Annotated in this window: 56 protein-coding genes and 1 riboswitch (2 of these 57 only partly in view); of the genes, 33 read left to right on the top strand and 23 right to left on the bottom strand. The window is 55.5% G+C overall.

What is annotated here, in order from left to right; genetic code table 11:
- On the bottom strand, positions 1–492 hold the 5' portion of the coding sequence (ompX, locus tag JKP81_RS10445; RefSeq protein WP_017456026.1) for an outer membrane protein OmpX. Its footprint begins 21 nt before the window's first position; only the first 492 of its 513 coding nucleotides appear in the window; it begins with the start codon at positions 490–492; its stop codon lies beyond the left edge, outside the window.
- 363 nt (positions 493–855) lie between these two features.
- Here ompX and rhtA point away from each other — a divergent pair, with 363 nt between their 5' ends.
- The 6 genes from rhtA (at position 856) to ybiO (ending at position 7,468) form a co-directional block, all read left to right on the top strand.
- Entirely contained in the window at positions 856–1,743 is an 888-nt protein-coding gene (gene rhtA / locus JKP81_RS10440; protein WP_017456025.1) for a threonine/homoserine exporter RhtA, read from the top strand.
- Between the two features lie 298 nt (positions 1,744–2,041).
- Positions 2,042–2,545: a DNA starvation/stationary phase protection protein Dps gene (gene dps, locus JKP81_RS10435; RefSeq protein WP_200551665.1), complete on the top strand. Its 504-nt coding sequence runs from the start codon at positions 2,042–2,044 to the stop codon at positions 2,543–2,545.
- Between the two features lie 361 nt (positions 2,546–2,906).
- Positions 2,907–3,653, top strand: a complete 747-nt coding sequence (gene glnH / locus JKP81_RS10430; protein WP_017456023.1) for a glutamine ABC transporter substrate-binding protein GlnH — start codon at positions 2,907–2,909, stop codon at positions 3,651–3,653.
- A gap of 85 nt (positions 3,654–3,738) precedes the next feature.
- Positions 3,739–4,398 (top strand): glutamine ABC transporter permease GlnP, encoded by a 660-nt coding sequence (glnP, locus tag JKP81_RS10425; RefSeq protein WP_200551664.1) that lies wholly within the window; start codon positions 3,739–3,741, stop codon positions 4,396–4,398.
- Positions 4,395–5,117, top strand: coding sequence for a glutamine ABC transporter ATP-binding protein GlnQ (gene glnQ, locus JKP81_RS10420; RefSeq protein WP_200551663.1), 723 nt, complete (start codon positions 4,395–4,397; stop codon positions 5,115–5,117). Before glnP ends, glnQ begins: the two co-directional genes overlap by 4 nt.
- 113 nt (positions 5,118–5,230) lie before the next feature.
- Positions 5,231–7,468 carry a mechanosensitive channel protein gene (ybiO, locus tag JKP81_RS10415; protein WP_200551662.1) on the top strand — a complete coding sequence of 746 codons (2,238 nt, stop codon included), beginning with the start codon at positions 5,231–5,233 and terminating at the stop codon, positions 7,466–7,468.
- Here the strand turns inward: ybiO and rlmF are convergent.
- Positions 7,458–8,393: a 23S rRNA (adenine(1618)-N(6))-methyltransferase RlmF gene (gene rlmF, locus JKP81_RS10410; protein WP_200551661.1), complete on the bottom strand. Its 936-nt coding sequence runs from the start codon at positions 8,391–8,393 to the stop codon at positions 7,458–7,460. The two genes, ybiO and rlmF, sit on opposite strands and share 11 nt — an antisense overlap.
- A 97-nt stretch (positions 8,394–8,490) precedes the next feature.
- On the opposite strand from rlmF, the gene JKP81_RS10405 reads away from it, so the two are divergent.
- From JKP81_RS10405 to ybiJ, 3 genes are all read left to right on the top strand, one after another.
- Complete coding sequence (locus JKP81_RS10405; RefSeq protein WP_200551660.1) at positions 8,491–9,105, top strand: flavin reductase family protein; 615 nt, start codon at positions 8,491–8,493, stop codon at positions 9,103–9,105.
- Positions 9,106–9,204: 99 nt separating this feature from the next.
- Positions 9,205–9,471: a DksA/TraR family C4-type zinc finger protein gene (locus JKP81_RS10400; RefSeq protein ID WP_086871712.1), complete on the top strand. Its 267-nt coding sequence runs from the start codon at positions 9,205–9,207 to the stop codon at positions 9,469–9,471.
- A 285-nt stretch (positions 9,472–9,756) separates the two neighbouring features.
- Positions 9,757–10,017 carry a DUF1471 family protein YbiJ gene (gene ybiJ / locus JKP81_RS10395; protein WP_200551659.1) on the top strand — a complete coding sequence of 87 codons (261 nt, stop codon included), beginning with the start codon at positions 9,757–9,759 and terminating at the stop codon, positions 10,015–10,017.
- Positions 10,018–10,131: 114 nt separating this feature from the next.
- On the opposite strand, the gene ybiB is transcribed toward ybiJ, so the two are convergent.
- On the bottom strand, positions 10,132–11,094 hold the full coding sequence (gene ybiB / locus JKP81_RS10390) for a DNA-binding protein YbiB (RefSeq protein WP_200551658.1): 963 nt from the start codon (positions 11,092–11,094) through the stop codon (positions 10,132–10,134).
- 25 nt (positions 11,095–11,119) lie between these two features.
- Positions 11,120–13,273 (bottom strand): ATP-dependent DNA helicase DinG, encoded by a 2,154-nt coding sequence (dinG, locus tag JKP81_RS10385; RefSeq protein ID WP_200551657.1) that lies wholly within the window; start codon positions 13,271–13,273, stop codon positions 11,120–11,122.
- Between the two features lie 331 nt (positions 13,274–13,604).
- Here dinG and licT point away from each other — a divergent pair, with 331 nt between their 5' ends.
- The 5 genes from licT to JKP81_RS10360 all read left to right on the top strand — a co-directional run bounded on the left by licT (position 13,605) and on the right by JKP81_RS10360 (position 20,338).
- Complete coding sequence (gene licT, locus JKP81_RS10380; RefSeq protein ID WP_200551656.1) at positions 13,605–14,444, top strand: BglG family transcription antiterminator LicT; 840 nt, start codon at positions 13,605–13,607, stop codon at positions 14,442–14,444.
- Between the two features lie 151 nt (positions 14,445–14,595).
- Positions 14,596–16,434, top strand: coding sequence for a beta-glucoside-specific PTS transporter subunit IIABC (locus tag JKP81_RS10375; protein WP_200551655.1), 1,839 nt, complete (start codon positions 14,596–14,598; stop codon positions 16,432–16,434).
- An 11-nt stretch (positions 16,435–16,445) separates the two neighbouring features.
- On the top strand, positions 16,446–17,918 hold the full coding sequence (locus JKP81_RS10370; protein WP_200551654.1) for a glycoside hydrolase family 1 protein: 1,473 nt from the start codon (positions 16,446–16,448) through the stop codon (positions 17,916–17,918).
- Positions 17,919–17,927: 9 nt separating this feature from the next.
- Positions 17,928–19,319: a glycoside hydrolase family 1 protein gene (locus tag JKP81_RS10365; protein ID WP_200551653.1), complete on the top strand. Its 1,392-nt coding sequence runs from the start codon at positions 17,928–17,930 to the stop codon at positions 19,317–19,319.
- Between the two features lie 65 nt (positions 19,320–19,384).
- A complete protein-coding gene (locus JKP81_RS10360; RefSeq protein WP_200551652.1) occupies positions 19,385–20,338 on the top strand; it encodes an alpha/beta hydrolase in 954 nt (317 codons plus the stop codon).
- On the opposite strand, the gene rhlE is transcribed toward JKP81_RS10360, so the two are convergent.
- Positions 20,339–21,820 (bottom strand): ATP-dependent RNA helicase RhlE, encoded by a 1,482-nt coding sequence (gene rhlE, locus JKP81_RS10355; protein WP_200551651.1) that lies wholly within the window; start codon positions 21,818–21,820, stop codon positions 20,339–20,341.
- A gap of 235 nt (positions 21,821–22,055) precedes the next feature.
- Here rhlE and cecR point away from each other — a divergent pair, with 235 nt between their 5' ends.
- From cecR to JKP81_RS10330, 5 genes are read left to right on the top strand one after another with little or no spacing between them, the layout of a single operon-like run.
- Entirely contained in the window at positions 22,056–22,730 is a 675-nt protein-coding gene (gene cecR / locus JKP81_RS10350; protein WP_200551650.1) for a transcriptional regulator CecR, read from the top strand.
- Positions 22,730–23,725: a secretion protein HlyD gene (hlyD, locus tag JKP81_RS10345; protein WP_200551723.1), complete on the top strand. Its 996-nt coding sequence runs from the start codon at positions 22,730–22,732 to the stop codon at positions 23,723–23,725. The genes cecR and hlyD overlap by 1 nt, the downstream gene beginning before the upstream one ends.
- Positions 23,718–25,457 (top strand): ATP-binding cassette domain-containing protein, encoded by a 1,740-nt coding sequence (locus JKP81_RS10340; protein ID WP_200551649.1) that lies wholly within the window; start codon positions 23,718–23,720, stop codon positions 25,455–25,457. The genes hlyD and JKP81_RS10340 overlap by 8 nt, the downstream gene beginning before the upstream one ends.
- Complete coding sequence (locus tag JKP81_RS10335; protein WP_200551648.1) at positions 25,447–26,580, top strand: ABC transporter permease; 1,134 nt, start codon at positions 25,447–25,449, stop codon at positions 26,578–26,580. Before JKP81_RS10340 ends, JKP81_RS10335 begins: the two co-directional genes overlap by 11 nt.
- A 9-nt stretch (positions 26,581–26,589) precedes the next feature.
- Positions 26,590–27,696, top strand: a complete 1,107-nt coding sequence (locus tag JKP81_RS10330; protein WP_200551647.1) for an ABC transporter permease — start codon at positions 26,590–26,592, stop codon at positions 27,694–27,696.
- A 54-nt stretch (positions 27,697–27,750) separates the two neighbouring features.
- On the opposite strand, the gene JKP81_RS10325 is transcribed toward JKP81_RS10330, so the two are convergent.
- A complete protein-coding gene (locus JKP81_RS10325; protein ID WP_200551646.1) occupies positions 27,751–28,188 on the bottom strand; it encodes a YbhQ family protein in 438 nt (145 codons plus the stop codon).
- Between the two features lie 132 nt (positions 28,189–28,320).
- On the opposite strand from JKP81_RS10325, the gene JKP81_RS10320 reads away from it, so the two are divergent.
- From JKP81_RS10320 to JKP81_RS10310, 3 genes are read left to right on the top strand one after another with little or no spacing between them, the layout of a single operon-like run.
- A complete protein-coding gene (locus JKP81_RS10320; protein WP_017456000.1) occupies positions 28,321–29,082 on the top strand; it encodes an endonuclease/exonuclease/phosphatase family protein in 762 nt (253 codons plus the stop codon).
- Positions 29,079–30,323: a cardiolipin synthase ClsB gene (gene clsB, locus JKP81_RS10315; protein ID WP_200551645.1), complete on the top strand. Its 1,245-nt coding sequence runs from the start codon at positions 29,079–29,081 to the stop codon at positions 30,321–30,323. Before JKP81_RS10320 ends, clsB begins: the two co-directional genes overlap by 4 nt.
- Entirely contained in the window at positions 30,320–31,288 is a 969-nt protein-coding gene (locus JKP81_RS10310; RefSeq protein ID WP_200551644.1) for a lysylphosphatidylglycerol synthase domain-containing protein, read from the top strand. Before clsB ends, JKP81_RS10310 begins: the two co-directional genes overlap by 4 nt.
- Positions 31,289–31,292: 4 nt before the next feature.
- On the opposite strand, the gene JKP81_RS10305 is transcribed toward JKP81_RS10310, so the two are convergent.
- The 7 genes from JKP81_RS10305 to moaA all read right to left on the bottom strand — a co-directional run bounded on the left by JKP81_RS10305 (position 31,293) and on the right by moaA (position 35,535).
- Positions 31,293–31,994, bottom strand: coding sequence for a Bax inhibitor-1 family protein (locus tag JKP81_RS10305; protein ID WP_200551643.1), 702 nt, complete (start codon positions 31,992–31,994; stop codon positions 31,293–31,295).
- Between the two features lie 75 nt (positions 31,995–32,069).
- Positions 32,070–32,777 carry a Bax inhibitor-1/YccA family protein gene (locus tag JKP81_RS10300; protein ID WP_017455996.1) on the bottom strand — a complete coding sequence of 236 codons (708 nt, stop codon included), beginning with the start codon at positions 32,775–32,777 and terminating at the stop codon, positions 32,070–32,072.
- A 57-nt stretch (positions 32,778–32,834) separates the two neighbouring features.
- Complete coding sequence (gene moaE, locus JKP81_RS10295; RefSeq protein WP_200551642.1) at positions 32,835–33,287, bottom strand: molybdopterin synthase catalytic subunit MoaE; 453 nt, start codon at positions 33,285–33,287, stop codon at positions 32,835–32,837.
- Between the two features lies 1 nt (position 33,288).
- Positions 33,289–33,534 carry a molybdopterin synthase sulfur carrier subunit gene (gene moaD, locus JKP81_RS10290; protein ID WP_200551641.1) on the bottom strand — a complete coding sequence of 82 codons (246 nt, stop codon included), beginning with the start codon at positions 33,532–33,534 and terminating at the stop codon, positions 33,289–33,291.
- Positions 33,527–34,012, bottom strand: a complete 486-nt coding sequence (gene moaC / locus JKP81_RS10285; protein WP_045514037.1) for a cyclic pyranopterin monophosphate synthase MoaC — start codon at positions 34,010–34,012, stop codon at positions 33,527–33,529. The genes moaD and moaC overlap by 8 nt, the downstream gene beginning before the upstream one ends.
- A gap of 3 nt (positions 34,013–34,015) precedes the next feature.
- Complete coding sequence (gene moaB, locus JKP81_RS10280; RefSeq protein WP_065368959.1) at positions 34,016–34,528, bottom strand: molybdenum cofactor biosynthesis protein B; 513 nt, start codon at positions 34,526–34,528, stop codon at positions 34,016–34,018.
- Between the two features lie 17 nt (positions 34,529–34,545).
- Positions 34,546–35,535, bottom strand: a complete 990-nt coding sequence (gene moaA / locus JKP81_RS10275; RefSeq protein ID WP_200551640.1) for a GTP 3',8-cyclase MoaA — start codon at positions 35,533–35,535, stop codon at positions 34,546–34,548.
- Positions 35,523–35,667: riboswitch (molybdenum cofactor riboswitch) on the bottom strand. Its footprint overlaps the gene before it by 13 nt.
- 226 nt (positions 35,668–35,893) lie before the next feature.
- Between moaA and yvcK the strand changes: the two genes are divergently transcribed.
- The 4 genes from yvcK to pmrB all read left to right on the top strand — a co-directional run bounded on the left by yvcK (position 35,894) and on the right by pmrB (position 40,311).
- Positions 35,894–36,802: a uridine diphosphate-N-acetylglucosamine-binding protein YvcK gene (yvcK, locus tag JKP81_RS10270; protein WP_020457099.1), complete on the top strand. Its 909-nt coding sequence runs from the start codon at positions 35,894–35,896 to the stop codon at positions 36,800–36,802.
- Positions 36,803–36,910: 108 nt separating this feature from the next.
- Positions 36,911–38,554 (top strand): phosphoethanolamine transferase EptA, encoded by a 1,644-nt coding sequence (eptA, locus tag JKP81_RS10265; protein WP_200551639.1) that lies wholly within the window; start codon positions 36,911–36,913, stop codon positions 38,552–38,554.
- Positions 38,551–39,222 carry a two-component system response regulator PmrA gene (gene pmrA / locus JKP81_RS10260; protein WP_017455988.1) on the top strand — a complete coding sequence of 224 codons (672 nt, stop codon included), beginning with the start codon at positions 38,551–38,553 and terminating at the stop codon, positions 39,220–39,222. Before eptA ends, pmrA begins: the two co-directional genes overlap by 4 nt.
- Positions 39,223–39,225: 3 nt before the next feature.
- Positions 39,226–40,311 (top strand): two-component system sensor histidine kinase PmrB, encoded by a 1,086-nt coding sequence (pmrB, locus tag JKP81_RS10255; protein ID WP_200551638.1) that lies wholly within the window; start codon positions 39,226–39,228, stop codon positions 40,309–40,311.
- A 213-nt stretch (positions 40,312–40,524) separates the two neighbouring features.
- On the opposite strand, the gene uvrB is transcribed toward pmrB, so the two are convergent.
- On the bottom strand, positions 40,525–42,546 hold the full coding sequence (uvrB, locus tag JKP81_RS10250) for an excinuclease ABC subunit UvrB (protein ID WP_200551637.1): 2,022 nt from the start codon (positions 42,544–42,546) through the stop codon (positions 40,525–40,527).
- Positions 42,547–42,958: 412 nt separating this feature from the next.
- Between uvrB and JKP81_RS10245 the strand changes: the two genes are divergently transcribed.
- Complete coding sequence (locus JKP81_RS10245; RefSeq protein WP_200551636.1) at positions 42,959–43,336, top strand: hypothetical protein; 378 nt, start codon at positions 42,959–42,961, stop codon at positions 43,334–43,336.
- Positions 43,299–44,021: an ABC transporter ATP-binding protein gene (locus tag JKP81_RS10240; protein WP_200551635.1), complete on the top strand. Its 723-nt coding sequence runs from the start codon at positions 43,299–43,301 to the stop codon at positions 44,019–44,021. Before JKP81_RS10245 ends, JKP81_RS10240 begins: the two co-directional genes overlap by 38 nt.
- On the opposite strand, the gene bioD is transcribed toward JKP81_RS10240, so the two are convergent.
- The 4 genes from bioD to bioB are packed head-to-tail and all read right to left on the bottom strand — an operon-like array spanning position 43,963 to position 47,605.
- The gene (gene bioD, locus JKP81_RS10235) at positions 43,963–44,685 is read right to left on the bottom strand and encodes a dethiobiotin synthase (protein WP_200551634.1); all 723 of its coding nucleotides are present in this window, start codon (positions 44,683–44,685) and stop codon (positions 43,963–43,965) included. The two genes, JKP81_RS10240 and bioD, sit on opposite strands and share 59 nt — an antisense overlap.
- Entirely contained in the window at positions 44,678–45,427 is a 750-nt protein-coding gene (bioC, locus tag JKP81_RS10230; protein ID WP_200551633.1) for a malonyl-ACP O-methyltransferase BioC, read from the bottom strand. Before bioC ends, bioD begins: the two co-directional genes overlap by 8 nt.
- Complete coding sequence (gene bioF, locus JKP81_RS10225; RefSeq protein WP_200551632.1) at positions 45,414–46,568, bottom strand: 8-amino-7-oxononanoate synthase; 1,155 nt, start codon at positions 46,566–46,568, stop codon at positions 45,414–45,416. Before bioF ends, bioC begins: the two co-directional genes overlap by 14 nt.
- A complete protein-coding gene (bioB, locus tag JKP81_RS10220; protein WP_200551631.1) occupies positions 46,565–47,605 on the bottom strand; it encodes a biotin synthase BioB in 1,041 nt (346 codons plus the stop codon). The genes bioF and bioB overlap by 4 nt, the downstream gene beginning before the upstream one ends.
- A gap of 86 nt (positions 47,606–47,691) precedes the next feature.
- Here bioB and bioA point away from each other — a divergent pair, with 86 nt between their 5' ends.
- From bioA to JKP81_RS10205, 3 genes are all read left to right on the top strand, one after another.
- Complete coding sequence (gene bioA / locus JKP81_RS10215; RefSeq protein WP_200551630.1) at positions 47,692–48,978, top strand: adenosylmethionine--8-amino-7-oxononanoate transaminase; 1,287 nt, start codon at positions 47,692–47,694, stop codon at positions 48,976–48,978.
- Between the two features lie 58 nt (positions 48,979–49,036).
- Complete coding sequence (locus JKP81_RS10210) at positions 49,037–49,513, top strand: kinase inhibitor (RefSeq protein WP_200551629.1); 477 nt, start codon at positions 49,037–49,039, stop codon at positions 49,511–49,513.
- 113 nt (positions 49,514–49,626) lie between these two features.
- Complete coding sequence (locus JKP81_RS10205; protein WP_200551628.1) at positions 49,627–50,910, top strand: putative acyl-CoA thioester hydrolase; 1,284 nt, start codon at positions 49,627–49,629, stop codon at positions 50,908–50,910.
- A gap of 60 nt (positions 50,911–50,970) precedes the next feature.
- On the opposite strand, the gene pgl is transcribed toward JKP81_RS10205, so the two are convergent.
- Positions 50,971–51,966 (bottom strand): 6-phosphogluconolactonase, encoded by a 996-nt coding sequence (gene pgl / locus JKP81_RS10200; protein WP_200551627.1) that lies wholly within the window; start codon positions 51,964–51,966, stop codon positions 50,971–50,973.
- Between the two features lie 156 nt (positions 51,967–52,122).
- On the opposite strand from pgl, the gene JKP81_RS10195 reads away from it, so the two are divergent.
- The gene (locus tag JKP81_RS10195) at positions 52,123–52,941 is read left to right on the top strand and encodes a pyridoxal phosphatase (protein WP_200551626.1); all 819 of its coding nucleotides are present in this window, start codon (positions 52,123–52,125) and stop codon (positions 52,939–52,941) included.
- A gap of 109 nt (positions 52,942–53,050) precedes the next feature.
- Here the strand turns inward: JKP81_RS10195 and modC are convergent, their stop codons facing one another.
- The 4 genes from modC to JKP81_RS10175 form a co-directional block, all read right to left on the bottom strand.
- On the bottom strand, positions 53,051–54,109 hold the full coding sequence (gene modC, locus JKP81_RS10190; RefSeq protein WP_200551625.1) for a molybdenum ABC transporter ATP-binding protein ModC: 1,059 nt from the start codon (positions 54,107–54,109) through the stop codon (positions 53,051–53,053).
- 3 nt (positions 54,110–54,112) lie between these two features.
- Positions 54,113–54,802 (bottom strand): molybdate ABC transporter permease subunit, encoded by a 690-nt coding sequence (gene modB / locus JKP81_RS10185; protein ID WP_017455973.1) that lies wholly within the window; start codon positions 54,800–54,802, stop codon positions 54,113–54,115.
- Positions 54,799–55,575 carry a molybdate ABC transporter substrate-binding protein gene (gene modA / locus JKP81_RS10180; protein ID WP_200551624.1) on the bottom strand — a complete coding sequence of 259 codons (777 nt, stop codon included), beginning with the start codon at positions 55,573–55,575 and terminating at the stop codon, positions 54,799–54,801. Before modA ends, modB begins: the two co-directional genes overlap by 4 nt.
- Before the next feature lie 181 nt (positions 55,576–55,756).
- Positions 55,757–55,906: an AcrZ family multidrug efflux pump-associated protein gene (locus JKP81_RS10175; protein ID WP_017455971.1), complete on the bottom strand. Its 150-nt coding sequence runs from the start codon at positions 55,904–55,906 to the stop codon at positions 55,757–55,759.
- 164 nt (positions 55,907–56,070) lie between these two features.
- Here JKP81_RS10175 and modE point away from each other — a divergent pair, with 164 nt between their 5' ends.
- Positions 56,071–56,599, top strand: the 5' portion of a protein-coding gene (modE, locus tag JKP81_RS10170; protein ID WP_200551623.1) for a molybdenum-dependent transcriptional regulator. 260 nt of this gene lie beyond the right edge of the window; only the first 529 of its 789 coding nucleotides appear in the window; it begins with the start codon at positions 56,071–56,073; its stop codon lies beyond the right edge, outside the window.

The following is a 56,599-nucleotide window of genomic DNA, read 5'->3' as shown; positions in this document are numbered from 1 at the left end:
GGCAATCCAGGTGCCAACGTCTACGCTACGGATACGGCTCTGCTCGTAGGAGAAGTCCAGAGCAACGTTTTCCATCGGGTTGAACTGCAGACCAGCACCGTAAGAGAAACCGTAGTCGCTGGTGTCAGACACTTTAGCGGTGTCTACGGTCTGCTGGAATTTACCATAACCTACACCCACAACACCGTAGATGCTCGCCCAATCGTTGATGCGGTAAGCCGGGCCTGCGGTGATGCCGTAGTACTGCGCTTTGTTATAAACGCTGCTTTCGGTGCGATCTTTTTCAGTGTAAGTAAAGGAACCGATAACACCCAGCGGGTTGTTGTCCTGCTCGTAGCGATATTTCAGGTTGAAACCGTTAGTTTTGTTAGCAATACCCTGAGCGTCGCTCTGAGCGTAACCGCCAGTTACGGTTGAAGTAGCTGCTACTGCGGAACCTGCAGAAACCGCCAGAAGTGCGGCCAGTGCTGAAAGACATGCAATTTTTTTCATAATCCACCTCAAATGTGCTTCAAGTAAATCCTACGTCCTACGCATTTAAATATATCAAAATTAGTTAAGAAACTCTTTGCGGGAATTGGGGTCTAAAGGGCCATTTGATGTAACAGAAAGTTTCCGCCACTGACCAACCCTTTCAAAAAGAAGCAGTTTTCCCACACAACGCACCATTATGCTGCGCATTTAATGGCACATTCATCCAGATAATTCTTAATTGCCTAGGTTAATTAACCATCAGAGCGGCGCTATTCTACGGATTTTTCAGTTACTTTTTTTCAACAAACGCTCAACCAGCCGGGGGTAATTCAAGTAAACTGCCTCTTTTACTTTATTTGACAGAAATTGACGGGAGAAAGGATGCCTGCGCAGTCTCGTAAATTGCCGGTGTGGTTGCCGGTATTAATATTGCTTGTCGCGATGATGTCCATTCAGGGAGGCGCGTCGCTGGCGAAATCGCTTTTTCCGATTGTTGGCGCACCCGGCGTCACCGCGCTGCGTCTCGCACTTGGCACCCTTATTTTGGTCGTAGTGTTCAAGCCCTGGCGTTTACGTTTTACCCGTGAACAGCGTCTTCCACTGCTGTTTTACGGCCTGTCGCTCGGCGCCATGAACTATATGTTCTATTTATCGATCCAGACGATACCGCTCGGCGTCGCGGTAGCGCTGGAATTTACCGGCCCGCTGGCGGTGGCGCTTTTCGCCTCACGCCGCCCGGTGGATTTCATCTGGGTGATCCTGGCTGTACTTGGCCTCTGGTATCTGCTGCCGCTGGGCGAAAATGTTTCACATGTTGATCTCACTGGCGCGGCGTTTGCCCTTGGTGCCGGCGCGTGCTGGGCAATCTATATCCTTTCCGGGCAGCGCGCCGGGGAAGAGCATGGCCCGGCAACAGTAGCGTTGGGTTCATTAATTGCGGCGGTAGTTTTTGTGCCGCTTGGCGCGTTCCAGGCGGGCGAAGTGCTGTGGCACTGGTCTGTTCTGCCGCTGGGGATCGCGGTGGCGATTTTATCCACCGCCCTGCCTTACTCGCTGGAGATGATCGCCCTGACGCGCTTACCGACTCGCACATTCGGCACATTGATGAGTATGGAACCCGCGATGGCGGCTATTTCCGGCATGATTTTCCTCGGTGAAACGCTAACTTTCCAGCAAGCGCTGGCGCTGGCGGCGATTATTATCGCGTCGATGGGCTCGACACTCACGCTGCGTCGGGAAGCGACAGTCAAAGAAATTGATATCGGTTAAATAACTATTATTTGGCATGAGATGCTTCTTATGCCAAATATTCTCCCCTCATAGCAGACATTATTTCTTACTTTTCCCAGCATCCTGCATTAAATAGAATCATTCGCATTTTAGAAATAATAAGTCATTAGAATTATCTTACATTTCATTTGATTAGTTGCGTCATCCTGAAATTCTTTCCTATATTTTATATTCGCTATCGAACTGATAGGTACAGCCAAGACTGGCAGCAAAAATCTGGTGCTATACTTAGTTTCGGTAATTTCCTGGGACACAAACATCAAGAGGATATGAGATTATGAGTACCGCTAAACTGGTTAAAACGAAAGCGTCTAATCTGCTTTATACCCGTAACGATGTATCGGATAGCGATAAAAAAGCGACCATCGAGCTGCTGAATCGCCAGGTGATCCAGTTTATTGACCTGTCTCTGATCACTAAACAGGCCCACTGGAATATGCGCGGTGCTAACTTCATTGCCGTACATGAAATGCTGGATGGCTTCCGTACAGCGCTAGTAACCCACCTTGATACCATGGCAGAACGCGCCGTACAGCTGGGCGGTGTCGCACTCGGCACCACGCAGGTGATTAACAGCAAAACCGCGCTGAAAAGCTACCCGCTGGATATTCATAGCGTGCAGGATCACCTCAAAGAACTGGCCGATCGTTACGCCGTGGTCGCCAATGATATACGTAAAGCGATTGGCGAAGCGAAAGACGAAGATACCGCTGATATCTTTACCGCCGCTTCCCGCGACCTGGATCAATTCTTGTGGTTCATTGAGTCCAACATTGAGTAATCCATAAGTTTTGCCTATACGCCCTGCGCATCCCGCGCAGGGTTTTGCACTATTACAGTGCGCCTTTTCTTCCCTTCCCACGCACAAAGTTACCACTTCGTAATTATCCCATCACAAAATTGTTAATAAGTGATTGTTTTTACCCCACGAACTGCGCTAAAAAAAAGCAAAACAGGCCACGCCGCCAGAATGCACCAAAATAGTGACTCAAAATGGTGCATGCGGCTATTGTTGCTACACTTATTGTGCAACCGGTTAAAGGTTCGCCTTTACAAAACAATAGGTTGTAAACCTGGCATGATTTTTTCATACTGCGTTCATTCTCGCAGGGGTTCGTTCCCCGGATACAAAAGGAAAAACTATGAAGTCTGTATTGAAATTTTCCCTGGCTGCACTCGCTCTCGCTTTTGCCGTTTCTTCTCAGGCTGCTGACAAAAAACTGGTTGTCGCCACCGACACTGCGTTCGTTCCTTTCGAATTCAAACAAGGTAACCAATATGTTGGTTTCGACGTGGACCTGTGGGCAGCAATCGCCAAAGAACTGAAACTGGATTACGAACTGAAGCCGATGGATTTCAGCGGCATCATCCCTGCGCTGCAAACCAAAAATATCGATCTGGCGCTGGCGGGTATCACCATTACGGAAGAGCGTAAAAAAGCCATCGATTTCTCTGACGGCTACTACAAAAGCGGTCTGCTGGTGATGGTGAAAGCCAACAACAACGACGTGAAAAGCGTGAAAGACCTTGATGGTAAAGTGCTGGCAGTGAAGAGCGGCACCGGTTCTGTTGATTACGCAAAAGCGAACATCAAAACTAAAGATCTGCGTCAATTCCCGAACATCGATAACGCGTATATGGAGCTGGGCACTGGTCGCGCTGACGCAGTACTGCACGACACGCCGAACATCCTTTACTTCATCAAAACCGCTGGCAACGGCAAGTTCAAAGCTGTCGGCGACTCTCTGGAAGCGCAGCAGTACGGTATCGCCTTCCCGAAAGGCAGCGATGAACTGCGCGAAAAAGTAAACGGTGCGCTGAAAACGCTGCACGACAACGGTACTTACAACGAAATCTACAAAAAATGGTTCGGCACCGAACCTAAATAATTATTAAAAAATAAAGCGTTACATCTCGGAGGCGGCTTTCGCCTCCGATGCTTTTTGTTAAAACCACGGTATACAGGAACACATCATGCAGTTTGACTGGAGCGCCATCTGGCCCGCCATTCCGCTTTTGCTTGACGGGGCCAAAATGACCTTATGGATCTCGATCCTTGGTCTGGCTGGCGGCATCGTTATCGGCCTGCTGGCCGGTTTAGCCCGTACCTATGGCGGCTGGATTTCTAACCACATCGCACTGATTTTCATCGAAGTTATTCGCGGTACGCCAATCGTCGTTCAGGTGATGTACATTTATTTCGCCTTGCCGATGGCCTTCCCCGATATCCGTATCGACACCTTCAGCGCCGCAGTGATCACCATCATGATCAACTCCGGGGCTTATATCGCCGAAATCACCCGCGGCTCCGTGCTGTCCATCCATAAAGGGTTCAGCGAAGCGGGCCAGGCGCTGGGGCTTTCCCGCGTTGAAACTATCCGCCATGTGATCATGCCGCTGGCGCTGCGCCGCATGCTGCCGCCGCTGGGTAACCAGCTGATCATCAGCATCAAAGATACCTCGCTGTTTATTGTTATCGGCGCAGCCGAATTAACCCGTCAGGGCCAGGAAATCATTGCCGGTAACTTCCGTGCGCTGGAAATCTGGACCGCCGTCGGGGTGATTTATCTGATCATTACCCAGGCGCTGAACATCGTGCTCCGCCGTCTTGAAAAAAGGATGAAAATCCTGTGATTGAATTTAAAAACGTTTCCAAGCACTTCGGTCAAACCCAGGTGCTGCATAACATCGACTTGAACATTACTCAGGGTGAAGTGGTGGTGATTATCGGGCCGTCGGGTTCCGGGAAATCGACGCTGCTGCGCTGCATTAACAAGCTGGAAGAGATCACCAGCGGCGATCTGATTGTCGACGGTCTGAAAGTTAACGATCCGAAAGTGGACGAGCGCCTGATCCGCCAGGAAGCGGGTATGGTGTTCCAGCAGTTTTATCTGTTCCCGCACCTGACCGCGCTGGAAAACGTCATGTTTGGCCCGCTTCGTGTGCGTGGTGCAAAGAAAGAGGACGCGGAAAAGCTGGCGAAAGATCTGCTGGCGAAAGTTGGTCTCGCCGAGCGAGGTCATCACTATCCGTCTGAGCTTTCCGGTGGTCAGCAGCAGCGTGTGGCGATTGCCCGCGCGCTGGCAGTTAAACCGAAAATGATGCTGTTTGATGAGCCAACCTCTGCACTTGACCCGGAACTCCGTCATGAAGTGCTGAAAGTAATGCAGGACCTGGCCGAAGAAGGCATGACCATGGTGATCGTGACCCACGAAATCGGCTTCGCCGAGAAAGTGGCCTCACGCCTGATTTTCATCGACAAAGGCCGCATTGCCGAAGATGGCAACCCTCAGCAGCTGATCGAAAATCCGCCGAGTCAGCGCCTGCAGGAATTCCTGCAACACGTCTCCTGATTTACCCCGCCCCTCCTTGCGGAGGGGCCCCCCCAGATTCTTCTCAATTCATCGCGGCTGCGCTACCGCATCTATACTTATCATTTTGCTGGACTTTCTCACCGGAGGAGCACATGCCGTGGATCCTGCTATTGATTGGGTTGTGGTGCGCGCCGTTACAGGCAGCAACAATACCCGGCATTACCTCTGCGACAACCACGCCTGCGCCTGCGACGCAAACGAGTGAGCCCAGTGTCGAGCAGAAAAAGGCCGCTTATGCCGCACTTGCGGACGTGCTGGAAAACGATGATTCGCGCAAGGAACTGATTGAGCAGTTGCGTAAAGTTGCCGCCGCGCCAGCACAGGAGCCCGTGCCGGAACTCACCCCGCCGGAGGTGAAAGAGCAAAAAACGGTACTGGAAAACGTGACCGAGGTTAGCGAACATTATGGCAATGCACTGGCATCTCGTTTTGCTCAGCTGTATCGCAATATCACCGGTTCGCCTCACAAAGCTTTTAACCCGCAGACCTTCAGCAACGCCGCCAGCCATTTTCTGCTATTGGCCGCGCTGGTTTTTGCTTTCTGGTTTCTTGTTCGCTTAGCGGTATTGCCGCTGTATCGCAAAATGGGCGCCTGGGGACGGCGTAAAAACCGCGACCGCAGTAACTGGTTGCAACTACCCTCAATGATCATCAGCGCGTTTATTATTGACCTGATGCTGCTGGCGTTGACGATATTTGTCGGTCAGTTACTTAGCGCCAACCTTAACGCAGGTAACAGCACCATCGCCTTTCAACAAAGCCTGTTTCTGAACGCTTTTGCGCTGATTGAGTTTTTTAAAGCAATTTTGCGGCTGGTTTTCTGCCCGCGTATTGCCGATCTGCGCCCATTTCGTATTACCGACGAAACCGCCCGCTACTGGCATCTGCGCCTGAGTGCGCTGAGCAGCCTGATTGGCTACGGTTTGCTGGTTGCAGTGCCAATTATTTCCAATCAGGTCAACGTGCAGTTTGGCGCACTGGCGAATGTGGTGATCATGCTCTGCATTACCGTATGGGCGCTGTACCTTATTTTTCATAATAAGCGACAAATTCAGCACAACTTGATTGCCCTGGCGGATCACTCGCTGGCCTTTTTTAGCTTGTTTATCCGCGCGTTTGCGTTGATCTGGCACTGGCTCGCCAGCGCTTACTTTATTGTGTTGTTTTTCTTTTCGCTGTTCGATCCCGGCAACAGCCTGAAATTTATGATGGGCGCCACGGTCAATAGCCTGGCGATCCTGAGCATTGCCGCGTTTCTTTCTGGTGTATTGTCACGCTGGTTGAATAAAACCATCACTCTGTCGCCACCGGTACAGCGCAACTATCCCGAACTGCAAAAGCGGCTCAATGGCTGGCTCTCAGCGTCGTTAAAAGCCGCACGGATTCTGGTGGTCTGCGCAACGATCATGCTGCTGCTGAACGCCTGGGGACTGTTTGATGTCTGGCACTGGCTGAATTACGGCGCCGGTGAGAAAACCGTCGATATTCTGATCCGTATTGCCTTAATCCTCTTCTTCTCCGCCGTGGGCTGGACGCTGCTCGCCAGTATTATTGAAAACCGGCTGGCGTCGGATATTCACGGTCGCCCGTTGCCAAGCGCGCGCACCCGCACACTACTGACGCTGTTTCGCAATGCGCTGGCGGTGGTGATAAGCACCATAACGGTGATGATTGTGCTGTCGGAAATTGGCGTCAACATCGCACCATTGCTGGCCGGGGCCGGGGCGCTCGGGCTGGCTATCTCATTTGGTTCGCAAACGCTGGTGAAAGATATTATCACCGGCATTTTCATCCAGTTTGAAAATGGCATGAATACCGGGGATTTGGTCACTATCGGCCCGCTAACCGGCACCGTAGAACGGATGTCGATTCGCTCCGTTGGCGTACGTCAGGATACCGGCGCGTACCACATCATTCCGTGGTCCTCGATAACCACATTCGCCAACTTTGTGCGCGGCATTGGCTCGGTGGTGGCGAATTATGACGTGAATCGCCAGGAGGACACCGATAAAGCGAATCAGGCGTTAAAAGATGCTGTGGCGGAACTGATGGAGCAGGAGGAGATCCGCGGCTTGATTATTGGCGAACCATCGTTCGCCGGGCTGGTTGGGCTTACCAACACGGCCTTCACGCTTCGCGTCACCTGCACTACCCTGCCGCTGAAACAGTGGACGGTGCGTTTCGCCCTCGACACGATGGTGAAAAAGCACTTCGACCGCGCGGGCGTGCGCCCGCCGGTGCAGACATACCAGATGTTACCGGCAGCGGAAAGCGCAACACAGCCAGCGCCGCCCGCCAGCCCGCCACCGCCGACAGAACCTACCCTTTAAAACGCGACTGCGCCCAGCGTTTACGCTGGGCCTCATCGAAAAACGTCCAGGCGATAAAACGGCTCTGCTTCTGGCCCTGCGCCATCTCTTTTTTCATCACTTTCACGGCGCCGGCCTGGGTCAACGCGCGATAAAGGTCGGGCAAGTTATCACCGCGAGACACCAGCGAGGTAAACCACAACACCTGGCGCGCAAACTGTTGGCTTTCAGCAATCATCTTGCTGATAAAAGCCACTTCGCCGCCTTCGCACCACAACTCCTGTTGCTGACCACCAAAGTTAGCGGCGTCGCTGGCTGATTGCCCGAGGTTGCGGCGCTTACGCTCGCTTCCAGCCTGCGCGCTTTGCGCAGAGTCGTGAAACGGCGGGTTGCAGAGCACCGCATCGTACTGCTCATTTTTATGAATAATGCCGGTGAGAATCGACGCCGGATCTTTCTGTCGACGCAACCGCACCGCACGGCTCAACCCGGGGTTGGCGTTGATGATCGCCTGTGCGCTGGCAAAGGCCTGATCGTTAACTTCGCTGCCGGTAAAGCGCCAGCCATACTCATGCGCACCAATTAGCGGATAAATACAGTTTGCGCCAGTGCCGATATCCAGCACACTGGCCTGCGTCGGCACCTTGCCGTCGTTGCTTTCCGCCAGCACATCCGCCAGATGGTGAACGTAATCCGCACGCCCTGGAACAGGCGGGCAGAGAAAGCCATCCGGGATATCCCACTCACGCACACCATAGAATTGCGCCAGCAGCGCTTTGTTCAGGGCTTTAACTGCCTGCGGCTCGGCAAAATTGATGGTCGTCTCACCATTCGGGTTCGTGGTAAGAAACGCGCGCAGTGACGGGTTCACGGCGCACAGCGCGTCGAGATCGTAGCGACTGTGATGGCGGTTACGCGGGTGCAGACCCGGCTTCTGGGCATTCATGGCATTCTCCTGTTAGCAGCGGCGTAAGATACCCGTTGACGATGGTCGGGTAAATAAGTGAGGCTGAAGAATCTGTTTTTAACGACCGGAAAGCGCTATGTATTTTTATGAACCTGCAAAAGGTCATGGTCTACCCCATGATCCACTAAATGCCATTATTGGCCCGCGCCCCATCGGCTGGATCGCCTCGCTGGATGGCCAGGGTCGACAGAATCTCGCCCCGTATAGTTTTTTTAACTGCTTCAATTATCGCCCGCCGATTATCGGCTTTGCCAGCAGCGGCTGGAAAGACAGTGTGCGCAATATTAGCGAAACCAAAGAGTTTGTCTGGAATCTGACAACGCGTGCGCTGGCGGTACCGATGAATGAAACGTCCGCCTCTTTACCGCACGGCGAAGATGAGTTTGCCCGTGCGAGTCTGACGCCCACGGCCAGTCGAATCATCAGGACGCCACGCGTGGCGGAAAGCCCGGTCAACTTCGAATGCCGTCTTTCTCAGTGTATTCAACTGACCGCCGCAGACGGGACGCCGGTCGATAGCTGGCTGGTGCTCGGTGAAGTGGTTGCCGTGCATATCGATGAAACGCTACTGGAAAACGGTATCTACCAGACAGCAAAGGCGCAGCCGGTGTTACGCGCAGGCGGCCCTTCAGCCTATTACGGCATTAGCGAAGCGCAGCGTTTCGATTTGACGCGCCCGGACAACCGTTAGCCCTCTTCGCCGGGCAATAATTTTACCGTTCGCCCGGCCCGACATCAGCGCCGCCGGGCGGTTTGCTATAATTATGCTTTTGGCTCAGGAGAACACATTATGGCTTCAGGTTGGGCAAATGATGGCGCAGTGCAGCAGCAAATCGACAGCACCATTGATGATGCCGTAGCGCGAGCGCGCAGCGGTTTACCTTCCGGCGAAAGTTTAAAGGCTTGCGAAGAGTGCGGAGAACCGATCCCGGAAGCCCGGCGTAAAGCGATTCCCGGCGTACGCTTATGCATTACCTGCCAGCAGGAGAAAGATTCACATAACTCTACATTTGCAGGATATAATCGCAGAGGTTCGAAAGACAGCCAGCTACGTTGACCTTTCCTGACGCCTGTAACCAGCGCAAGCGGTTGCCTTTACATCCACAAAACCCCGCCCTGAACGTAGCAAAATGTGCCGCAAAAATGGGTGCCAGCCCGAGCGGCGGCAAATTGCGTTATTTTCATCCTTAAATATATTTAAATTCAATAAATTAGCCTTTATTCAATTTTTTAGAACAAGGCCGTCAATTCTCTTCGATTTTATCTCCCGCCAAAAACCGTGATACTCATCACATCGACGGAACATTGTCCCCCATACAGAATAACCTGCGAGAAATTAACTATGAAAACCATCAAATATGCTGTTGCTGCTATCGCGCTGTCTACCCTCTCTTTCGGTGCTTTCGCGGCACAATCAGTTACCGCTGCCCAGGCAGATAATCTGAATAAAATTGGTGTTGTATCCGCTGAAGGCGCGACCACGCTGGACGGACTGGAAGCCAAACTGGCAGAGAAAGCACAAGCCGCTGGAGCAACGGGCTACAGCATCACGTCCGCGACAGGCAATAACAAACTGAGCGGCACCGCGGTTATCTACAAATAACCGAAACACGCGTTTTACCCCCGGCAAATTAACCCCCTGCCTGAGTGCTCCACCCTCATTAACCCTGTTGTTACCCTGTTTTGCCCGTCCAGAAATGTGACGGGCTTTTTTTCGTCAGAAACTTTGCGCAACCCGCGCCAGCCCCTCTTCCAGTGTCGCCACTTCACCCGTCGCCACCAGACAGCAGGCGAGCTGAATTTTGAGCGACGCCGGCACCGCTTCACTTCCCGCGAGGCAGCGTTCTGTCCAGCGCGCAGTACTTTCCGCGTCTTTCGCTGCTCCGTCACTTACCGCTGGTGCAGCATCGTCACGCGCATAGAGCACGCGCTCACCCTGCGCATCAATCAGGTTAATTTGCGGGCACCGTTGCGGGTTGGCATAAACTTCACCCTCAGTGCCATGCATCAGCAAGCCGCGTCCGCCAATATCGGCAAAGAATTTCCCCACCCGCGTGATGTACTCCGGGTGCGAAACGCTGGACAAACGCAGCGCGGCGTCTTTTTCAAACGGCGTTGCCAGCTTCGCCAGCGTATGCGCGCTGTTGCGCACGCCCATCCGCCAGCGCATCGCCAGCTGTTTTTCCAGTGGTGGGCAGAGTGCGCTCACAGGAATATAGACCGGGTGATGTCCCTCCAGCTTCGCCTGCGCCTGGCCGGCGTGTAGCGTGGCGTCAATCCCCAGCAGTTTGAAAATGCTCTCCGTCACCACGCGCGTCGGATCTTCCGTGACGCCGTGCACCACAACCGGAAAACCGAGTTTGTTGAGCAATATGGCCAACAGTGGCGTCAGGTTCGCCTGCTTGCGCGCGCCGTTATAGCTGGGGATCACAATCGGCATCGGCTTCGCGACCGGCGGCGTCAGTTTCAGGGTGTGCTGCTGCATCGCTTCGTAAAAACCGAGCATTTCCGCTTCCCCTTCCCCTTTGATACGCAGGGCAATCAAAATGCCGCCCATCTCCAGATCCGGCACTTCCCCCTTCAGCATCTGCGAGTACAGGCCACGAGCGGTATCGAAATCCAGATCGCGGGCGTGGTTTTTCCCACGACCAATTTCTTTAATAATTTTGCGGTAATCCATAGCGACTCCTTGCGGGCTCACATCGTTAACGGCGTTTGCGACGCTTCTGTTCTGCTTTTTTCACAGGTTTCTTCACTATAACGTCCGGCATTGCCGGTTGTGAAATAGGAAACACAGGTAGCGCGTCGAGCAGCCGTTTACCGTAGTTTTTGGTCAGCAGCCGTTTATCGTAAATAACCACTTCGCCACGGCAACTGTGGCTACGAATAAGCCGCCCCACTTGCTGAATAAGGTTAAACGACGCGCTGGGCAGGCTCTGCACTTCAAAAGGATAGCGATTCAGGCTTTTCAGCCACTCACCTTCGGTGATCACCACCGGGCTGTCGATAGGCGGAAAGGCAATTTTATGGATGTGAACCTGCGTCAGGTAATCACCTTTGAGATCCAACCCTTCGGCGAATGACTGCAACCCCACCAGCACGCTGCGCTCGCCGTTATCAATACGTTTGCGGTGCAGCTCCACCAGCCGATAGCGCGGCTGATCGCCCTGCACCAGCAGCAATAAACGCAAGTCCGCGACATAGGTTAAAAACAGCTGCATCGCGCGCTGGCTGGCGAACAGCACCAGCATCCCGGGATGCGCTTTACTCTCAACCTGTTCGCGAAACCAGGTAGCCATTTCCGCAATGTGCTGCTCTTCGTTTTCCATCAGCGGCTCGTAGCGCATCTGCGGAATAACAATTTTTCCCTGCTCAACATGGTTGAACGGCGAATCAAGCGTGACAAAGCGATCCCCGGCTTTCTCTTTTAAACCGCTCATCTCTTGCAGACGATTAAAACTATTCAGCGAACGTAGCGTCGCCGAGGTCACCACGATGTGCGGAACGCTGCGCCAGAGCAGCTTTTCCAGCTGATCGCTCACGCGGATCCCCACACAGTGGAACAGCAGATGCAGCTGCCCGTCACGCGCCTCACGAGTGGCCCATTTGGTTACCGGCGCACCGGACGCCTGCGCCATTGAGGCCAGCCGCCAGAGTTTGCTCTGGCTTTCGAACATGCCCAGCGCGCGGTTCATCTGCAAAATAACCCGGTGCAAACGCACAATGTCGTGGCTGCCCGTCTTCTCGCTTAAATCATTGAGGAACAGTTCTGCCAGCCCGCGCAACATCTCCGTCAATTTTGCCAGCCGCTGGCAAATCTCCATCACTTCATTGGGCAGCTCACCCATCGCGAAGCGATATTCCGCTTCCTGACCCGCCGGAAGATAAAGGTTGAGAATGTTGTTAAGCGACGCGATAAGCGCGTAAAGCTCCTCGCAATGCGCGTTGAGCCGCTCCGGTGTCCCCAGCGGCGGCAGCGTTTTCGGGCGAAACTGCTCAAGGCAGGTCGCCACCAGTTTGGTGAACAGATCGAGCTGAAGCTGATACCAGGGTGCGGTGATTTCCGCCGTCATCTCCAGCGCATCGCGCGCCACGTCCGGCAAATGGTGGCCTTCATCGAGCACCAGCAGCAGGTTTTTTGGCTCCGGCAGCACCGCCTCGCTCTCCATTGCCGCCATCACCAGCGCATGGTTGGCGACCACCACTTCCGCTTCCTGGATTTCGCGGCGCGCGACAAAAAAGGGACATTCGCGGTAGTAGTGGCAATTACGGTTCAGACAACTGGCTTTATCGGTGCTGAGCCGTCGCCACAAATCATCGTTAATCGCCTTGTCAGTGTGATCGCGCAGGCCGTCCCACTTATAGCTGTCGAGATCCGCTTTCAGCGCCGCGCAACGTTTCTGTTCTTCCTGGTTACCCGGCGTCAGTTCATCGTCCAGGAACGCCAGCAGATCCTGCTGGTTCGGCTCGCTGCTTGCCAGCGCCGCCAGGTTGCGCGGACAGACATAGCGCCCACGGCCAAACGCGGCGGTAAAGCGTAAGTCCGGGATGATTTTGCGCAGCAGCGGCAGATCTTTACTGAAAATCTGATCCTGCAACGCCACGTTCGCGGTGCTGACCACCAGTGTTTTTTGCTCTTCACGCGCGATGGCGATACCCGGAATCAAATAAGAGAGCGTTTTCCCCACGCCGGTTGGCGCTTCGATCGCCAGATGACGCCCTTCATCCCCCGCCAGCGTTTTCGCCACGTCAGCAATCATCTGCCGCTGCGGCGCGCGGGGAATAAAGTCCGGGATCTGTTGTTGCAACGCCTTATACCAGGCGGCAATCTGCGCTTTTAGCGCGGCGGTAAGGGCCATGAGAAAACCTGAAATACTGTATAAACAGCCACTATTGTTGCATTTTTAGCGCCCGTAGGGTAACCCTTTTTGCCATGCCGGAAGCGCGCCCGCATATCCTGTGCGTCATCATTCTGATACAGGATATTTTTCACAACGCCGATCACAAATTGGCAGATCCATTCACTATTGCCGTTCAGGCCGCGTTGATCATTTATTCAGGCAATGCTAGTTTTTACCTGCATTACGCTTGTTACCGAATATCGGGCAAAACCTAAATGCAGAGAATGAGGGCGACATCCGCTCGCTGCTGTATTTACGTTTTGCCCGTTTTTGTTTGCAGGAGTTGGCGATGCTGGTCAAACAAATATTAAATAATAACGTTGTCAGCGCCATTGATGAGCATGGCCTTGAGGTTATTCTGACCGGGCGCGGCTTAGGGTTTAATACCCAAAGCGGTGCGCGCGTCGATGCGCAAGCCATCGAAAAAATATTCCATTTGCAGGACTCACAAGTCTCCGCACGTTTTAAAGATCTGGTCAGCGAAGTGCCGGTGGAAATAGTGCAACTCACCGCCGATATTGTCGCGCTGGCGCGATCTACGCTTGCACATAAATTAAGTGAAGGCCTGTATGTGACGCTGGCCGATCACTTGTACTTTGCGCTACAACGCACGGAAAAAAATGAAGTTTTACCCAATCCGTTAGAGTGGGAAGTGCGCCATTTCTATACCGAAGAGTACGCCATTGGCCGCCAGGCTCTCGGTATGATTGTCGCGCGTACCGGCACACTATTACCCGACAGTGAAGCCTGTAGTATTGCGCTGCATATTGTGAATGCCGGGCTGAATGATACGATGGGTAAAACCACAAAAATTACACGGCTTATTTATCAGCTACAGAATATCGTTAAATACTTTTTCACCCTGCCGCTCGACGAGCACAGCCTGAATTACCAGCGTTTCATTACTCATTTAAAGTTTTTCGCCCAACGGGTGATTGATGGTGTGGTGTTAAATAATGACGACGAAGAATTATTCGCTATGGTGCAGCGTCGTTATCAAACCACCCTGAAATGCGTTGACGCGATTAACGAATTTGTTGGCAAAAATTATCACCACACGATGAGCAATTCGGAAAAACTCTACCTGACCGTGCACATCGAAAATGTGGTGCAGCGGACAGAGTCGTAAGGTAACAAGGTCGCGCCTGCGACCCGAAGTATAAATTCTTTCCAGGCTTGTTACTGTTAAATCAGGCAAACCCCAGAAGAACAAAGCGCCGGTGGGTAACCGGTAATTGTTATGGCACCTGCCACGCAGGTGTCAGTCTGGAGGAATGACCATGAACTATCAGGATACCGCGCAGCAGATAATCAACAAGATCGGCGGCAAGGGCAATATTCTGTCACTGTTTCACTGCATCACCCGTTTGCGTTTCTTGCTGAAAGATAACGATAAAGCCGATCGTGCCGCGCTGGAGGCGCTGGATGGCGTGATTGGCGTAAACATTTCTGGCGATCAGTATCAACTCATCATCGGTAATGACGTGGCACCGCTGTGCGATGCCTTGCTGGCGAAATTACCGGGGGTTTCCGCCACCAGCGCAGCGCAATCCGGAAAACGCCGCAACCCGGTGTCGCTGGTGCTCGAAGGGTTATCCAGTATCTTTTCGCCGATCATTCCGGCGATTGCCGGAGCCGGGATCCTGAAAGGCGTGCTGGCACTGATGGTGGCGATGCACTGGCTGGAAACCAGTAATCAGACGTACCAAATCCTGCTCGCCATCAGCGATGGCGTGTTCTACTTCATGCCGCTGGCGCTGGCCTTCAGCGCGGCGAGTAAATTTGGCGCGAATCCTTACGTGGCCGTTGCGCTGGCTGCCGCCCTCTTCCACCCGGCGATTCAGACACTGTTTAAATCTGGCGCGCCGGTCCATTTTATGAGCCTGCCGGTGCCAACGGTGAACTACGCCTCCACGGTGATCCCGATCCTGCTCGCCGTCTGGCTGCTTAGCCGGGTGGAAAAGCTAATAGATCGCATCATGCCCGGCGTGCTGAAAACCATGTTCGTGCCGTTGTTAAGCCTGGTTATCGTCACGCCCATCACCTTGATCGCCATCGGCCCGCTGGGGATTTTCGCCGGGAACGCGCTCTCCAGCGGCATTATCTGGCTGGTGGAAAACGCCGGGATCGTGGCAGGTGTGGTGGTTGGCGGCACGCTGTCGATGATCATCATCACCGGCATGCACTACGTGCTGGTGCCCATCATGATCAACAACATCAGCACCATGGGCTTTGACCCGTTCAAAATTCTTTTCTATGTCGCCAACCTCGGCCAGGCGGGCGCGGCATTTGGTGTGTTCCTGCGCGCCCGCGATAAGAAGCTGAAATCACTGGCGTTGAGCACCAGTTTCAGCGCCGTGATGGGCATTACCGAACCGGCGATGTACGGCATCAACATTCGCTACAAACGCCCGTTTGCCGCCGCGCTTATTGGTGGTGCCTGCGGCGGCGGATTCGCGATGGCGATGGGCGTCAAAACTTATGCCTTCGCGCTAAGCGGTTTGCCCGGCCTGCCGGCGCTGGTTGGCCCGACGTTTGTGTGGGCGCTGGTCAGCATCGCTATCTCTTTTGTCTGTGCGGCTATTGTCACCGTGGTGCTTGGTTTTGAAGAGAACGTGGTGGCAGGTGTCAGCCCGATGCCGGTTGCGCGCAGCGAAGAGAAACTCTTCGCGCCGGTCAGCGGCGAACTGAAACCGCTTAATACCCTGAGCGATCCAGTATTTGCCGATGAAATTTTCGGCAAAGGGATCGCCATTTATCCCACCAGCGGCGAGCTGCGTTCGCCGGTCAACGGCACGGTGGAATCCCTGTTTGAAACGCATCACGCGCTGGCGCTGCAAAGCGATACCGGGGCGGAGATCCTGATTCATATCGGCATCGACACGGTGAAACTCGGCGGCAAACACTTCACCAGCCATATAACTGCCGGGCAAAACGTGGAGGTCGGTGATTTGCTGGTGAGCTTCGATCTGGCCGCATTGCAGGCCGCAGGCATCGATCCCAGCGTGATTGTGGTGGTCACTAACAGCGAACAATACGGCGATATCAGCCCGGTGAAAGTGAATGGCGATGTCGCCAGCCGGGACGCATTTCTCACACTGACCGCAAGCGCGGCATAAGGAGCAGAGGCATGGCATTTTCAAAAGCATTTCCGGAAGGGTTTTTATGGGGTGGCGCAACCGCCGCCAACCAACTGGAAGGCGCGTGGAATGTAGGCGGCAAAGGGCTTTCCGTCTCGGATGTTTACACCTTCGATAGCAGCACGCCGCGTGAGCGCTGGCTCGATCAGTGGCTGGGCATGACCCACGCGCAGATACGGGAAGCGCAGGATCCGCACAGCCAAAAATATTATCCGAAGCGCAAAGGCAACGACTTTTACCACCGTTTTAAAGAAGATATCGCGCTGTTTGCCGGCATGGGTTTCAAATGCTTCCGCATGTCGATCGCCTGGACGCGCATCTTCCCGCGCGGCGATGAAACCACGCCCAACGAAGCGGGGCTGAAATTTTACGATGAGGTGTTCGACACGCTGCTGGCGCACGGTATCGAGCCGATTGTGTCGCTCTCACACTATGAAATGCCGCTGGCGCTGGTAACTGATTACGGCGGCTGGCCGAACCGCCAGCTGGTGGATTTCTATGTGCGTTTCGCCACCACGGTATTCACCCGCTATCGCAAGAAAGTGAAATACTGGATGACCTTTAACGAGATCAACTGCGTGAAGCATCACCCGTATGTCAGCGTGGGCGTGATCGAAGAGGACAACCCGCATCTGGAGCAGGATAAATACCAGGGCGCGCATCATCAGTTTGTCGCCAGTGCCCTTGCGACCAAAGTCTGCCATAACATTATTCCCGGCTCGCAGGTCGGCTGCATGATCAGCTACCAGATGCTCTACCCGCACACCTGTCACCCGGATGATTTGCAGGCGTGCGAAGAGATGCAGCGCGTGTCGCTGTTCTTTAGCGATGTGCAGGCGCACGGTTATTACCCCGCCTACACCGACCGCATGCTGGCTGAAAAAGGCGTAACGCTGCAAAAAGTGGTCGGCGATGATGAGATCCTGCGCCAGCACCCGGTCGATTTCGTCTCCTTTAGTTACTACATGTCGAGCACCGTCAGCGCACACCCGGAAAAACTGGAAGGCGCGGAAGGCAACATGATAACTGGCGGTATCCGCAACCCGCATCTGCCCACCAGCCAGTGGGGCTGGCAAATCGATCCGAAAGGGCTGCGCCTGGCGCTCAATCAGCTCTATGACCGTTACCAGAAGCCGCTGTTTATTGCCGAAAACGGCCTGGGCGCGGTGGACACCGTCAACCCGGATGGTTCTATTGATGACGATTACCGCATCGATTACCTGTGCCAGCACGTTGAGCAGATGAAAGAGGCCATCGCCGATGGCGTGGATCTGTTCGGCTACACCTGGTGGGGGCCAATCGATGTGGTCAGCGCGGGCACGGCGCAAATCTCCAAACGCTACGGCTTTATCTATGTCGATCAGGACGATATGGGCAACGGCACGCAGGCGCGTTCGCTGAAGAAAAGCTACCACTGGTATAAAAAACTGATCGCCTCGAACGGCGAAGACTTAGCCGATTAAGGAGTAGATATGTCTGTTTTTTCCAAAGATTTCTTATGGGGCGGCGCAATTGCCGCCAACCAGGCAGAGGGTGCGTGGAATGAAGATGGCAAAGGACCGTCCATCGCCGATGTGGTACGCGGCGGTATCGCCTCCGGCAAACACGATGCGGTGATTGACCCCAACCTTTACTATGCCAGCCACGACGCGGTGGACTTTTATCACCGCTACAAAGAGGACGTGGCGCTGTTCGCCGAAATGGGTTTTAAATGTTTTCGTACCTCGATTGCCTGGTCGCGCATTTTCCCGCGCGGCGATGAAACCACGCCCAACGAAGCCGGTTTAGCGTTTTATGATTCGCTGTTCGATGAGCTGCGAAAATATGGCATTGAGCCGGTTATAACCCTCTCACACTACGAAACGCCGCTGGCGCTGTATCAGGAGTATGGCGGCTGGAAAAACCGCCAGTTGATTGACTTTTTTAGCCGCTACTGCGAAACGGTATTTCGCCGCTACAAAGGCAAGGTCAAATACTGGATGACCTTCAACGAGCTGAACAACATGAACCGTATGCCGTTCGCCACCGGCGCAGTGGATGCCGATGCCGGTGCGCAGGCGATCTGGCAGGCCAATCATCACCAGTTTGTCGCTAACGCGCTGGTCAACAAGTTATGCCACGAGATTATCCCTGAGGCGAAAATCGGCTGCATGTTGTCGCTGAGCACCGTCTACCCGGCAACCAGCAACCCGCAAGACATCTTCTCGACCATGCAGTTGCGCCGCCGTTCGCTGTTCTTCTCGGATGTGATGATGTTCGGGCAATACCCGGCGTATGCGCCGCGTCTGTTCCGAGAACTGGGCGTAAAACTGGAGATAGCCGATGGCGACCTGCAACTGCTGGCAGATTACCCTTCTGATTATCTTGGCTTTAGCTACTATCGCAGCGTGTTACACCAGGCAGGCGGCCAGTTCCGCATTGATACCGGCGGCACGGCCGGGCTGGACAACCCGTATCTGGAGAAAACCGAATGGGGCTGGCCGATTGACCCGCAAGGTTTTCGCATTGTCTGTAATGAACTGGCGGATCGCTACCGTAAGCCACTGTTCGTTGTTGAAAACGGTTATGGCGGCGTGGATGAACCGGACGCCAGCGGGCAAATTAACGATGACGCCCGCATTGATTATGGCCGTCGCCATATCGAAGCCATGGCGCAAGCGATTGAAGATGGCTGCGACATTATGGGCTACACGTGGTGGGGGCCAATTGACATTGTTAGCGCCGGGACGGGTGAGATGAAAAAACGCTACGGCTTTATCTATGTCGATAAAGACAACGACGGTCACGGTACGCTCACGCGCAGTAAGAAGAAGAGTTTTGGCTGGTATCAACAGGTTATCGCCAGCAATGGCGAAGTGCTGTAAGGTTAAAACCGGGAAGCGCTACGGCGCTTCTCTTATTTTGGCCTGTTGACGATAAAGGTTTACGCATGAGTACATGGCATCTGGTTGACCCCGAGCTTCGCCCCGCCCTGCAATCCTGGATACCTTCCACACTGAAAGCCGACGCACTTCCCGCCCTACGCGAGCAGCGCCAGCAAGTCGCGCTGCAAGCTATGCATCTTGATGATGGGCTTTCACTGGCGATGCACGAACAGCATATTGCGGGGGTCAGCGGTGAACCCGCCGTGCGTGTACGCGTGATCGCCCCAACGACACGTCGCGCCAACCGGATGGGGATTTTGCATCTGCACGGCGGCGGTCATCTGTTTGGCAGCCCCGAACAATCTTTGTCGCTCACCCGCCCGACAGCCGCGCGCCATGACTGCGTGGTGGTCTCTGTCGATTACCGCTTATCGCCGGAAATCCGCTTTCCCGGTTCGCTTAATGACAGCTATGCCGCGCTGGTGTGGATGGCGGAAAACGCGGCGCAATTAGGCATTGATGCCAACAATATTGGTCTGATGGGCGACAGCGCAGGCGCGGGGGTTGCCGCCGCTCTGGCGCTGCTGGCGCGCGATCGCGGTGGGCCGACACTGGCGTTTCAGAACCTGATGTTCCCGATGCTCGATGATCGTACGGTGGTGGAGACAGAGCGAAACCCGGTGACGGGCGAATTTATCTGGACGCGGGAAAACAATGCGTTTGGCTGGCATGCGCTGCTTGGCTGTGAACCCGGAAGTGTTGACGTATCGCCGTATGCCGCTCCGGCGCGCGCCGATGACCTGGCAGGGCTACCGCCGACATGGATTGGCGTTGGCACGCTGGATCTGTTTCTTGATGAAGATATGGCGTATGCGCAGCGGTTAATGCGAGCGGGAGTTGAGGTGGAACTGAATGTCTGGCCGGGGGCATATCACGGTTTTAACTCTGACCCGCAAGCGAGCATCGCACAGCGGGCCAGAGAGACGCGCCAGAACTGGCTGGCGCGTTTTAATCGCTAATTACTCGGCGGCAGAAGGCTTACGCGGGCGACGACGGCGAGACGGGTTGCCCGCCGGCGCCGCGCCGCCATCAAGACGACGTCCACCGGTTGGTTTCGCAGCGCCGCCATCAAGACGGCGTCCGCCTGCTGGCTTCGCACTTCCTTCACCACGGCGTCCACCCTCTTGCTTCGCAGCGCCACCTTCGGCGCGGCGCGGTGAACGCGGTTTCTGTCCTTGTCCTTCGCCTTCACTGCGCCGCGGTGCAGACTGACCACGGCCACCGCCGCCCTGCCCGCGACCACTGCCCTGACGACCGCCGCCCTGGCCGCGACCGTTCTGGATCGGCTCGGCTTTGATCGACGGATCCGGCTCATAACCGTCAAGGGCAATGCGCGGGATCTCTTTTTTCAGCAGGCGTTCGATATCGCGCAGCAGTTTATGTTCGTCAACGCAGACCAGCGACAGCGCTTCGCCGGTCGCCGCTGCACGGCCGGTACGGCCAATACGGTGCACGTAATCTTCCGGCACGTTCGGCAGTTCGTAGTTCACCACATGCGGCAACTCTTCAATGTCGAGCCCACGTGCCGCGATGTCGGTCGCGACCAGCACACGAATGTCGCCAGATTTGAAATCCGCCAGCGCACGCGTACGCGCCCCCTGGCTCTTATTGCCGTGGATCGCCGCGCTGGTGATGCCGTCTTTATTAAGCTGCTCCGCCAGGTGGTTAGCGCCGTGTTTCGTGCGGGTGAAGACCAGCACCTGCTGCCAGTTGCCCTCGCCAATCATCTGCGACAGCAGTTCCCGTTTGCGTTTTTTATCGACGAAATGCACATGCTGCGTCACCTGCTCAGAGGCGGTGTTGCGCCGCGCCACTTCGATCTCCAGCGGATTACGCAGCAGCTTTTCCGCCAGCTGTTTGATCTCATCAGAGAAGGTCGCGGAGAACAGCAGGTTCTGACGCTTCGGCGGCAGTTTTGCCAGCACGCGGCGAATATCGTGAATAAAGCCCATATCCAGCATGCGGTCGGCTTCGTCCAGCACCAGGATTTCCACGCTATCGAGTTTCAGCGCGTTCTGGTGTTCCAGATCCAGCAGACGCCCCGGTGTCGCCACCAGGATGTCAACGCCGCCGCGCAGCTTCATCATCTGCGGGTTAATGCTCACGCCGCCGAATACTACCAGCGAGCGGATATTCAGGTATTTGCTGTACTCCTGAACGTTTTCACCTACCTGCGCCGCCAGCTCACGGGTGGGCGTTAAGATCAGCGCACGGATCGGGCGACGGCCTTTGGCGTGCGGCTCGTTTTGAATCAGGCGTTGCAACAACGGCAGCGTAAAACCGGCAGTTTTACCGGTGCCGGTCTGGGCGCTCGCCATCAGATCGCGGCCTTGCAGCACCGCCGGGATAGCCTGCTGCTGAATAGGGGTCGGCTGAAGATAACCCTGCTCGGCAACAGCGCGCAGGATTTCCGGGTTCAGGCCAAGGGCATCAAAAGACATAACAACTCCACACCGCCCCGACCTGTGAACAGGTGTAGTTTTCGAGGAGATAATAATTTGGCTGATGACAAAAACCACAATGTCATGAAGGGGCGGAGTGTATCAGCTTTTGTGATCACACGCATAAAATATCCCTCCGGGAGCGGAATGCGCGATATTAACGCACCGCTAACTGGACAAGCCTAAAATTTAGCCATAAAGTTAATCAATCGATTGATTAACTCTCATCACTGCCATGCATACAACACCGACCACCAGCCGGGGTGAACAGGCCCGAAACCAGCTGATTGCCGCCGCGCTGGCGCAATTTGGTGAATATGGCTTGCATGCCACCACGCGGGATATTGCCGCACAAGCCGGGCAGAACATCGCCGCGATCACTTACTATTTTGGCTCAAAAGAGGATTTATATCTCGCCTGCGCGCAGTGGATTGCCGATTTCATCAGCGACAATTTTCGCCCGCATGTACAAGCCGCCGAAGAGCTGTTCGCCCAGCCTACACCGGATAAAGCCGCCATTCGCGAGCTTATCCACCGCGCCTGTAAAAATATGATTGTGCTGCTCACCCATGACGAGACGCTCAACCTGAGCAAATTTATCTCCCGCGAGCAACTCTCGCCGACGCGCGCTTACCAGTTGGTGCATGACCAGGTGATTGCGCCGCTGCACAGCCACTTTACGGCGCTGCTCGCCGCCTACACCGGGCGCGACGCCAAAGATACGCAAACCATTATTCATACCCATGCGCTTATCGGCCAGATCCTCGCCTTTCGCCTCGGACGGGAAACCATTTTGCTGCGCGCCGGCTGGACGCAGTTTGATGAAGAGAAAGCGACACTGATTTATCAGGTCATCACCTGTCATATCGATCTTATCTTGCAAGGATTAACGAACAGGAGTTCAACGTGATGAAAAAAACCATCGTCGTGGTAGTGATAGTTGTGGTGGTACTGGCCGCGCTGGGCGGCGGCTGGATGTGGTATCAAAGCAAGCAAGACCGCACGCTCACCCTGTACGGGAATGTCGACATCCGCACGGTGAATTTAAGTTTTCGCGTTGGCGGACGGCTCTCTGCGCTGAACGTGGATGAAGGGGATGCGATAAGCGCCGGGCAAACACTTGGCGAAATAGACAAAGCGCCCTACGAAAACGCACTGTTGCAGGCACAGGCCAATGTTGCAACGGCACAGGCAAAATATTCGCTGGCGACTGCCGGTTACCGTGATGAAGAGATAGCCCAGGCTGTCGCCGCCGTGCGTCAGGCACAAGCGGCGTATGATTACGCGCAGAACTTCTTTCAGCGCCAGCAGGGGCTGATGAAAAGCCGGGCGATTTCGGCAAACGACCTGGAAAATGCCCGCTCGTCACGGGATCAGGCCCAGGCAACGCTGAAATCGGCACAAGATAAACTGAGCCAGTACCGCGCCGGTAATCGCCCGCAGGAAATCGCCCAGGCGAAAGCCAGCCTTGAGCAGGCCGAAGCCGCGCTGGCGCAGGCGCAACTGGATCTGCATGACACCACGCTTATCGCGCCAAGTAACGGCACGGTCCTGACGCGCGCCGTCGAACCCGGCAGCATGCTCAACGCCGGAAGCACCGTATTAACCCTTTCTCTGACGCGCCCGGTATGGGTTCGCGCCTACGTGGGTGAACGCAATTTGCACCAGGCGCAGCCGGGGCAAGAAGTTTTGCTGTATACCGATGGCCGCCCGGATAAGCCTTATCACGGCAAAATTGGCTTTGTTTCACCCACCGCCGAATTTACGCCAAAAACCGTTGAAACCCCGGATTTGCGTACCGATTTGGTCTATCGCCTGCGCATTATTGTGACCGATGCCGATGACAGCCTGCGCCAGGGGATGCCCGTTACGCTGCGCTTTAGCGGCGAGGCGCGCCATGAGTGACGCGGCTATCCACCTGCACGGCCTGGTTAAGCGCTTTGCCGGAATGGAAAAACCCGCCGTCGCGCGGCTGGATTGTGACATCAAAGCGGGATATGTCACCGGCCTTGTCGGGCCGGATGGCGCCGGAAAAACCACGTTGATGCGCATGCTCGCCGGGCTGATGCGCCCGGATGAGGGCAGCGCACAGGTAATGGGTCTCGATCCTATAGCCAATGACAGCGAGCTGCATGCCATGCTCGGCTATATGCCGCAGAAGTTTGGCCTGTATGAAGATTTGACGGTCATGGAAAACCTCAATCTGTATGCCGATTTGCGCAGCGTTACCGGTGAGCAGCGCCGCCAGACGTTTGCACGGCTGCTGGAATTCACCGCCCTCGCCCCGTTTACCGGGCGACTGGCCGGGAAACTCTCCGGCGGCATGAAACAAAAGCTGGGGCTGGCCTGCACGCTGGTGGGTGAACCGAAAGTGCTGTTGCTGGATGAACCGGGTGTGGGTGTCGATCCCATTTCCCGCCGTGAACTGTGGCAGATGGTGCATGAACTTGCAGGCGATGGCATGCTGATCCTCTGGAGCACGTCGTATCTTGATGAAGCCGAGCAGTGCCGCGATGTGTTGTTGATGAACGAAGGCGAACTGCTGTATCAGGGCGAGCCGAAAGCGCTGACAAAGACCATGGCCGGACGCAGTTTCCTCGTCACCAGCGCCGAGGAAAATAACCGGCGCTTGCTGCGCCGCATTCTTAAGCAGCCGCAGGTCAGCGACGGCATGATCCAGGGCCGCTCGGTGCGTATGATCCTGAAAAAAGGGGCGCAGCCCGAGGATCTGCGACAGGCTGAAAAGATGCCCGCTCTGGAGATCGAGGAGACCGCGCCGCGCTTTGAAGATGCTTTTATCGACCTGCTTGGCGGCGCGGGCACTTCCGAATCACCGCTGGGGGCGATTCTGCATACGGTTGAAGGCAGCGCGCAAGAGACGGTAATTGAAGCTAAATCGCTGACCAAAAAGTTTGGCGATTTCGCCGCGACCGATAATGTCAATTTCGCCGTCAAACGCGGGGAGATTTTTGGCCTGCTCGGCCCGAACGGCGCGGGGAAATCCACTACCTTCAAAATGATGTGCGGTTTGCTGGTGCCGACTGATGGCCAGGCGCTGGTGTTGAATATGGATCTGAAAGTCAGCTCCGGCAAAGCGCGCCAGCACCTGGGGTATATGGCGCAGAAGTTCTCCCTCTACGGCAACCTGACGGTGGAACAAAACCTGCGCTTCTTTTCCGGCGTCTACGGCCTGCGCGGGCGAGCGCAGAACGACAAAATCGACCGCATGAGCGAGGCTTTCGGGCTGAAAAGTATCGCCAGTCATGCCACCGACGAACTGCCGCTCGGCTTTAAGCAGCGGCTGGCGCTGGCCTGCTCGCTGATGCATGAACCGGATATTCTGTTTCTGGATGAGCCCACCTCTGGCGTCGATCCGCTGACGCGGCGCGAGTTCTGGCTGCATATCAACAGCATGGTGGAAAAAGGCGTCACCGTGATGGTGACCACCCACTTTATGGATGAAGCGGAGTATTGCGATCGCATTGGGCTGGTCTATCGCGGGAAGTTAATTGCCAGCGGCACGCCGGATGCGCTGAAGGCGCAAACCGCCGATGCGGATCACCCGGACCCGACCATGGAGCACGCGTTTATAACGCTTATCCACAACTGGGATAAGGAGCATCACGATGAGCGTTAAAGCCCTCTCCTGGCGGCGCGTGCGCGCGTTATGCGTGAAAGAGACGCGCCAGATTGTGCGTGACCCGAGTAGCTGGTTGATTGCGGTGGTGATCCCACTGCTGCTGCTGTTTATTTTCGGTTACGGTATTAACCTCGATTCCAGCAAATTACGCGTGGGCGTACTGCTTGAACAGCACAGCGAAGAGGCGCTGGATTTTACCCATACGCTGACCGGTTCGCCTTATATTGATGCCACCATCAGCGATAACCGTCAGCAGTTAATTCAGATGATGCAGGCCGGGCGCATTCGCGGGCTGGTGGTGTTACCGGTGAACTTCGCCGCGCAAATGGCGCGTCCAGGCGACAGCGCGCCGGTTCAGGTGATAACCGATGGCAGCGAACCGAACACCGCCAACTTTGTGCAGGGGTATGTCGAAGGCATCTGGCAACTCTGGCAGCAGCAACGCGCGGAAGACAGCGGGCAAACATTCAAGCCTTTGATCGATGTGCAGACGCGCTACTGGTTTAACCCGGCGGCTATCAGCCAGCATTTTATTATCCCTGGTGCGGTGACCATTATCATGACGGTGATTGGCGCGATCCTCACCTCGCTGGTGGTGGCGCGCGAATGGGAACGCGGCACCATGGAAGCGCTGCTCTCCACCGAAATCACCCGCGCGGAACTGCTGCTGTGCAAACTCATTCCCTATTACTTTCTTGGCATGCTGGCGATGGGGCTGTGCATGCTGGTGTCGGTGTTTATTCTCGGCGTGCCGTATCGCGGCTCGCTGCTGATCCTCTTTTTTATTACCAGCCTGTTTTTGCTCAGCACCTTAGGCATGGGGCTGTTGATTTCCACCGTCACACGCAATCAATTTAACGCCGCGCAGGTGGCGCTTAACGCCGCGTTTTTACCGTCGATTATGCTGTCCGGGTTTATTTTCCAGATAGACAGCATGCCCGCCATTATCCGTGTGGTGACGTACATTATTCCGGCTCGTTACTTTGTCAGCACCCTGCAAAGCCTGTTTCTGGCGGGCAATATCCCGATAGTGCTGGTAGTGAACGTGCTGTTTTTAATCGCCTCGGCGGTGATGTTTATTGGCCTGACGTGGCTGAAAACCAAACGCAGACTGGATTAAGGAAAAGCCATGTTTTACCGTTTACTGACGCTTATCCGCAAAGAGTTGCAATCGCTGCTGCGCGAGCCGCAAACCCGCGCCATTTTGATCCTGCCGGTGCTGATTCAGGTGCTGCTGTTTCCTTTCGCCGCCACGCTGGAAGTGACCAACGCAACGATCGCTATCTACAACGAAGATAACGGCAAACATGCCGTCGAACTGACCCAGCGTTTTGCCCGTGCGAAAGCCTTTACCCACGTTTTGTTGCTGAACAGCCCGCAAGAAATTCGCCCAACCATCGACACGCAAAAAGCGCTGTTGCTGGTGCGCTTCCCGGCGGATTTCTCGCGCAATCTCGACAGCGGCGTTACCGCGCCGATGCAGTTGGTTCTGGATGGGCGTAACTCGAACAGCGCGCAAATCGCCGCCAATTATTTGCAGCAGATCGTCAAGGATTATCAACAGGAGTTGCTCAGCGGACGGGAAAAACCGAACAACAGCGAGCTGGTCGTGCGCAACTGGTATAACCCGAATCTCGATTACAAATGGTTTGTGGTGCCGTCGCTGATTGCGATGATTACTACTATCGGCGTGATGATTGTCACCTCGCTGTCGGTGGCGCGTGAACGTGAACAAGGCACGCTCGATCAACTGCTGGTTTCACCGCTGGCGACGTGGCAAATCTTTGTCGGTAAAGCGGTGCCGGCGCTGATTGTCGCCACGTTCCAGGCAACGATTGTGCTCGGCGTGGGTATTCTGGCGTATAAAATCCCCTTCGCCGGTTCGCTGCTGCTGTTCTATTTCACTATGCTGGTGTATGGCTTGTCGCTGGTGGGTTTTGGCTTGCTGATCTCGTCGCTCTGCTCGACCCAGCAGCAGGCATTTATTGGCGTGTTTGTCTTTATGATGCCGGCGATTTTGCTCTCCGGTTATGTGTCGCCGGTGGAGAATATGCCGGTCTGGTTGCAGGATCTCACTTGGGCGAATCCGATCCGCCACTTTACCGATATTACCAAGCAGATTTACCTGAAGGACGCCAGCTTTACGATTGTCTGGCAGAGTTTGTGGCCGCTGCTGGTGATTGCGGCGACCACCGGATCGGCGGCGTATGCGCTGTTCAGACGCAAAATCATGTGATTCCTTTTTCGGCTTGCGTACGGGCAGGTTTGTTTGCCCGTCTGTTTTACTGCATTAGCGGTGATCGTGAGGATTGGCTGCGCTGCCGCGTTGATGCAGGCCGAAGGATTTAGCAGGAAGTTTTCTCTCTTTGGTGAGCAGCGACACCACCGCCGGTCCCGCGAGGATCGCCAGCCCGGCCACCGCCAGCAAATAGTTATTTTGCAATATACGGGAGAGCAGCCAGATAACAATCAGCGAGGCGCCAAAATACCAGGTGGTGGTCAGCTCCTCCAGCACATCGCCGAACTCGCGCCAGCGCGCTTCATGGTGGCGCTGGAGAAACAGCATCAGCAGCACGGAGATGCCATACAGCACACTCAGCCCTAAGCCAACACGCACCAGCGTGCCGCTCATCCAGCCCATCACCAGCAGCGTTACAATCAGTACGTGCAACATAATCTGCCAGCAACTCAGGCCAGTCGCGACACGAACACGTTGTTGCCACTTCATGGTTTCTCTCCTGGAGGATTTTTATCTGTATGAAGCGTACTCGTATTTACGGAAAATTCCGTAACCCCGCCCTTTTTTGTGACAGGGACTACAATTTATTTTCACGAGGAGAGTGACGCTGGCAGGAGAGTTATGACCCAACACGCGCGAAATTTTTCATTGAAAGTGCTCACCATTAATACCCATAAAGGCTTCACCGCGTTTAACCGCCGCTTTATTTTGCCCGAGCTGCGCGACGCGGTGCGCACCGTTAGCGCTGATATCGTCTGCTTGCAAGAGGTGATGGGCGCGCATGAAGTTCACCCGTTGCATGTGGAAAACTGGCCGGACACCACCCATTACGAATTCCTTGCCGATACTATGTGGAGCGATTACGCCTACGGGCGCAATGCGGTTTACCCGGAAGGGCATCATGGTAATGCGGTGCTCTCCCGCTTTCCGATCGAGCACTATGAAAACCGCGATGTCTCCGTTGACGGCAGCGAAAAACGCGGCCTGCTCTACTGCCGGATTGTGCCGCCGGATCTCGGTCACGCTTTGCATGTGATTTGTGTCCACCTGGGGCTGCGGGAAGCGCACCGCCAGGCACAACTGACGATGCTGGCGGAGTGGGTCAATTCACTGCCGGAAAACGAACCGGTGGTGGTCGCTGGCGACTTTAACGACTGGCGGCAAAAAGCCAATCACCCGTTGAAAACGCAGGCCGGGCTGGAGGAGATCTTCACCCGCGCGCATGGCCGCCCTGCCCGTACGTTTCCGGTAAGCCTGCCGCTGCTGCGCCTCGATCGTATTTATGTGAAAAACGCGAACGCCAGCGCACCGACCGCGTTGCCGCTGCGTAACTGGCGTCATTTGTCCGATCATGCCCCACTGAGCGCGGAGATCCATCTATGAAATGTAGCTGGCAGGAAGGTAATCGCATTCAGTTGCTGGAAAACGGGGATAACTATTACCCCGCACTGTTTGACGCCATCGATCATGCAAAACAGCGCGTTATTCTGGAAACCTTTATCTGGTTTGAAGACGATGTTGGACGTCAGTTGCAGCAGGTGCTGCTGCGTGCCGCCCAGCGCGGGATCAGCATCGAAGTGTTGCTGGACGGCTACGGTTCGCCGGATCTGAGCGAACCGTTTGTCAGTGCGTTGACCTCAGCGGGAGTAATTTTCCGTTACTACGATCCCGGCCCACGGCTGTTCGGCATGCGCACCAATCTCTTTCGCCGCATGCACCGCAAGATCGTGGTAATCGACAATACGGTGGCGTTTGTTGGCGGCATTAACTACTCGGCAGAGCACGTTACCAGCTACGGCCCGGAAGCGAAACAGGATTACGCCGTGCGGGTTGAAGGCCCGGTGGTGCTCGATATTTTGCAATTTGAACTGGAGAATCTGCCGGATAGCGCACCGGTAAAACGCTGGTGGCGCAAGCGCCGCCATCGCCCGGAGGAGAACCGCAAACCCGGCGAAGCGCAGGCGCTGTTTGTCTGGCGCGACAACGATGATCACCGCGACGACATTGAACGCCACTACCTGAAAATGCTGGCGAATGCGCGCCGCGAAGTGATCATCGCCAATGCCTACTTTTTCCCCGGCTACCGTTTGTTACATGCCATGCGCAGCGCCGCCCGGCGTGGTGTCAGCGTAAAACTGATTGTGCAGGGTGAACCGGATATGCCGATTGTGAAAGTCGGTGCGGAGCTGCTTTATAACTATCTTCTGAAGGGCGGGGTTCAGGTGTATGAATATCGCCGCCGCCCGCTGCATGGCAAAGTGGCGCTGATGGACGATCACTGGGCCACCATCGGCTCCAGCAATCTTGACCCGCTAAGTTTGTCGCTCAACCTTGAAGCCAATCTGATTATTCATGACCGCGTGTTTAACCAGACGCTGCGCGACAATTTGCAGGGGCTGATTAATAACGACTGCGTGCGGGTAAATGAGTCGATGGCACCGAAACGAACGTGGTGGAACCTCGGAAAAAGCGTGGTGGTGTTCCACTTTTTACGCCATTTCCCGGCGATGGTCGGTTGGCTACCGGCGCACACGCCAAGGCTGGCCGAGGTGGAGCCGCCCGTTCAGCCCGAAATCGAAACCCAGGATCGGACTGAAGCGCAGCACTCAGGGGTGAAACCATGACATCACGCTCACATCCGCGCTGGCGGCTGGCGAAAAGAGTCCTCACGGTACTGTTTTTTATTGCTGTTGTGGTGCTGCTGGTGCTGTATGCACAAAAAGTGAACTGGGATGATGTCTGGAAAGTCATCCGCGACTACAACCGCACCGCGCTGCTGAGCGCCGTCGCACTGGTGGTGGTCAGTTACCTGTTATATGGCTGCTATGACTTGCTCGGCCGTGCTTACTGCGGGCACAAGCTGGCAAAACGCCAGGTGATGCTGGTGTCGTTTATCTGTTATGCCTTTAACCTGACGCTCAGCACATGGGTGGGCGGTATCGGTATGCGCTACCGGCTCTACTCACGTCTTGGTCTGCCGGGCAGCACGATTACGCGCATTTTCTCGCTGAGTATTACCACCAACTGGCTAGGCTACATTTTGCTCGGCGGCGTGATTTTTACCTTCGGCGTGGTGCAGATCCCGGCGCACTGGTATATCGACGACACGACGCTGCGTATTGTCGGCGTAGTGCTGTTGTTGGTGATTGCGGTCTACCTGTGGGGCTGCGCGTTCGCCAAACGCCGTCATCTGACAATTAAAGGCCACAAGCTGGTGCTGCCATCGTGGAAATTTGCCGTTGCGCAGTTGGTTATTTCCAGCGCCAACTGGATAGCCATGGGGGCGATTATCTGGCTGTTGATGGGCATGCAGGCCGATTTCTTCTTCGTGCTTGGCGTGTTACTGGTCAGCAGTATCGCGGGTGTGATTGTGCATATTCCGGCGGGGATCGGCGTGCTCGAAGCGGTGTTTATCGCCCTGCTCGCCAGCGAGCACGTTTCACAGGGCATGATTATCGCCGCCCTGCTCGCCTACCGCGTGCTTTACTACTTCCTGCCGCTGCTGCTGGCGCTGGTTTGCTACCTGTTGCTGGAGAGCCGGGCGAAAAAGCTGCGGGCGAAAAACGAAAAAGCGATGGCACAGCAGTAAGTTTTTAGCGCGAGCTGGTGCCAGGTAAGAGATACGACAGCAGTTCCAGCGTTCTGAAAAACGCGGTGATGACCCCAAGCCAGATAGCCAGTGCGCCACGGATCGCACTGCTCTGCACGGTGGTAAACTCGCGGGCGTAGAGCTCACGCGCACTCACGGCGATGGACTTACTTTTGTAGGCGCTTACCGCGCTAAAGAACAGCACCGCCATTATGCTACCGAACCACAGCAGCAGACCGCTGTGACGCAGGCTGTTTACGGCTATCGCCAGCAACAGACCCGCCAGCGCCATCAGCCAGTAGTAACCGCTGCCGCGCAGGGATGAACCGGCAAAATGGGCAATCGCTGCGCCAAGCAGATACATGCCACCGGTAATCGCCAGATGGACGATAATCCCGGCGAGCGGAAACAGGCTGGCGAGCAACAAGCCCGAGAGGATACTCATCAGCGCCAGACCGGCTAACGCCAGCCAGGTATTGAAGCGGTCAAAAAGAACGTTGAGCACCAGGGCGGCGACAAACCAGAGGATCAACAGCAGAACAATGATGGCGCTGTGTTCGGTAAACGCGCGGAGCGCCATGACATCCAGCACCAGCCAGGCCGTCGCGATACTCAGCGCCATTCCTGCCGCCAGCCATAAGCAAATATTGACCATCAGCTCTACAGGCGCGACCTGTGCAGGCTGGCTCCAGCCAAAGGGTTTCACCGGGTTCCTCCCTGAATAGTGGCTATCCGCCAGGCAAAAAAATCCCGGCAAATGCCGGGATCGTGAAGCGGGATATTAACGGCGGTTGCCGAAAATACGCAACAGCATCAGGAACAGGTTGATGAAGTCGAGGTACAGCGTCAGCGCGCCGAGAATGGAGGATTTACGCAGTTGTGACGCATCGCGAACATCGATTTGCTGACCGATATTTTTCAGCTTCTGCGTGTCGTAGGCGGTCAGGCCAACGAAAATCACCACCCCGATATAGGTCACCGCCCACATCAGCGCTTCACTCTTCAGCCAGAAGTTGACCAGTGAGGCCAGCAGAATACCAATCAGCCCCATAAACAGCATGCTGCCCAGACCGCTGAGATCGCGTTTGGTGGTGTAACCATACAGGCTCATCGCGCCAAACATCCCGGCGGTGACAACAAAGGTCGCGGCGATAGATTGCGCGGTGTAGACCAGCAGAATACTGGAAATCGTTAGCCCGGTTAGCGCCGAATAGAGCATAAACAGCGTGGTTGCCAGCCCGGCGCTCAGCTTATGAATCAGCCCGGAGAGCACAAACACCACCGCCAGTTGCGCAATCACCAGGCCAAAGAAGGTTATCTGGCTGGAAAACACGAACGACATGATGGCTTCGCTGCGCGCGGCGTACCAGGCGACAAACGCCGTCAGCAGCAGGCCGCAGGTCATCCAGCCATACACCTGCGCCATATACGTTTGTAAGCCGGTACGGCTGTGCTGAACAATAGAATCAGAACGAGGGAAACGGTCCATAATCACTCCAGATTGATGGGTTAGCCTTTTAAGGTTAACACATCCCTGCTCAACGGATTACCAACGTTTCGCCGCCTGCTGGTCGCTGTCGCGGGCTTCCACCCAACGATCGCCTTCCGGCGTCGCCTCGCGCTTCCAGAATGGCGCGCGGGTTTTCAGGTAATCCATAATAAATTGTCCGGCGTCAAATGCGCTGCTGCGATGCGCGCTGGCCACACCAACAAAGACAATTTCGTCGCCCGGCCACAATTCGCCCACGCGGTGATAGACGGTGACGCGCCCGAGCGGCCAGCGACTACGCGCTTCATCAACGATCTCCGCCAGCGATTTTTCCGTCATACCCGGATAGTGCTCCAGCGTTAACGCGCTGACGCTGTCGCCTAAATTGTGATTGCGCACTTTGCCGGTAAACGTCACTACCGCGCCGTCTTCATCGCGAGCCGCCAGCCAGGCGTACTCATCACCGACGCTGAACGTCGCATGATCGACGCAAATTCGCGTTTCGCTCATTTCAGCCTCCGGTGACCGGCGGGAAGAAAGCGACCTCATCACCGCTTTGCAACGGATGGTCAAAACTGACCAGCGTCTGGTTGACCGCCGCCAGCAATTTGCCCTCTTCCAGCGCCAGCGCCCAGCGATCGCCCTGCGCAGCCAGATGCTGGCGCAGCGCCTCCACGGAAGAGAAAACGGTGTCGATGGTGGTGTTGTCGCAGCCGACCAGCTCGCGCACCTGCGCGAAAAAAAGGACTTTAATCATTGCTATCCGCCCTGAAATCACCGGATTTGCCACCGCTTTTCGCCAGCAGGCGCACCGGACCAATCACCATATCTTTCTGCACCGCTTTACACATATCGTAAATGGTTAACGCCGCGACCGAGGCCGCCGTGAGCGCTTCCATCTCTACACCGGTTTTGCCGCTCAGGCGGCATACGGCTTCGATACGTACGCGATTATGTTCCGGCTCGGCCTGCAACTGCACTTCGACTTTGCTCAACAATAACGGGTGGCACAGGGGGATCAGCTCCCAGGTGCGTTTCGCCGCCTGGATCCCGGCGATACGCGCGGTGGCAAAGACATCACCTTTATGGTGGCTACCGTCGACGATCATCGCCAGCGTTTGCGGCAACATGGTGACAAACGCTTCAGCGCGCGCTTCACGGACGGTTTCCGCTTTAGCGGAGACATCCACCATATGCGCTTCGCCGTCGGCGTTAATATGGGTCAGTTGTGACATAACTTATTTCTTAAGATGGGGGTAGAAATTACACGGGCGCGTACGCGCATCCAGCTGTGGCGCAATAATATTTTCCCATGCGGTGCGGCAGGCTTTGGTCGAGCCGGGCATGGCAAAAATCAATGTCTTATTCGCTATACCGGCGACCGCACGGGATTGCAGCGTCGCTGTGCCAATCTCTTCAAAAGAGAGCATGCGGAACACTTCGCCAAACCCTTCGACTTCGCGATCAAACAGCGGCAATAACGCTTCCGGTGCCTGGTCGCCTTCCGTTAAACCGGTGCCGCCGGTGATCAACACGACCTGCACATCATCGCTTGCGATCCACGCCGAAACCTGGGCGCGAATGGCGTAACGGTTCTCTTTGACAATGGCTTTATCGACCAGTTGGTGACCGGCTTCATGCGCGGCGTCGCGCAGCCAGTGACCGGAAGTATCGTCTTCTTCACCGCGACGGCTGGAGACCGTCAAAATAGCTAGCCTGACCGGGATAAACTCAGCGCTGACCTGGCTCATGTCATTCTCCTTGCGGTTTAACCGCCGATGTATGAAAGGTTTTGCGTAATGCCTGTATTGCCCTGATGCAGGAAGTGCGCCTGCTTTTTGTGCGTTAACGCCACCGCAATACGCTGTTCCAGCATCGCCTGCTGCGCATCGTCTTGCAGCAGATCGCGCAGATTCACGCCGCCATCGCCAAACAGGCACAGATGCAGTTTACCGGTCGAGGAGACGCGCAGACGGTTGCAACTGGCGCAGAAATCTTTTTCATACGGCATGATAAGGCCGATTTCCCCCTCGTAATCCGGATGGCAGAAAACCTGTGCCGGGCCGTCGCTGCGCTGGCGCAACTGGTGGATCCAGCCACGTTTAAGTAGCTCATCGCGCAGCACCATGCCGGAGATATGGTGGTTGCGGAAAAGCTCGCTGCCCTCGCCGGTTTCCATCAGTTCAATAAAGCGTAGCTGGATAGGACGCGATTTGATCCACGCCAGAAAGGTGTCGAGCTGATGATGATTCACGTCACGCATCAGCACGGTGTTGACTTTGACTTTGGCAAACCCGGCGCTGAAGGCGGTATCAATACCGTCCATCACCTGGCGGAATTTATCCTGCCCGGTAATGGCGTGAAATTGCCGCGCATCAAGACTGTCGACGCTGACGTTGATGGCGGTAAGACCGGCATCGCGCCACTGAACAGCGTCGCGCGCCAGGCGATAGCCATTGGTGGTGACGGCTACCTGGCGGATGGCGCTGTTTTCGCGCACGGCGGCGATGATGTCGGTGAAATCGCGGCGCAGGGAGGGTTCCCCGCCGGTCAGGCGCACTTTTTCTGTGCCCATGGCGCTAAACGCGCGCGTAACCCGGCGAATTTCTTCGACGCTCATGAAACCATTATTGTTGACGCCGCTCGGCTTGTAGCCGTCGGGCAAACAGTAGGTGCAACGGAAATTGCACACATCGGTGATCGACAAACGCAAGTAATAGAACTTACGCGCGAACGCATCGGTAAGTTGTGAGGCCATGTACACCTTTCCAAGTACGGGAGATGCAGTCATTTCTTCCTGCACCCTGGCAGCAGAACCATTCGGTTTGCTACGGCCAAAGCACCATGTCGTGAGAGTTAGGTTGCTTAGGCTTGAGTGTATGTTTTGTCAGTAACGCTAAAATTGCTTAAGCGATAGTAGCGCGAACGTCGAGCTTTCGCTATCACGATCATCGCTATATAAACACATACATAGCGACATGATCGTGCAGTTTCGCTACAGAGTACGCGAAAATCGCCTTTTTGCTTTGATATGTGTCATTTTCCTCTCTGCGCGGCATCGTCTTTTGGTGGTATTTAGGCTAACGTAGCGCGGTAAATTTTCATAAGGAACCATTATGCGTAATCGCACACTTGCAGACCTGGATCGTGTTGTCGCCCTCGGCGGCGGGCATGGCCTCGGGCGTGTGATGTCTTCGCTGGCCTCGTTGGGATCGCGGCTTACCGGCATTGTCACCACCACCGATAACGGCGGTTCAACCGGCCGAATTCGCCGCTCTGAAGGCGGGATCGCCTGGGGTGATATGCGTAATTGTTTAAACCAGCTCATTACCGAACCGAGCGTGGCGTCGGCGATGTTTGAGTACCGTTTTAGCGGTAATGGCGAACTTTCCGGGCATAACCTCGGAAATTTAATGTTAAAGGCGCTCGATCACCTCAGTGTGCGGCCTCTTGAAGCGATCAATTTAATTCGCAATTTATTAAAAGTGGACGCGTTTTTAATCCCGATGTCTGAGCAACCTGTCGATTTGATGGCCACTGACAGCGAAGGACATCAGGTTTATGGCGAGGTCAACATTGACCAGCTTCATGCGCCAATCCAGGAATTAATGCTATTTCCAAAGGTGCATGCCACTCGCGAAGCGGTACAGGCAATCGCAGAAGCGGATTTGATTATCATCGGTCCAGGCAGCTTTTACACCAGCCTGCTGCCGCTGCTGCTGCTCGACGATCTGGCACAGGCGTTACGCCGTACACCCGCGCCGGTCGTTTACATTGGCAACCTCGGTAAAGAACTCAGCCCGGCCGCGGCCAGCCTGACGCTGGCAGACAAACTGGCGATTATGGAGCAGTACGTCGGCAAAAAAATTATCGATGCCGCCATTGTTGGCCCAAAAGTCGACACGCAAGCCGTTAGCGATCGGTTAATTATTCAGGAAGTGCTGGAAGCCAGCGATATTCCCTATCGCCATGACCGTCATCTGCTGCGCGTCGCGCTGGAAAAAGCGGTGCAACATCTGGGTTAAGACGCGGCGGCGGGAATTTTTTCTGGCTCCAGCGCTTTGCTTAATTTCTTAAGGTTGTCTTAAAAATCGGCTGTCAGCATAGCGCTACTTTCATTGCTGGATCCGAGTATGCGTATGCTTCACCTTCGTCGGCCAACCTTAAGCCGCCTCCACTTTATTCTGCTCTTTGCCGCTTATATTGCGCTGGGTCTGAATATTGCGTTTTATCACCAGGCATTCACTTTATTGCCGGTGAACTCATTGCATAACTGGCTGGTTTTCCTCTCCATGCCGCTGGTCGCTTTCAGCGTCATTAATATTGTGTTGTCTCTGGCGTCGTTTGTGCGTCTTGATCGCCTGGTTATCTCACTCTTTGTGCTGGTGAGTTCGGCGGCGCAATATTTCATTTCGACGTTTGGCATTATTATCGACCGTTCGATGATCACCAATATTCTCGACACCACCCCGGCAGAAAGTTTCGCCCTGCTGTCGACTAAACTGGTGCTGACGCTGCTGCTGACCGGCATTCTGGCGATAGCTATCGCCTGGTGGATTAAAATAAAACCCGCCCGCTCCGCGTTACGCAGCGTAATGTTGCGCGTTGCCAGCATCGTAATTTCTGTGCTGGTTATCGTGGCGGTGGCGCTGCTGTTTTATAAAGATTACGCCTCACTGTTTCGCAATAATAAAGAGCTGGTGAAATCACTCAGCCCGTCAAACTCAATTACCGCGTCACTTTCCTGGTATTCCCATAACCGCACCGCCAACCTGCCGCTGGTGAGAATTGGCGAAGATGCGCGTCAACGCCCGCAAATGCAGCACGGTCCACACAAAAACCTCACCATTCTGGTGCTTGGTGAAACCTCGCGTGCGGCGAACTTTTCGCTCGGCGGTTATGAGCGTGAAACCAACCCGTTGTTAAAACAGGATAATGTTATTTACTTTCAGAAAACTGCTTCCTGTGGGACGGCGACCGCCGTCTCCGTACCGTGCATGTTCTCCGGTATGACGCGTGCGCATTATGACGATCAACTGGCGGCGCATCAGGAAGGGTTGCTGGATATTATCCAACGTGCGGGAATTAACGTGCTGTGGAATGAGAACGACGGTGGCTGTAAAGGCGCATGCGATCGTGTTCCGCATCAGGATATGACGCAATTAAACTTGCCGGATTACTGTATTAAAGGCGAATGCCAGGATGAGATCTTATTCCACGATCTCGCCAGTTATATCGATAAATTGCAGGGCGACGGGGTGATTGTATTACACACCATTGGTAGCCATGGACCGACGTATTACAACCGCTATCCGGCGCAGTTCCGTAAATTTACGCCGACCTGCGATACCAATGAAATTCAGACCTGCTCACAGCAGCAACTGATAAATACCTACGACAATACCATTTTGTACGTCGATTATATTGTTGATAAAGCAATAAAATTGCTGCAATCGAAGCAGGATAAATTCACCACCAGCCTGGTTTATCTCTCCGATCACGGTGAGTCACTTGGCGAAAATGGCGTTTACTTGCACGGCCTGCCGTACTCCATCGCACCGGAAACACAAAAACATGTTCCGCTGCTGATTTGGCTGTCGCAGGAGTATCAAACGCGTTATGGCGTGAACAGTCAGTGTCTGCAAAAAAATGCGCGGGAGAAGGCGGTTTCACAGGACAACCTCTTCCCGACGATGTTGGGTATACTGGGTGTCAGCACAAAAGAGTACCGTGCTGAGGACGATCTTTTAACCGCGTGCCGGGGGCAGCTGAAATGAAGATTCTGGTGGTTGAGGACGATGCTCTGCTGTTGCAGGGGTTGATTCTGGCGATGCAAAGCGAAGGGTACGCCTGCGATGGCGTCTCTACCGCGCATGAAGCTGCGCTGTGTCTGGCCAACGGCCATTACAGCCTGCTGGTGCTCGATTTGGGTCTGCCGGATGAAGACGGTTTACATCTGCTCACCCGGCTGCGCCGCGAAAAATATACGTTGCCGGTATTGATCCTCACCGCCCGCGATACGCTTGAAGATCGCGTGGCGGGGCTGGATACCGGGGCAGACGACTACCTGGTCAAACCCTTTGCGCTGGACGAGCTGAACGCCCGCATTCGCGCGCTGCTGCGCCGCCATAATAACCAGGGCGATAACGAAATCAGCCACGGTAATCTGACGCTGAATGTAACCCGCCGCCAGGCGTGGCTGGATGAGCAGTTGCTGGAGCTGACGCCGAAAGAGTATGCCCTGCTGTCGCGCCTGATGCTGAAAGCCGAAAGCCCGGTACACCGGGAGATCCTCTATAACGATATTTACAACTGGGATAACGAACCGTCGACGAACACGCTGGAAGTGCATATCCATAATTTGCGCGACAAAATCGGCAAATCGCGTATCCGCACAGTGCGTGGGTTTGGTTATATGCTGGTGCAACCGCAGGAACGGAGCTGATTAATGGCGCTCTTCAATTTCAGGCGCTGGAGCATGCGCCGCCGTTTGTTACTCACCATTGGTGGCATTCTGGTGTTTTGCCAGTTGGTTAGCGTGTTCTGGCTGTGGCATGAAAGCGAAGAGCAAATCCAGCTGCTGGTGCAGGCAGCCATTCATAACCACAACAACCGCAAACATATCGAGCATGAAGTCCGCGAAGCGGTGGCCAGCTTGCTGGTGCCAAGCCTGCTGATCATCGGACTGGCGCTGCTGCTCTGTATGCAGGCGGTGAAAGCCATTACCCGTCCGCTGCTTGAGCTGCAGGAAGAGCTGAATAAACGCACGCCGAACAACCTGCAACCCATCACCCTGAACAATAGCGTCAGCGAAGTGGAAGCTGTGACCTCATCAATTAATGAGCTGGTCTCCCGCCTGACGCTAACCCTCGACAGAGAGCGGTTGTTTACTGCCGATGTTGCCCATGAGCTGCGTACGCCGCTGGCCGGGTTACGTCTGCATCTGGAATTGATGGCGAAAACCAGCGGTATCAACGTTGACCCGCTGGTGCAGCGCCTTGAGCAAATGACGGAAAACATCGCCCAGTTGTTGCTGCTGGCGCGCGTTGGGCAGTCTTTCTCCGCGGGCAGTTACCAGCAGGTGATGCTGTTGCAGGATGTAGTGCAGCCCATTCGCAGTGAACTGGAACAGATGTTGACCGCGCGCGAACAGACGCTGGAAATTGCAGAGCCAGAAAGGGATATTGCGGTCGCCGGCGACGCCACGCTGCTGCGGTTGCTGGTGCGAAACCTGGTGGAAAACGCACACCGCTATAGCCCGACAGGATCGACCATTACCGTACGTATCGAAAACGCTGCCGCGCCAGTACTGGCTGTGGAAGATGAAGGGCCGGGCATTGATGAAAGCCGCAGCGGAGAGCTCAGTAAAGCTTTCGTGCGTATGGACAGCCGCTATGGCGGCGCAGGCCTGGGATTAAGCATTGTGTCGCGTATCGCGCAACTGCATGACGCGCAGTTCTTTTTGCACAACCGGCTGACACAATCTGGTGTGCGGGCGTGGGTAAAATTCCTCCCGGGCACCCGCCAGGCGTAAATCAGTAGGTCAGCACCCACAGACGGGCAAAACCAATCACTAACGCCAGCGCGAATGCGACAGCGAAAAACTCACGAACCTTAAATTGCTGCATCAGATTGCCCTCCAGAATACCGGTGGGCAGTGTGTCAGGCGTAGGTTAAGCCAACATTAAGAGAGCCCGGACAGGCTCTCTTTTTTGTTATTTTGTGCTGTCATATCACCGCGCTGATTTCAGGATGCGGCAATAAACAGCTCGCGCAGCTGGTGCAACTGGTCGCGTACTTTCGCCGCCTCTTCGAACTCCAGGTTCTGCGCATGCTGCATCATCTGGCCTTCCAGTTCGTGGATTTTCTGCTGCAGCGCTTTTGGCGTGAGCGCCAGTTCAGCCGCTTCCACCTGAGCAGGTGTGCGCGTTTTACCACGCCCTTTCGCGCGCGTCTTCGCCAGCCCTTCGCCAAGCGCCAGAATATCCACCACTTTCTTGTTCAGGCCTTGCGGCGTAATGCCATGCTCTTCGTTATAGCGCTGCTGTTTCTCACGACGACGCTCGGTTTCGCCAATCGCTTTCGCCATCGACGGTGTGATCTTGTCGCCATACAGAATCGCTTTACCATTGATGTTACGTGCAGCGCGGCCAATCGTCTGGATAAGTGAGCGCTCAGAACGCAGGAAGCCCTCTTTGTCGGCATCCAGAATCGCCACCAGCGAGACTTCCGGCATATCCAGCCCCTCACGCAGTAAGTTGATGCCGACCAGCACATCGAACTCGCCAAGGCGCAAATCGCGGATAATCTCCATACGTTCAACGGTGTCGATATCCGAGTGCAGATAACGCACCCGCTCGCCATGCTCTTCCAGGTATTCCGTGAGGTCTTCCGCCATACGTTTGGTCAGCGTCGTCACCAGAACACGTTCGTTAATCGCGGCGCGCTGGCGAATTTCAGAAAGCAAATCATCCACCTGGGTCGCCACCGGGCGCACTTCAATCACCGGATCGAGCAGGCCGGTCGGGCGCACCACCTGATCAATCACTTCGCTACCCGATTTCTCCAGCTCGTAATTGCCCGGCGTCGCCGAAACATAAATCGACTGCGGTGCCAGCGCTTCAAACTCTTCAAATTTTAACGGTCGGTTATCCAGCGCCGACGGCAGACGGAAACCATACTCCACCAGCGTCTCTTTACGCGCGCGGTCGCCACGATACATCCCGCCAATCTGCGGAATGGTCACGTGTGATTCGTCGATAACCAGCAGACCATCGGCTGGCAGGTAGTCGAACAGCGTCGGCGGCGGCTCCCCCGGCCCGCGCCCGGAAAGATAGCGCGAGTAGTTTTCAATCCCCGAGCAGTAGCCCAGCTCGTTCATCATCTCCAGGTCGAACTGCGTACGCTGGCTGAGCCGCTGCTCTTCCAGCAGTTTATTATTTTCCAGCAGCGACTTACGGCGTTCCGCCAGCTCAACTTTGATCTCCTCCATCGCCTGCACGATCCGCTCGCGCGGCGTCACGTAGTGCGTTTTCGGGTAGATGGTGAAGCGTTGAATGCCCGACTCAATATGGCCGGTCAGCGGATCGAACAGCGACAGACGCTCGACCTCTTCATCGAATAATTCGATACGCAGCGCCAGATCGTCCGATTCCGCCGGGAACACATCAATAACCTCGCCGCGTACGCGGAAAGTGCCGCGCTGGAACGCCTGATCGTTGCGGGTATATTGCAGCTCCGCCAGGCGGCGCAGGATCGCGCGTTGATCGATGATCATGCCCTTCGTCAGGTGCAGCATCATTTTCAGGTAGAGATCCGGATCGCCCAGACCGTAGATCGCGGAAACAGAGGCCACCACAATCACATCGCGACGCTCCAGCAGCGCCTTCGTCGCTGACAAGCGCATCTGCTCGATATGTTCGTTCACCGAGGCATCTTTCTCAATGAAAGTGTCAGAGCTTGGCACATACGCTTCCGGCTGGTAGTAATCGTAGTAAGAGACGAAATACTCCACCGCGTTATCCGGGAAGAACTCTTTCATTTCACCATACAGCTGCGCGGCCAGCGTTTTGTTCGGTGCCAGCACCATTGTCGGGCGCTGGAGATCGGCAATCACATTGGCGACGGTGAATGTCTTCCCTGAACCCGTCACCCCGAGCAGCGTCTGGTGCGCCAGGCCGTCTTCCAGACCTTCCTTGAGGCGGCGGATAGCTTCAGGCTGATCGCCGGAAGGACGAAAAGCGGAATTCAGTTTGAACGGTTTACTCATGAACGGCTACCTGATGAAGGAATGAGCGTGCAGGTAACACATTTTACTCACCCTGTTCACTTTTGCCAATAAATAACACTGGATGAAAAAACAGTAGCGAAACAGGCAATCCGTACTACTGCCCGTTTGGGCACCGCTTCTCCCCTCAAATTTCTGCGCGGACAAGATAAAACTCTAACCCTTTCAGGTTATCCCCAAAATTTTTCCTCTTTTAACATTTGTCAAGCAAGCCTTTGAAAGTTTTGTGGCAGCGAGTGACACTTTTCTTACAGGCATTGCTTTTATATAACCAATTGATTATTAAAAGTAATTTCAAAAAGACGTGTTTAACACCAATTCAGGCGCAGCCCGCGTCCTCTCTCGCTTGCCGCATGTTTTCTAACTCTAATACACAAGGTTATCCACAGGAATAGTGGATAACTGCCGCCAGGCCGGACACCTCGCCTTCCCGCCAAATCCCATTTTGTCCCAGGCGGGTGGCGCTAAAAATTTTTTATCTTTTCTTTTTGATAATTATCGGCAAACGAAACGCAGGATCCGCATGAGATCGCTCTCACAGATCCAGCGATTGCTGCACCACAACTCAACACTACAAGCACTGGCAAAGTGCAGAATTTTTACCTGGCTTCTTCCCTCCTCACGTTTTAAAAGCCACTTTTCTCAGCGGCATCCGAAAAAAAAGCCTTTTTTATGTTCTGGCAAGCCTTTTGCAGAATCATCAAAGTCATCAGATCCGAAACAAGGAGCGGACAATGTTGAGCTTACGGGCAGTAAATCAGTATTACGGTAATCAGCATACATTGTGGAATGTCGATCTCGATTTATCCCCCGGGGTCTGCACATCAGTTATTGGGTTGCCAGGCATGGGCAAGACGACACTGGTGAATTGCATCACCGGCTATTTACCCATTGAAAGCGGCAGCATGATTTGGCAGGACGCGGGCGCGCCACCGCGCGACTTACTCTCTTTGCAAGCCGAACACCGCAGCGCCATCGGCATCAGCTATGTGCCGCAGGACAGGCGGATTTTTTCGCAACTCACCATTGAGGAAAATCTGCATGTCGCGATGCGCGCCGGCAGTGAACCGGGCAGCGCAGTGCGGCGGGATATTTACGATTTGTTCCCTGAACTGTATGAGTTGCGCCAGATACGTGGCGCGGAGTTGTCAGAGGATAACCAACAACAGCTGGCGATGGCGCGGGCGCTGGTGACGCACCCACGGCTGTTGATTCTCGATGAGCCGACGCGCGGTCTGGGGCAGGCTTTTATTCATAAACTGGGCAATTTGATCGTGCGGCTCAACCAGGAGTTTGGCATGACCATTCTGCTGGCTGAACAGCACTTATCATTTATTCGCCGGGTCGCCGACCGTTTCTGCCTGCTGCACCGTGGGCGCAATGTCGCGCAGGGCGACGTTAAACTGCTTGATGATCCGCTGCTCTCAAAGTGGATGACACCGGAGTCAGGACACTGAGATCAAGATAATGACCCGTTTTTTCTTTTTCCGGTGCGTGGGCAAACCAGGGAATTTCGCCAATCAGCGGAGCCTGCATCACGCGCCGAAGCGTTGCCAGATACTCAGGATGCCGCTTGCCCGGCTGCACCACATCGTTGGCAATCCAGCCCGCCAGCCGTAACCCCGCCTGGCGCACCGCTTGCGCGGTTAACATGGCATGGTTGATACAGCCAAGTTTTACGCCAACGACCAGAATCACCGGCAACTGTTCCTGCACCACCCAGTCGGCGAAGGTGTGCGTCTCTGAAAGCGGCGTAAACCAGCCTCCTGCCCCCTCCACCAATAGCCACTCTGCCTGCGTTTCCAGCGCGCGCAGCCCGGCGGACATCACCTTTGCATCAATGGGTTCACCCATATCGGCACTGACTATATGCGGTGATGTCGGTTCTGCGAAGGTATACGGATTGACGGTCTTATACGCCATCGGCAGGCTGCTGTGGTGTTGCAGCGCAAGCGCATCACTGTTGCGCAGCCCCTCTGCGGTCATCTCACTCCCGGAGGCCACCGGTTTATAACCCGCGCTGCGTAAGCCTCGTAGATTCGCCGCTTGCAACAGTGCGCAACTGGCGACCGTTTTCCCGACTTCCGTATCCGTACCGGTCACAAAATAGCGTTCAATCACGGACGATCACTCCCCAAAAAAGATGGTATGTCAGCGGGTATTTGCCCTGCTGCTGCGGCCAGGCCAGCTGCAAACGTTGCAGTTTGCCGCGTGTCAGCCCCTGCTGCCTGCCCGCATGTAAATGTGTTGCGCCAATACCTTTTAGCGAACGTAGCGCCGCAGCGGCATCGTCAAAGTGCAAGGTTATCGTTTCGACGCCACTGTGCAGACGCCAGCCGCACAAAGCCTGCCCGATAGCAGGCAAGGTTAAGAAACGGTTGGCGTGCGGATGGTCATCAATCGCGCGCCACGCTTCGTTCAGCTCCGGCAATGATGCCGCAACCAGTGTCGTAAAGGCAACACAACCGCCGGGCTGGGTGACGCGATACAACTCCCCGACAGCCTGGCGCAAATCATCACACCACTGCACTGCCAGGTTGCTCCAGACCAGTGAAAATTGCGCATCCGCCAGCGGCATGGCTTCAATATCGCCCCTGACATAGCGTTGCGCGCTGTGCTGACGGCACGCTTCATCGAGCATATTCGCTGAGAGATCCAACGCCGTTACTTCGCCGCCCTGCCCGCGCCAGTAGCGGCTCATTGCGCCTGGCCCGCAACCGGCGTCCAGCACCTGACCAGGCGTGAGAGTACCCAACTTAGATAACAGTAGATCGGCGCTCCGGCGCTGCAATTCGTCGTGCCGAGCATAACTCTGTGCCGCGCGACCAAAAGCAGCGGCGACCGCCTGTTTATTCACTGTCATGCAACGCCTCCAGCAAGCGGTCGATATCGTCGAACTGGTGCTCTGCAGTCAGCGTCAGGCGCAAACGTGCCGTGCCCGGCAGTACGGTGGGCGGTCGAATCGCAGTCACCCAACAGCCGCGCTGACGCAAGCGTTCTGCCAGTCGCAGTGCGCGGCTATTTTCACCGACAATCAGCGGCTGGATTGCGCTGGTGGAATCGGTCATCGTCACGGCCTGGTGTGCCACACTGTGGCGAAAATGGGCAATCAGTGCCGCCAGTTTTTCACGCCGCGCATTACCGTCGTCGCTACGAATAACCTGCAGTGCCGCGCCAAGCGCCACCGCCTGCGCCGGGGGCATTGAGGTGCTGTAAATCAGATGACGGGCAAATTGCAGCAGATAATCCGCCACCGTGTCGCTGCACAACACCGCCGCACCGCTGACACCAAAACCTTTGCCGAAGGTCACCACCAGCACGTGCGGCTTGATGCCATGCAGATGACAACTGCCGCGCCCCTGCTCGCCCACCACGCCAATGCCGTGGGCATCATCCACCATCAACCAGGCCTGCGCTTCCCGCGTGGCATTATCAATGGCCGCCAGCGGTGCGCTGTCGCCATCCATGCTGAATACACCCTCGGTAACCACCAGTTGCTGCGCGGTAAGCGGTTTTGCCAGTAGCGTGGTCAGTTGCCCGACATCGTTATGCGCGAAACGTCGTAGTTGTGCCGGGCTGTGGCTGGCGGCTTCCAGCAGCGATGCGTGGCTTAGTTTGTCGGCGACAATCCTGTCCTCTTTGCCCGTCAGCGCAGCGATGACCGCCTGATTAGCAGCGAAACCCGAGATAAACAGCAACGCGCGCGAGTAACCGAGCCAGTCGGCCAGTGCCTCCTCCAGCGCCTGGTGCGCGATTGTGTAACCACTCACATGTCCGGAACCGCCGCTGCCCACGCCATAACGTTCCGCGCCCTGTTGCCAGGCGCGGATCACGGCGGGATGTTGACTTAAACCGAGATAATCATTACTGGAGAAGTTGCAAAAGCGCTGCTCGCCAAGCGTGAGCCAGCGTCCCGCGCCTTGCGAGACGGCACGCCGTGTGCGCAGCGCATCTGCTGCGCGGCGCTCATCCAGTGCGGCGTCAATACGCTGTTGCCAGCTCATACGGCTGCCGCGTTGTAATACTGGTCGGTATCGGCGTGCAACAGCTGTTGCTCAAGCTGCTGCTGTTGTTCGTTGTCGCCGTTCAGCACCGCCGTCTGCTGCGGGTTCAGACCGAGCTTACGGAACAGTTGCAGATCTTTATCCTCTTCCGGGTTCGGCGTGGTAAGCAGTTTGCAGCCGTAGAAAATGGAGTTCGCCCCGGCCATAAAGCACATCGCCTGAGTTTGCTCGTTCATCTGCTCGCGCCCGGCAGAAAGACGCACATGCGAAGTCGGCATCATGATGCGCGCAATCGCGATGGTGCGAATAAAATCAAAGGCGTCGACGTCCTCGTTATCTGCCAGCGGCGTCCCTTTTACTTTGACCAGCATATTGATTGGCACGCTTTCCGGCGGTGTTGGCAGGTTCGCCAGTTGCAATAACAGACCGGCGCGATCGTTGACCGTTTCACCAAGACCAACGATGCCACCGGAGCAAACTTTGATGCCCGCGTCGCGCACCTTATCGAGCGTGTCGAGGCGCTCCTGATAAGTACGTGTGGTGATGATGTTGCCGTAAAATTCCGGCGAGGTATCGAGATTGTGGTTGTAGTAATCAAGCCCGGCAGAAGCCAGCCGCTGCGCCTGGTTTTCATTCAGCGTGCCCAGCGTCATGCAGGCTTCAAGCCCCATCGCTTTTACTCCTTCGACCATTTTTTCGAGGTACGGCATATCGCGATCGTGCGGGTTTTTCCACGCCGCACCCATGCAAAAACGCGTCGAGCCCGCGCGCTTCGCCTGGCGGGCGGACTCCAGCACCTGTTCAACTTCCATTAACCGCTCGGACTCCAGCCCGGTTTTATACCGCGCGCTCTGCGGGCAGTATTTGCAATCTTCCGGGCAGGCACCGGTTTTAATCGACAGCAAAGTGCTGACCTGAACCTGGCGCGGATCGAAATATTGGCGATGGATCTGCTGTGCTTCAAACAGCAGTTCAAGGAGGGGTTTTTCAAACAGCGCAGTGACTTGCGACATTGTCCAGCGTGCGTGGTGAGCCATCGGGCGTCTCCAAAAGGTGTTGTAAAATCGTTATTCGGTGTAGACTCGTAAACCTAAAACTTTTTAATTTGGTTTACAAGTCGATTATGACCCTGGACGATCTCGCTTTTGACACGCGACATATCTGGCATCCTTACACCTCCATGACCTCTCCGCTGCCCGTTTACCCGGTGCAATCCGCACAGGGTTGCGAGCTAATGCTCAGCAGCGGTGAACACTTGATAGACGGCATGTCCTCCTGGTGGGCGGCAATCCACGGCTACGGGCATCCGGAGATTAACGCGGCGATGAAAGCGCAAATCGACGCGGTATCCCATGTGATGTTTGGCGGCATCACCCACCAGCCGGCGATTGACCTGTGCCGCAAGCTGGTCGCGATGACGCCAGAACCGCTGGAGTGCGTTTTTCTGGCCGACTCCGGTTCCGTGGCGGTGGAAGTGGCGATGAAGATGGCGCTGCAGTACTGGCAGGCGAAAGGCGAGCCGCGACAGCGTTTTCTCACCTTCCGAAACGGTTATCACGGCGACACGTTTGGCGCGATGTCTGTCTGCGATCCGGATAACTCCATGCACAGCCTGTGGAAAGGCTATTTGCCGGAAAATCTGTTTGCGCCCGCGCCGCAAAGCCGCTTTGACGGTGAATGGGACGAGCACGACATGGTGGCTTTCGCGCGCCTGATGGCGGCGCACCGCCACGAAATAGCAGCAGTGATCCTCGAACCTATTGTTCAGGGCGCGGGCGGCATGCGTATCTATCACCCGGAGTGGCTAAAGCGGGTGCGCAGAATGTGCGACCGGGAAGGCATTCTGTTGATTGCTGATGAAATCGCCACCGGTTTTGGTCGCACTGGCAAACTGTTTGCCTGCGAACATGCCGGGATCGCCCCGGACATTCTGTGCCTTGGCAAAGCGCTGACCGGCGGCACAATGACGCTTTCGGCAACGCTCACCACGCGCAACGTCGCCGAAACCATCAGCAATGGCGAAGCGGGCTGCTTTATGCACGGGCCAACATTTATGGGCAACCCGCTGGCCTGCGCGGCCGCCAACGCTAGCCTCGGGATTTTGCAAAGTGGCGCGTGGCAAACGCAGGTGGCAGCGATTGAAGCGCAGTTAAACGCGGAGCTGGCACCCGCGCGCGAAGCGGCCAATGTTGCCGACGTGCGCGTGCTGGGGGCCATCGGCGTGGTGGAAACCCGTTCGCCAGTCAATATGGCGGCGCTACAACGCTTCTTTGTTGAACAAGGCGTGTGGGTGCGACCGTTCGGCCAGCTAATCTACCTGATGCCGCCTTATATCATCACCCCGAAGCAGCTCTCCCGTTTGACCCGCGCCGTCAATGCCGCCGTACTGCGCGATGAGCTTTTTGCCTGAGATTTTGCCGGGGATCGGCTACACTTCCCGGCACGCATGAAACGCAGAAGGAGTGCATATGAAGTTGGTCAGCCATGATTTACGCGACGGCGAAAAGCTGCCGCATCGCCAGGTGTTCAACGGTATGGGCTACGATGGCGACAATATCTCCCCGCATCTGGCGTGGGATGAGGTTCCTGCCGGTACCAAAAGTTTTGTCGTGACCTGCTACGACCCGGATGCGCCGACAGGTTCCGGCTGGTGGCACTGGGTAGTAGCGAATCTTCCCGCTGATACACGTGTGCTGCCGCAAGGCGCGGGTTCCGGTCTGGCGGCATTACCGGATGGCGCGGTGCAGACACGCACCGATTTTGGCAAAGCCGGTTATGGCGGCGCAGCACCGCCGAAAGGCGAAACCCACCGTTATATCTTTACCGTCTATGCCCTGGACGTAGATCGCATTGAGGTCGATGAAAATGCCAGCGGCGCGATGGTCGGTTTTAACGTCCATTTCCATACGCTTTCCAGCGCCTCAATTACTGCCCTTTTTAGCTAAAAAGAAGGGATTTACAGCCGATTGTACAAATCGGCTTCCCGTTTCGCTCAACTTAGTATAAAAAAGCAGGCTTTGACGTCCTCTTTCAACTTTTGCATAGTCTGGAGCTCCCCTTGAACACATCATCGGTTTCCCGTCTGGCGCTGGCGCTCGCTTTTGGCGTGACACTGACCGCCTGTAGCTCAACCCCGCCGGCGGAACGTCCGTCTGAACAGAAAGCGCCTGGCACCGCCGCGCGCCCAATCCTCAGCGCAGGTGAAGCGAAAAACTTTGTAGCGGACAGCTATTTTACCGCCATGACGCCGGACAGCGCGGCATGGAAACCGGTCTCAATCCGTCTGCCGGAAAAAGCGAACTTCGTGGTCGGCCCGGCCGGCACGCCGGGTGTGACGCACACTACCATTCAGGCAGCGGTAGACGCGGCGATCAACAAACACGCCAGCGATCGTCAGTACATCGCGGTGATGCCGGGTGAATATGAAGGTACGGTTTATGTGCCTGCCGCGTCCGGCAGCGTGACCATTTACGGTACCGGCGAGAAAGCGCTGGATGTGAAAATCAAACAGGCTATTGATGCCGAAATGGACCCGAACAGCTGGCGTCGTCTGGTCAATCCGTCGGGCAAATACATGCCGGGCAAACCGGCGTGGTATATGTTCGATAACTGCCAGAGCAAACGCACTGCCACCGTTGGTGTAATGTGTTCTGCGGTCTTCTGGTCACAGAATAACGGCCTGCAACTGCAAAACCTGACCATTGAAAATACGCTGGGTGACAGCGTTGACGCGGGTAACCACCAGGCGGTGGCGCTGCGCAGCGATGGCGATAAAGTGCAGATCAACAACGTCAATATTCTGGGTCGCCAGAACACCTTCTTTGTTACCAACAGCGGCGTGGATAACACCCTGCGTACCGATCGCCAGACCCGTACGCTGGTGACCAACAGCTATCTTGAAGGCGATGTCGATATCGTGGCCGGTCGCGGCGCGGTGGTGTTTGATAACACCGACTTCCGCGTAGTGAACTCGCGCACCCAGCAGGAAGGTTATGTGTTCGCACCAGCCACCCTGTCTAACCTGTATTACGGTTTCCTCGCCGTCAACAGCCGCTTTAACGCCGCCGGTAACGGTGTGGCACAGCTCGGCCGTTCACTGGATGTTGATGGTAACACCAACGGCCAGGTGGTGATCCGCGATAGCGTAATCAACGAAGGCTTTAACGTGGCGAAACCGTGGGCCGATGCCGCTGTTTCCGGCCGTGCTTATGCCGGTAACACCGGAACCGTTGACGATAAAGGCAACGTGCAGCGCGAGCTGAACAACCCGCAGTTCAACCGCATGTGGGAGTTCAACAACCGCGGCGTTGGCAGCCAGGTTGTGGCGATGCCGAAAAAATAAGCCGCTCCTGATAAGAAAAAACCTCGCCGTGGCGAGGTTTTTTATGTGCGAAATGCAGCATCAGAAGGCGTTAACCACTACCCACATTGGCCCCTGGCCTACGGCATAACGGGATTTCTCGGTCAGCAACCCTTGCTCGCCACCAATCTCGTACACCGCAATGTGGTGCGATTTCTGCCCGGCGGCAATCAGGTATTGACCGCGATTATCAATATTGAAACCGCGCGGCTGCGTTTCCGTTGGCTGGAATCCTTCGATAGCCAACACGCTACCATCTTCAGAAACGCTGAACACAGTAATAATGCTGGCGGTGCGATCGCAGGTATAAAGATGGCGGCCATCCGGCGTGATGTGAATATCCGCCGCCCAGCGCGTGTCGCTGAAATCCGCAGGCATCATATCCAGCGTCTGCACACACTCGATGTTGCCGTGCGCGTCGCTGAGCTGCCAGACATCCACTGAACCATTGAGTTCATTGACGCAGTAGGCAAAACGCTGGTTCGGGTGAAACGCCATATGACGCGGGCCGGCGCCCTCGACAGTGGTGACTTCAGCGGGATCCTGCGCCGTCAGGTTGCCGTCATCGGCCAGCGTAAACAGGCAGATGCGATCCTGTTTCAGTGCCGGTGTCCACAGGGTGCGGTTGTCCGGGGAGATATTCGCCGAGTGGCAGCCTTCCAGCCCTTCCACGACATCAACAATTCCGGTCGGCAGGCCAACCTCCAGACGGACAACACTCACACTGCCCGCGTTGTAGGACGCGCTGAACAGGAAGCGCCCGCTGCGATCGGTCGAAATATGCGTCGGGCTGCCCGGCAGCGGAGATTCCGCCGCGAAAGTCAGGGCGCCATCATCCGGCGCGATGCGATATGCGATAACGCGAAATTCAGGGCGAACCCCAACATAGAGGTAACGTTTATCCGGGCTGACGACCATCGGCTGCACCTGGCCTGGCACATCCACCACCTGGACAAGCGTCAGGTTACCTTCAGAGTTCAGGCGCCAGACGTGGATCTGCTGGCTTTCCGGGCTGGCGGTATAAACGGTTTGTTTCATGAACGCTCCTTTCCTCTAATTCTTTTTTGCATTAAGTAACCAGGATAGCTGCTTTTGTTGGTTGATGCTGAATTTTACCCGGAGATTTTGCGCAGCCGGTGACCCGGTGTACCATCCCCGGACATTTGAATTTCAACATCGACCACGGAATACGATATGACTTCGCGCGTGATTGCATTGGATTTAGACGGTACGCTACTGACCCCGAAAAAAACGCTTCTGCCCTCATCCCTTGAAGCGCTGGCTCGCGCAAAAGCCGCCGGACATCAACTCATTATCGTGACCGGCCGGCATCATGTTGCCATCCACCCTTTTTATCAGGCACTGGCGCTGGATACACCTGCAATTTGCTGTAATGGCACTTATTTGTATGATTATCATGCAAAAAAAGTGTTAAGCGCCGATCCGTTGCCGGTTTTACAGGCGCAGCAGTTGATCACACTGCTTGATGAGCACGCGGTTCACGGCCTGATGTACGTCGACAACGCCATGCTCTATGAAAAGCCAACCGGTCATGTTGAACGCACCAACACCTGGGCGCAACAGTTGCCGCCAGAGCAGCGCCCGGTCTTCCGGCAAGTGACGTCCCTGCGCACAGCGGCGCAGGAAGTTGAGTCTATCTGGAAATTTGCGCTCACCGATACCGACACGCAGAAACTGAAAAATTTTGCCCACCACGTGGAGCAAACGCTGGGGCTGGAGTGCGAATGGTCATGGCATGATCAGGTCGATATCGCCCGCGCGGGCAACAGCAAAGGCAAACGTCTGAGCGAATGGGTGGCGTCACAGGGGCTATCGATGAAGGACGTGGTGGCGTTTGGTGATAACTATAACGATATCAGCATGCTGGAAGCCGCCGGTGTTGGCGTGGCGATGGGCAATGCCGACGACGCGGTAAAAGCCCATGCTAACGTGGTGATTGGCGACAACACCGTCGACAGCATTGCGCAATTTATCTACAAAGAACTGCTGTAAACCCCCGCCCGGTTCGCCGGGTGAAAAGCTTATGCCCCTGCGTCAGGGGCTAATACCGAGCGAGGGCAGATGACCGCCCACAATGCATCGCAGGCGTCGCATCCGGCGATCATGCGGTTATCGACACACTTTTGATTTGCGCATATAACCACTGGCCAGGCTTCACGGCCAGCTCATCTCTGGCCCACGGACTGATGCGCGCCCACAGGGTGCGGCTGCCCACTTCCAGTTGCACTTCCACCTGGCCGTCGATATCAAAACATTGCGCCACTTTCGCACGCAGGATATTACGGATACTGGTATTCATTGGCGGTTGCAGCACCAGCGAAACATCGGTCGCCTGAACACGGATCCGCAACGCACTTTGCAGCGGAAGGTCGACCTTGTTAACCCAAATATGCTGATCGCCGAGCGCCAGCGCCGTCATCGCATAGTGCGGATGGTGCTCCAGCACGACCACTTTCAACACGCTACTTTGCTGCTCCGCCGGTAACCACGGGTTCATCACGCGGCTGCCCCAGACATCTTCCAGACTACCGAAGGCCTTTACTTCTCCCGCCTCCAGCACCATCACTTTATCTGCCAGATGCAGGATTTCATCCAGGGAGTGGCTAACGTACAGCATCGGAATATTGATCTCGCGCGCCAGTCGTTGCAGGTATGGCAGCAGTTCGCGCTTACGCGGAATATCCAGCGACGCCAGCGGTTCATCGAGTAACATCAGTTCCGGCGCGGTTAACAGCGCGCGGCCAATCGCCACCCGCTGCTTTTCGCCACCGGAAAGCCCACCGGGTAACCGATCCAGCAACGGTTCAATACCGAGTAACGCCACCAGCTTGTCGAACTGGCCAGCCATGGATTTGGCCATGCCGTAACGCAGGTTGCCGCGCACTTTGTAATGGGGAAACAGCCGCGCATCCTGGAAAACATAGCCGACACGCCGCTTCTCCGGCGGCAGGCAAATCTTGCTTTCGGAATCAAACAGCACACGATTATTCAGCGCAATCCGCCCTTGCTGCGGATGAGTCAGGCCGCCAATCGCGTTGATTAGCGAGGTTTTCCCGGCGCCCGAAACGCCAAAAATCGCGGTGATGCCGCTGGCGGGCAACTTTTCAGCAATGCGTAAGCGATGCGTACCCAGCGTCTGGGTGAAATTGAGCTCCAGCATGACTTACCTCCCTGTCCTTTCGCGGCTAATGCGGGCCAGCCATTCGGAAACCAACAGCGAAACCAGTGCCAGTACGATCGAGATAATACATAACCGCGCCGCCGCGCCTTCACCGCCGGGCGTCTGAATCAAGGTGTACATCGCAGAGGGAATAGTGCGGGTTTCGCCAGGAATATTGGAAACGAAGGTGATCGTCGCGCCGAATTCGCCCAGTGAACGGGCAAAGGCCAGCACCGTGCCGACGATAATCCCCGGCAAAGTAAGCGGTAACGTGATGGTGAGAAAAACGCGCCAGCGCCCGGCACCTAACGTGCGGGCTGCCTGCTCCAGTTTGGTATCAACGCTCTCCAGCGCCAGACGGATGGCCCGCACCATCAGCGGAAACGACATCACCGCGGCGGCCAACACCGCGCCGCGCCAGCTAAAGGCGAAGGTGATGCCAAACCAGTCATACAACCACTGACCAATGAAACCGCGTCGTCCCATCGCCACCAGCAATAAATACCCCACCACCACCGGCGGCAGCACCAGCGGTAGATGCAGCAAACTGTCGAGCAGCGCTTTGCCCGGAAAGGTGCAGCGCACCAGCAGCCAGGCAAAGAAGATCCCAAACGGCAAACTGAAAACCACTGCCAGGGATGAGACTTTCAGGCTCAGCAATACCGCCTGCCATTCGGGATCCGTCAATATCATTCGTGCGTTGTAAATCCGTAACGTTTAAAGATTTCAGAAGCCTGCGGGCCTTTCAGGTAGTCATAAAACGCCGTGACCGTCGCGTTTTTATGGTCGTCGATAATAGCCAGCGGGTACTCAACTTTTTGGTGTGAATCTTCCGGGAAGGTTCCGACCACTTTCACCCCTTTACTGGCAACCGCGTCAGAGCCGTAGACAATGCCAAGCGGCGCTTCGCTGCGTTCCACCAGTGCCAGCGCCCCGCGCACGTCTTCTGCCGGAGCCAACTTCGGCGACAGAGTTTCCCATGCGCCCAGTTTGGTCAATGCTTCTTTGGCATAAATCCCCGCCGGAACATGTTCCGGGTCGCCAACGGCCAGACGTCCGCCTTTCAGCAGACTGTTCCAGTCGGTTTTAGCATTAATGACGATATCGCTCTGCGCACTGCTTTTGGGAGCCACAACCACCAGGCTGTTACCGAGCAGTGTTGCGCGGGTTGCGGTATCGATAGATTTTTTCTCTACCGCGTAATCCATCCATTTCTGATCGGCAGAAATGAACAGATCCGCCGGAGCCCCCGCTTCAATCTGGCGCGCCAGAGTAGAAGAAGAAGCAAACGAGGAGACCACCTCGACGTTTTTCTCTTTTTTATAGGCCGCCGCGATATCCTGCATTGCGTTGGTCAGTGATGCTGCAGCAAAAACGGTAATTTTACCTTCATCCGCCAGAACTTGCCCGGCAACGGAGAGCGTTAATGTCGCCCCGGCAAAAAGGCGTAACCCTGTACGTGTCATTAGGAACTCCTGTGAGTGTCGTTATATACGTAAAAACATAACGATATTACCAGAGTTTCCCGGCGGTTAGGTAATACCTATCAAGAATTAGCAACCTATTTAAATATATCGGCAGGAAGTGAGGAGATCTTGAATATCTGAAAGATAAACGCCCGCGAAAGCGGGCGTTTGCAAGAGAGGATCAGCGTTGCTGACGGCTTTGGTCGCGGCGACCGACGCCGGAAAACACGTTAAACACTTCACCCAGGCCATAAATCAGCCCCAGGATAATCGCCATCACGACAGGCACCATGACGACGGCAAACACCAGGCTTTTCAACAACTCAAACATAGTCGTCTCCAGAAAATGTAAACGGGGCATTCTAGCCTGATTCAGGTGAAAAACACTCGCCTTTTGTGCGATTCGCCTCGCAGCTTTGCGCGCATTCACCCGCATCAGGCTAGGCGTAGTGACGGTTTTCCTTCACAATAGTTCTTTTGCCAGGACATTGCGTAATGCAGGCTGAAATTCTTCTCACACTCAAACTCCAGCAGCGCCTATTTGCCGATCCGCGCCGCATCTCCCTGCTCAAGCAGATTGTTGAAACCGGCTCTATCAGCCAGGGCGCGAAGAACGCTGGCATCAGTTATAAAAGCGCCTGGGATGCTATTAATGAGATGAACCAACTCAGCGAACAGACGCTGGTTGACCGCGCGACCGGAGGTAAAGGCGGCGGCGGTGCGGTGGTGACGCGTTACGGGCAGCGCTTAATCCAGCTTTACGATCTGTTGGCGCAAATCCAGCAAAAAGCGTTTGACGTGTTAAGTGATGATGACGCCCTGCCGTTAAACAGCCTGCTGGCGGCGATTTCGCGTTTCTCGTTGCAGACCAGCGCGCGCAATCAGTGGTTTGGCACCATCACAGCGCGCGACCACAACCATGTGCAGCAACATGTCGACGTGCTGCTGGCGGACGGTGAAACCCGTCTCAAAGTTGCGATTACCGCGCAAAGCGGCGAACGCCTGGGTCTCGACGAAGGCAAAG

The organism is Kosakonia sp. LAM2021 (genome assembly GCF_016620385.1).
Lineage (GTDB): Bacteria > Pseudomonadota > Gammaproteobacteria > Enterobacterales > Enterobacteriaceae > Kosakonia > Kosakonia sacchari.
This window is presented reverse-complemented; position numbering and strand designations above follow the sequence as displayed.

Excerpts from the sequence above, each read along its gene's own strand:
- glnP (WP_200551664.1), top strand. The coding sequence starts at position 3,739 with ATGCAGTTTGACTGGAGCGCCATCTGGCCCGCCATTCCGCTTTTGCTT.
- JKP81_RS10405 (WP_200551660.1), top strand. The coding sequence starts at position 8,491 with ATGTATTTTTATGAACCTGCAAAAGGTCATGGTCTACCCCATGATCCA.
- JKP81_RS10300 (WP_017455996.1), bottom strand. The coding sequence starts at position 32,777 with ATGGACCGTTTCCCTCGTTCTGATTCTATTGTTCAGCACAGCCGTACC.
- bioC (WP_200551633.1), bottom strand. The coding sequence starts at position 45,427 with ATGACAGTGAATAAACAGGCGGTCGCCGCTGCTTTTGGTCGCGCGGCA.
- bioA (WP_200551630.1), top strand. The coding sequence starts at position 47,692 with ATGACCCTGGACGATCTCGCTTTTGACACGCGACATATCTGGCATCCT.
- modB (WP_017455973.1), bottom strand. The coding sequence starts at position 54,802 with ATGATATTGACGGATCCCGAATGGCAGGCGGTATTGCTGAGCCTGAAA.
- JKP81_RS10195 (WP_200551626.1), top strand. The coding sequence starts at position 52,123 with ATGACTTCGCGCGTGATTGCATTGGATTTAGACGGTACGCTACTGACC.
- dps (WP_200551665.1), top strand. The coding sequence starts at position 2,042 with ATGAGTACCGCTAAACTGGTTAAAACGAAAGCGTCTAATCTGCTTTAT.
- JKP81_RS10365 (WP_200551653.1), top strand. The coding sequence starts at position 17,928 with ATGTCTGTTTTTTCCAAAGATTTCTTATGGGGCGGCGCAATTGCCGCC.
- uvrB (WP_200551637.1), bottom strand. The coding sequence starts at position 42,546 with ATGAGTAAACCGTTCAAACTGAATTCCGCTTTTCGTCCTTCCGGCGAT.
- JKP81_RS10325 (WP_200551646.1), bottom strand. The coding sequence starts at position 28,188 with ATGAAGTGGCAACAACGTGTTCGTGTCGCGACTGGCCTGAGTTGCTGG.
- ybiO (WP_200551662.1), top strand. The coding sequence starts at position 5,231 with ATGCCGTGGATCCTGCTATTGATTGGGTTGTGGTGCGCGCCGTTACAG.
- JKP81_RS10320 (WP_017456000.1), top strand. The coding sequence starts at position 28,321 with ATGACCCAACACGCGCGAAATTTTTCATTGAAAGTGCTCACCATTAAT.
- clsB (WP_200551645.1), top strand. The coding sequence starts at position 29,079 with ATGAAATGTAGCTGGCAGGAAGGTAATCGCATTCAGTTGCTGGAAAAC.
- moaE (WP_200551642.1), bottom strand. The coding sequence starts at position 33,287 with ATGAGCGAAACGCGAATTTGCGTCGATCATGCGACGTTCAGCGTCGGT.
- hlyD (WP_200551723.1), top strand. The coding sequence starts at position 22,730 with ATGAAAAAAACCATCGTCGTGGTAGTGATAGTTGTGGTGGTACTGGCC.
- JKP81_RS10400 (WP_086871712.1), top strand. The coding sequence starts at position 9,205 with ATGGCTTCAGGTTGGGCAAATGATGGCGCAGTGCAGCAGCAAATCGAC.
- modA (WP_200551624.1), bottom strand. The coding sequence starts at position 55,575 with ATGACACGTACAGGGTTACGCCTTTTTGCCGGGGCGACATTAACGCTC.
- eptA (WP_200551639.1), top strand. The coding sequence starts at position 36,911 with ATGCGTATGCTTCACCTTCGTCGGCCAACCTTAAGCCGCCTCCACTTT.
- moaD (WP_200551641.1), bottom strand. The coding sequence starts at position 33,534 with ATGATTAAAGTCCTTTTTTTCGCGCAGGTGCGCGAGCTGGTCGGCTGC.
- rhtA (WP_017456025.1), top strand. The coding sequence starts at position 856 with ATGCCTGCGCAGTCTCGTAAATTGCCGGTGTGGTTGCCGGTATTAATA.
- cecR (WP_200551650.1), top strand. The coding sequence starts at position 22,056 with ATGCATACAACACCGACCACCAGCCGGGGTGAACAGGCCCGAAACCAG.
- pmrA (WP_017455988.1), top strand. The coding sequence starts at position 38,551 with ATGAAGATTCTGGTGGTTGAGGACGATGCTCTGCTGTTGCAGGGGTTG.
- dinG (WP_200551657.1), bottom strand. The coding sequence starts at position 13,273 with ATGGCCCTTACCGCCGCGCTAAAAGCGCAGATTGCCGCCTGGTATAAG.
- JKP81_RS10240 (WP_200551635.1), top strand. The coding sequence starts at position 43,299 with ATGTTGAGCTTACGGGCAGTAAATCAGTATTACGGTAATCAGCATACA.
- glnH (WP_017456023.1), top strand. The coding sequence starts at position 2,907 with ATGAAGTCTGTATTGAAATTTTCCCTGGCTGCACTCGCTCTCGCTTTT.
- JKP81_RS10370 (WP_200551654.1), top strand. The coding sequence starts at position 16,446 with ATGGCATTTTCAAAAGCATTTCCGGAAGGGTTTTTATGGGGTGGCGCA.
- JKP81_RS10340 (WP_200551649.1), top strand. The coding sequence starts at position 23,718 with ATGAGTGACGCGGCTATCCACCTGCACGGCCTGGTTAAGCGCTTTGCC.
- JKP81_RS10375 (WP_200551655.1), top strand. The coding sequence starts at position 14,596 with ATGAACTATCAGGATACCGCGCAGCAGATAATCAACAAGATCGGCGGC.
- modC (WP_200551625.1), bottom strand. The coding sequence starts at position 54,109 with ATGCTGGAGCTCAATTTCACCCAGACGCTGGGTACGCATCGCTTACGC.
- moaC (WP_045514037.1), bottom strand. The coding sequence starts at position 34,012 with ATGTCACAACTGACCCATATTAACGCCGACGGCGAAGCGCATATGGTG.
- JKP81_RS10175 (WP_017455971.1), bottom strand. The coding sequence starts at position 55,906 with ATGTTTGAGTTGTTGAAAAGCCTGGTGTTTGCCGTCGTCATGGTGCCT.
- licT (WP_200551656.1), top strand. The coding sequence starts at position 13,605 with ATGCTGGTCAAACAAATATTAAATAATAACGTTGTCAGCGCCATTGAT.
- ybiJ (WP_200551659.1), top strand. The coding sequence starts at position 9,757 with ATGAAAACCATCAAATATGCTGTTGCTGCTATCGCGCTGTCTACCCTC.
- bioF (WP_200551632.1), bottom strand. The coding sequence starts at position 46,568 with ATGAGCTGGCAACAGCGTATTGACGCCGCACTGGATGAGCGCCGCGCA.
- JKP81_RS10335 (WP_200551648.1), top strand. The coding sequence starts at position 25,447 with ATGAGCGTTAAAGCCCTCTCCTGGCGGCGCGTGCGCGCGTTATGCGTG.
- ybiB (WP_200551658.1), bottom strand. The coding sequence starts at position 11,094 with ATGGATTACCGCAAAATTATTAAAGAAATTGGTCGTGGGAAAAACCAC.
- moaA (WP_200551640.1), bottom strand. The coding sequence starts at position 35,535 with ATGGCCTCACAACTTACCGATGCGTTCGCGCGTAAGTTCTATTACTTG.
- pmrB (WP_200551638.1), top strand. The coding sequence starts at position 39,226 with ATGGCGCTCTTCAATTTCAGGCGCTGGAGCATGCGCCGCCGTTTGTTA.
- JKP81_RS10210 (WP_200551629.1), top strand. The coding sequence starts at position 49,037 with ATGAAGTTGGTCAGCCATGATTTACGCGACGGCGAAAAGCTGCCGCAT.
- JKP81_RS10310 (WP_200551644.1), top strand. The coding sequence starts at position 30,320 with ATGACATCACGCTCACATCCGCGCTGGCGGCTGGCGAAAAGAGTCCTC.
- moaB (WP_065368959.1), bottom strand. The coding sequence starts at position 34,528 with ATGAGCCAGGTCAGCGCTGAGTTTATCCCGGTCAGGCTAGCTATTTTG.
- JKP81_RS10330 (WP_200551647.1), top strand. The coding sequence starts at position 26,590 with ATGTTTTACCGTTTACTGACGCTTATCCGCAAAGAGTTGCAATCGCTG.
- pgl (WP_200551627.1), bottom strand. The coding sequence starts at position 51,966 with ATGAAACAAACCGTTTATACCGCCAGCCCGGAAAGCCAGCAGATCCAC.
- rhlE (WP_200551651.1), bottom strand. The coding sequence starts at position 21,820 with ATGTCTTTTGATGCCCTTGGCCTGAACCCGGAAATCCTGCGCGCTGTT.
- rlmF (WP_200551661.1), bottom strand. The coding sequence starts at position 8,393 with ATGAATGCCCAGAAGCCGGGTCTGCACCCGCGTAACCGCCATCACAGT.
- bioB (WP_200551631.1), bottom strand. The coding sequence starts at position 47,605 with ATGGCTCACCACGCACGCTGGACAATGTCGCAAGTCACTGCGCTGTTT.
- JKP81_RS10360 (WP_200551652.1), top strand. The coding sequence starts at position 19,385 with ATGAGTACATGGCATCTGGTTGACCCCGAGCTTCGCCCCGCCCTGCAA.
- yvcK (WP_020457099.1), top strand. The coding sequence starts at position 35,894 with ATGCGTAATCGCACACTTGCAGACCTGGATCGTGTTGTCGCCCTCGGC.